Consider the following 57,671-nt stretch of genomic DNA (forward strand, 5'->3'; position numbering starts at 1 on the left):
GCCGCGGATGCGGAAGGCGGTGACGATCTCCATCACGCCGACCACGACCAGCCACCAGCCGCCGAGGAGGGTGAGTACGGCGACCGACGCCAGCGGCGAGTCGATCAGGACGATCCCGGCGATGAAGGTGAGGATGCCGAGGAAGATCTGCCAGCCGCGGGCCGGTGCCGTCCGGTCGTGGAGCGCGGCGAGCGTCTGCGTGATCCCGCGGATCAGCCAGCCGATGCCGATCCAGAGGGCCAGCAGCAGGATCGACTGCATCGCGCCGCGGAAGCAGAACAGGCCCAGCAGGATGGACAGGGCACCGCTGGCGAAGGCCAGCACGCGCAGCGCCGTCGACTTGTGGGTGCCGAAGGCGGAGACCAGTTGGAGCACCCCGCTGACCACGAGGTAGACGCCGAAGAGGATCCCGGCGGCCAGCAGGGAGGCGCTCGGCCACAGCAGGACGAGGATGCCCAGGACGAGGGCGGCCACACCGGTGGCGAGGACCGCCTGCCAGGCGGCACGGGAGAGGTGGTGCAGGGGCCCCTCCAGCGGTGGCTCGTAGCTGGAGCCTTCGGGACCGGCGCCTTCGGAACGGGGGGCTTCGGTTCGGAGGCCTTCGGAACGCGGGCCTCCGGACCGGGGATCGGAGTACGGCGGGGCCGTGGCCCGGCCCGCCTGCCCTCCGGGAGCCCCGGGCCCTCCGGGGACACCGGGACTCCCGGGTCCTCCAGGGACACCGGGCCCGCCGGGGCCTTCCGGGCCGCCGGGGCCTTCCGGTCCTCCAGGACCCGGTGTCCCCGTCCCGTACGGCTGCTGAGGGTCGCGCGGGTCACGTTTCGCGTGGACGTGGCGGTCGTCGTAGCCCGGCCCGCCGGGGCCGCTGCTCGGTGGCTCGGTCATGGTCCATGCTTGGACCGGGCGCGGCCCGGTCGCCACCGCTGTAGGCCGTCCGGCTGACGGGGAGCGGCCCGCCGCCTCACTTCCCGGCGGACTTCGTCGCCTTCGCGGCGGCCTTCGTCTCCTGCTTGTGCGCCCGCACCTTGGCCAGCGACTCGGGGCCGGTGATGTCGGCCACCGACCGGAAGGCCTTCTCCTCGCCGTACGGCCCGGCGGCCTCCCGCCAGCCCCCGGGCCGGACCCCCAGCTGCTTGCCCAGCAGTGCGAGGAAGATCTGCGCCTTCTGCCTGCCGAAGCCGGGCAGCTCCTCCAGCCGGCGCAGCAGTTCCGGACCGCTCTCCACGTCCCGCCACAGGGCCTCGGGGTCGCCGTCGTAGTGCTCGACTAGGTAGTGGCACAACTGCTGGATGCGCTTGGCCATCGAGCCCGGGTAACGGTGCACGGCCGGCTTGTCCGACAGCAGCCGGGCGAAGGTCTCCGGGTCGAACGCCACGATCTCGTGCGCGTCCAGGTCGTCGGTCCCCATGCGGTGGGCGATCGTCGCCGGCCCCTTGAACGCCCACTCCATCGGGATCTGCTGGTCCAGCAGCATCCCGACCAGCGCGGCGAGCGGACTGCGCCCCAGGAGCGCGTCGGCGTCGGGGTCCTGGGCGAGGTGCAGGGTGACGTTCATGCCCCGATGATCGCCTGCCGGAGGACAGGCCGCACGACCTGCGGCCCGGGTGAGTTCCGCGGTGCGGTGAGCGACGCGCCGGGACCGTGGCGGTCAGGAACCGGTCGTATCGCGCGGCCGGGACCGTGCCCGTCGGGTACCAGTCGTATGGGGCCGCGCACGGAGACGAGCTTCATATTGGGCCACCCGAGGACTTCTGTTCCTCTTCCGTAACCTCGCATATTCCAGGGCGTTATTCCGGTGTCGCGCCGCCGCGCCCAGGGAGAAAAAAATAATGTGGAATGCAACCCTTTGGATGCTGGTCGTGTGTGCTTCCGCCTGCACCGCGGGGTCCATTCTCGTACCACCCTATCAATGCCGCATGTGGCGGGTCGACACAGAGGAATTGCGCCGCCGTCGGCACATGGTCGCCGTGCTCAAAAAGAATACGCGTCCGCTCGACGGGGACCCGGCCGCCGAGGAGCCTTCGCGCGACGCCCATCTCGTCGGCTGAACCTATGAAGCATCCGATCGCACAATATAGGCCTCATCGGGTAATTCCTTCACCCGTTTGCCGCGCATCCGGGGAAGTCGGGTGGCGTTAGGTGGGATATGACTAAGGCATCCAGGGAAGGGTACTTGGGTCTGCTCGTGGGCCGCGAGCGCGAGGACACGAGTGCCGGGCACGCGGTGGCGCCGGGTCCCTACACCTACCTACCCGGCCCCGTGCACGCGAAGGCCGCCGCCGACCCCCACCTGACCAGGGGCGACTCGGCCGCGCTGAAGGCGACCGAGTCGCTGCTACAGGATTTCCTGGACGCGATGAGTGCGCTGGAAGCCGACCTGGCCCGCCGGTGGGTCGGCTCGGACGGCCGTCCCGTCTTCGCCCGTCCCGAATAGCCGGGCCGCGGCATGTATGACGAACGTATCGGCCGGCGCCCGGACTATTCCGCTGATTATCCTTATGTGGAACCGGAAGTTTTCGACGAACCCCGCCCCCGGAGGGGAACCGGTCGCCACAGGGCCCCGACGCAGTTCTTCTCGGGCACCCTCGGCCCCCTGGTCCCCCCGGACTCCGCGTGGGACCCTGCCGAGGAACTGGCCTTCATGCTCCGGGACGCCATGGAACGGCAGCCGCCCCGGACTCCCGTGGAGGGGGAATGGACGCAGGCCGGCGGCCGTCCCGCCGAACACCCGACGGGCCACCCGGGCTCCACGGCCCATGCCGGTTCCGCCGGCCATGCGGGGTCCGCGGATCATGCAGGCTTCACGGATCATGAAGGATCCGCGAATTATGCAGGCTTCACGGACCGTGCGGGCCCCGCTGATCATTTCGGTGCGCCGGATTACGCGGACCCAGGAAGAGCCGGTCGAATCGGCAGAACCGATCGAACCGGACCGGGCGAACGCGCCGAACGCACCGAAAGGGATGAAAGGGGCGAAAGAGCCCGGAGAAGCGGAAGCGCCGCCGACCCCGAAAGCGCGGGTGCGGCGGAAAGCGCGAGGAACGCCGCTCCCGGCGCGCCGAACACGCCCCTGGAGAACCTCCAGGAAATCACGGCGGAACTCCCTCCCCTGCGGCGTGGCTCCCGCGGTCACCGCAAGGTCCGTCCGCGCAGGCGCAGGAGCGGCGTGCGCACCGCGAGCCACGTCATCGGCGCACTGGCGGCGGTGACCGCCTCCACGGTGAGCTTCTTCGGCGGCATGGTCGCCTACGACCCCTTGCGCCTCGTGGCCGTCGCCCGGATGCAGGACGGCATCGCCTCCTGGTGGCCGCTGCTGGTGTACGGGCCCTGGCTGGTGGCGTCCCTGTCCGTCCTGCGTGCCGCGCTGCACCGGCGGCGGGCCGTCCACTCGTGGTGCGTGGTGCTGCTCTTCTCGTCGATCGCGATGCTCCTGTGCGTCGTCCAGGCGCCCAAGACGCTCGTCGACATGGCGGCGGCGGCCCTGCCGGGACTGGCGTCCCTGGCCTGCTTCCAGCAGCTCGTGCGCCAGATCACCCTGACCCGTCCGCCCCGCCGCACCGCTCCCCGCCACCGCGTGCACCGCACCTCCCGGCCGGACGCCGTGCAGCAGGAGCCGGCACCGCCGGCCCGCACCACCGCCGCCTCCTCCCGCTGAGCCCGGGGCCTGTGAGCCCGGCTTCCCGAACCTGACCGGGAAGCGCCGGGCTCCGGTCCGTTCCCGGGAGCGGGGCGCGGTGCCCGGTGCGCGGTCGCAAGGAGATCGGGCCGGGCCGCCGGTGCGGATGAACGACGAAGGCCCGGACCGTCTGTACGGTCCGGGCCTTCAGCCTGGCGGAGGATACGAGATTCGAACTCGTGAGGGGTTGCCCCCAACACGCTTTCCAAGCGTGCGCCCTAGGCCTCTAGGCGAATCCTCCGCCGGAAACATTACATGACGCGGAGCCGTGCTCGCGAACTCGTTCCCCGCCCCCTGGATCGGGTACGCTTTCGGCAGCCCCTCACGCGGCGCTATCTGACTGAACTCCCCCAGGGCCGGAAGGCAGCAAGGGTAGGTCGGCTCTGGCGGGTGCGTGGGGGGCGCTCGCGTTGTCGGGGGGCGGTGGCCGCGGGCCGCGCTCGCGGTCCGGGCCGGTTGTCGGTGGGCGCCTATAACCTCGTATGCGTGTCGTCTCTCGCGTTGTACCGCCGCTACCGCCCGGAGTCCTTCGCCGAGGTCATCGGGCAGGAGCATGTCACCGACCCGCTGCAGCAGGCGCTGCGGAACAACCGGGTCAATCACGCGTACCTGTTCAGCGGTCCGCGCGGGTGCGGCAAGACGACCAGCGCCCGGATCCTCGCCCGCTGCCTGAACTGCGAGCAGGGCCCCACGCCCACGCCGTGCGGCACCTGCGACTCGTGCCGCGACCTGGCGCGCAACGGCCCCGGCTCCATCGACGTCATCGAGATCGACGCCGCCTCGCACGGCGGTGTGGACGACGCCCGTGACCTGCGCGAGAAGGCCTTCTTCGGGCCCGCGCGCAGCCGGTACAAGATCTACATCATCGACGAGGCCCACATGGTCACGTCGGCCGGTTTCAACGCGCTGCTCAAGGTGGTGGAGGAGCCGCCGGAGCACCTGAAGTTCATCTTCGCCACGACCGAGCCCGAGAAGGTCATCGGGACGATCCGCTCGCGGACCCACCACTACCCCTTCCGGCTGGTCCCGCCGGGAACCCTGCGGGACTACCTGGGCGAGGTGTGCCGGAAGGAGGACATCCCCGTCGAGGAGGGCGTGCTCCCGCTGGTCGTGCGGGCCGGTGCGGGCTCCGTGCGTGACTCCATGTCCGTCATGGACCAGCTGCTCGCCGGTGCGGGGGATGCCGGTGTGACGTACGCCATGGCCACCTCCCTCCTCGGGTACACCGACGGTTCGCTGCTCGACTCGGTCGTCGAGGCGTTCTCCTCCGGGGACGGCTCCGGTGCCTTCGAGGTCGTCGACCGCGTCATCGAGGGCGGCAACGACCCGCGGCGCTTCGTCGCCGACCTGCTGGAGCGGCTGCGGGACCTGGTGATCCTGGCCGCCGTGCCCGACGCGGCCGAGAAGGGGCTCATCGACGCCCCCGCCGACGTGATCGAGCGCATGCAGGCCCAGGCGCGGTCCTTCGGCGCCGCCGAGCTGAGCCGCGCCGCCGACCTGGTCAACGAGGGCCTGACCGAGATGCGCGGCGCCACCTCGCCCCGTCTCCAGCTCGAGCTGATCTGCGCCCGCGTGCTGCTGCCCGCCGCGTACGGCGACGAGCGGTCCGTGATGGCCCGCCTCGACCGGATCGAGCGGGGGGTGAGCTTCGGCACAGGAGCGGGCGCCCCCGCGATGGGCTACGTGCCCGGACCCGAGGCGCACGGCGGCGGCGCAGCGGCGGTCCGGGCGGCGGTCCGGGCTCCCGGAGGCCAGGGCGCGCCCGGCACACCGGGGGGGCCGGAGGGCGCTGCGGTGACTCCGGGGGGCCCCGCGCCGGTGGGAGCCGGAGCCGCGGAGCCCGGCCCGCGGAGCGCGGCGCCGGTGCCCCAGGGGCCGGCCGCGCCCCCCGCCGGTGACCGGGACCAGGAGGCGCCCGCGCCCGGAGCCGCGCCCGCCGCACCCCCGCCCCCCGCGGCCCCGGCGGCTGCCCCCGCCGCGGCGCCCGGGCAGGGCGCGCCCGGGGCCTGGCCCACGGCCGCCCCGGCCGGTGCCGGTGGCCGACGGCCCGGAGGGTGGCCCACGGCGGCCTCCCCGGGCGGCGGACAGCCCGCGGCCGGGCCCGGCCCGGCGGCGGCTCCGGCGGGCGTCCAGGCGGGCGCGGGCGGTGCGACCGGCGCCCCCGCTGCCCCCGCTGCCCCGGCTGGTCCGGCCGCCCCGGCAGCCGCTCCCGGCCCGGTGGGCGGTGGGCTCGACCCGCGCCAGCTGTGGCCGAACATCCTGGAGGCGGTGAAGAACCGCCGCCGCTTCACCTGGATCCTGCTCAGCCAGAACGCCCAGGTCACGGGCTTCGACGGCACCACCCTCCAAGTCGGCTTCGTCAACGCGGGCGCCCGGGACAACTTCGCGAGCAGCGGCAGCGAGGACGTGCTGCGGCAGGCGCTGGCCGAGCAGTTCAACGTCCAGTGGAAGATCGAGGCGGTCGTCGACCCGACGGGCGGCGGCGCCCCCGCGCCCCAGTCCTCCGGCGCGTTCGGAGGCGGTGGCGGCTACGGCGGCGGATCCACGGGCGGCGGTTACGGCGGTGGCGGTGCCCACCCGGGTGGTGTCGCGGCCCCGCCGCGTGCGGCGGCTCCCCAGGCCGCGCCCCCGGCTCCCGGTCCCGGTGCCCCGGCCACCGACCGGTCTCCGGCGGCACGGGGGGCCTCCGGTCCCGCCGCAGGCCCGGCCGCCACGGCCCGGCCCGGCAGGGCTCCCGCGCCCGAGCCCGCCCCCGTGGCCCCCGAGGACGACATCCCCGAGGACGACGACCCCGACCTCGACGAGACCGCCCTGTCCGGCCACGACCTGATCGTGCGGGAGCTGGGCGCGACCGTGGTGGAGGAATACCCGACGGAGTAGCCGCTCAGCGGCCGCTGACCGGTTGCGGCACGGCGGCGAAGGAGGAGTGGCGGCGGCAGGGCTCCCTCGGAGGCCGACCCCGTAGGAGGTCCCCGGGAAGCCTCGGGAGGTCCCGGGGCAGGCTCCGAGGAGGTCCGCGGAGGCCGTTTCGGATGAACGTACGAGCAGATCCTCCCGGTCCTCTCGGCAACCCGCACAAAGCGGTGCGGTGCTCTGCCGTTAGGCTGACCCCGTGAAGGTCCTCGTCATCGGCAGCGGCGCTCGTGAGCACGCCCTGTGCCGTTCCCTGTCCCTCGACCCCGATGTCACCGCGCTGCACTGCGCGCCCGGCAACGCCGGCATCGCCGAGGTCGCCGAGCTGCACCCGGTCGACGCCCTCGACGGTGCGGCCGTCGCCGCGCTCGCCACCCGGCTCGGTGCCGGCCTCGTGGTCGTCGGGCCCGAGGCGCCGCTGGTCGCCGGGGTCGCCGACGCCGTGCGCGAGGCCGGCATCCCGGTCTTCGGCCCGTCCGGGGAGGCGGCGCGGCTCGAGGGCTCCAAGGCCTTCGCCAAGGACGTGATGGCGGGCGCCGGTGTCCCCACCGCCCGGTCCTACGTCTGCACCACGGCGAAGGAGGTCGACGACGCGCTCGACGCCTTCGGCGCCCCCTACGTCGTCAAGGACGACGGACTCGCCGCAGGGAAGGGCGTCGTCGTCACCGACGACGTGGAGGCCGCCCGCGCGCACGCCGCCGCCTGCGACCGGGTGGTGATCGAGGAGTTCCTCGACGGCCCCGAGGTCTCCCTGTTCGCCGTCACCGACGGCGAGACGGTGCTGCCGCTCCAGCCCGCCCAGGACTTCAAGCGCGCCCTGGACGGCGACGAGGGCCCGAACACCGGCGGCATGGGGGCGTACTCCCCGCTGCCCTGGGCCGACCCCAAGCTGGTGGACGACGTGCTGCAGAGCGTGCTGCAGCCCACCGTCGACGAGATGCGCCGCCGGGGCACCCCGTTCTCCGGGCTGCTCTACGCCGGTCTCGCGCTCACCGGCCGCGGTGTCCGGGTGATCGAGTTCAACGCCCGCTTCGGCGACCCCGAGACCCAGGTGGTGCTGGCCCGCCTGCGGACCCCCCTCGCGGGCGTCCTGCTGGCCGCGGCCACCGGAACCCTCGCCGACCTGCCGCCCCTGCGGTGGAGCGACGACGCGGCCGTCACGGTGGTCGTCGCCTCCCACAACTACCCCGGCACCCCGCGCACCGGTGACCCGATCACCGGCCTCGACGAGGTGGCCGCCCAGGACGCCCCGCACGCGTACGTGCTGCACGCCGGCACCCGGCGCGACGGGGACGCCGTGCTGAGCGCGGGCGGCCGGGTCCTGTCCGTCACGGCCACGGGCAAGGACCTGACCGAGGCCCGCGAGCGGGCGTACGCCGCCGTCGGCCGCGTCCGCCTCGACGGTTCCCAGCACCGTACGGACATCGCCGCGAAGGCGGCGGCCGGCGCGTAAGGCGCGGTGTCTCCCAAGGTCAGGCCCCGGACAGGATCCGGGGCCTGACCTTTGCTGTGTGTCATCCACCTCTGACCAAAGCCATTCCATCGAGTGAGCAATGCCCCATCCGGCTGACGTGGGCCCAGCCCCCAACTAGGGTGCGGCGCAAGCGTTCCGGCACTTGGCCCACCGGCATTGCGATGTCAGTGGCGGGTGCCACAGTGGGGGAGTGGGCAACACAGGGCAGTCCAGGACAGACGGGAGGGGGTGACGTCAGGTCGTGACCGGAACCGGTGTGGAGGTCGGCGCGCTGTCGGCGCGCTCCCGGGCGCTGGCCGTGCTGCGCGTCCGCGGCCGGGCGCTGGCCGTGGCCCTGCTGCCCGCGGCCGCTGCGGTGATCCTGCTCGCGGGCGGTTCCACCGGCCATCTCGTGGGCCGGGGCTGGGACCTCGCGAGGTGGGTGGTGGGCGCCGTCGCCGTCGTCGTCCTGCTCGCCGCCGCGGGCGTCGGGCTGGTCGTCGCCCGCGCACGCCCCGCCATGAGCCCGACGGTCCCGGTCCCGGAGGAGTCGGCCCCGGACCTGTACCGCATGGTGCGCGACCTGGCCGACCGGCTGGATGTGCCCGTCCCGTCCGCCATAGCGCTCACCCCGGACTGCGACAGCTGGCTGGAGGACCGCACCCATCCGGCCCACAGGCCTCCCGCGGGGAGCGACCGGGACGAGCCGGACGCGGTGAGCGGGCCGTCCGCGGGCCGTCCGCGCCGTGCGGCGGCGCCCGTCCTCGTCATCGGCTCCCCGTTCCTGTGGTGGATGCGCGTCGGCGAGCTGCGGGCCGTCCTCGCCCCCGTGGTGGCCGGTACGGGCCCCTCGGCGCATCCGGACATAGCCGCGGCCCGCCGCTTCGTCCGCGGGCTGGACGCGGCGGTGGCCGCCGCCTCGACGGCCGGCCGGTGTCCCCTCTCCCACGTGGTGTGCGCGGGCGTCGGCTGGGTGGCCCGCCTGATGCTGCGCGGCTGCCGGGAGGACGCGGCCCAGATGGAGCGGGGCGTGGCGGCCGCCGCCGCCGAGCGCGCACAGGCTGTGGACTACGGTCTGCGCATCGTCGCCCAGGAGCAGGTGGGCCTGGCGTACGCGGGCTGGGACCGGCTGCTGACCCGGGTCGCGCTGCCCGCCTGGCGCATGGGCCGCTGGCCGTCCCGGCTGGACGCGGGCGTCGTCGCGGCACTCACGGAGCTGTCCCGCCGGGACCGTCTGGCCGAGGGCTTCACCTCCCGGCTCGGCGAGCGGCCCGCCTGCGATCTGCTGGAGGAACCCGGCACGGTCGACGAGGCCGCCTCGCTCCTGGCCGCGCGGCTCTTCCACGGCGGGCCGGCCGAGCGCGGCCCGGACTGGGCGCCGGTGGACTGGCAGGACTACCCGGACGAGGTCGTCGACCGCAAATGGCGCACGGACGCCGCCCGGCTGCACCGCGTCCTGGACATGCTGGGCGTCAGCCGTTCCCCGGACTCCCCGGCCACCGACGCGCACGGCGCGACCCTGGCCCGTGTGCTCGACCACCTGTCCGCCCACCGGCCCCGCACCCTTTCCGCCGCGGGAGACGCGGCGGACGCGCAGGACGAGAGCGGCGCGAGCCGGGCGCACCCCCCGGCCGGGGCCCGGCGGGAACAGGACCCGCACCCGGCATGGGCCGCGGCCCACACCGATACCGAGGCCCGGGAGGCGGACGAGGAGACCGGCCTGGGCACGGAGCGGAGCGCCGCGCTCGCCGCGGGCCTCAGCGCGGAACTGGCCCGCGAGGAGGCCACCGCGCCCGCGGCCCGGCCGGATCCGGCGGAAGCGGCCGGCCAGGCCCCCGGCACGCTCCCCTGGGACGAGGGTGCGCTGCCCCTGTTCCCCCTCCAGCCGCCGCGCACCGGCCGTGAACTCCTCGCCGACCATGTCACCGCGATGGTCTGCTGTGCCGCGATGGACACCGCGGGCGCCACTCCGGGCCTCGACTGGCTCGACGGCCCCACCCTCCTGATCGACGGGGAGAGAGCCGCCGACCTCGGCCCCAAGGTCCTCGCCCTCGTCGAGGACGGTGACCCGCTCCCGCTGCGGACCTGGCTCGTCGATGCGGGCATACGTCCGGAAAAGCCCGTACGGCTGGCCTGAGCCCGGCCGGTGCCGATCCGGAGGAGGAGCTACCGGATCCACTCCTTCCACTTTCGGTCAATTCACAACGAGTAGTGACAACATGCGCGCGTTATGTGATGTGCTGGGACCGACCGCGCACGTGGCAAGCGCGTACGACATACGACAGCCGCGCAGTCACGTCCGGCCGCACCGCCGACCGGCATCCGCCCCGGGGCACACCGCCCCCACCGCACATCCGCACCGCCGTACAGCCGCCCCGGACGAGACATCCGCACCGCCACGCCGAGCACGGGGGCACGAGGGAGGGGGACAGCCATGGGACCGGACCGTGTCCGCCGCTGGGAGTCGGGAGCACTCGCGCACGCCGTCACGGACCCGTTCGGCCAGGGCCCCGTCCCCTGGCTGCGCGGCAGCGAGACGTACTTCGACGACACCGGCCACGTCGTCCCCTGGTACGTGGACCCGGCCCCGCAGTCCGCGCCGGGCGGCGCGCCCCGCATCCCGGCCCCCCGCGCCGGCGGAGGCGGTCTCCGCTCGGCCGACGACGTCCACCGCCAGATCAAGGGCTTCGCCTCCACCGGCGCCGTCACCCCCGGCGAGGCGATCGACTTCCACATCACCGTGGACCCGCCGCAGGAGTTCGGCGTCGACGTCTACCGCATCGGGCACTACGGCGGCGACGGCGCCGCCAAGATCACCACCAGTCCGCGGCTCTCCGGCATCGTCCAGCCCCCGCCGCTCACCGCCGACCGCACCGTGTCCTGCCACCACTGGTGGCTGTCCTGGCGGCTGCAGATCCCGTCGTACTGGAGCATCGGCGCGTACGTCGCCGTGCTGACCACCGCCGACGGCTACCGCTCGCACATCCCCTTCACGGTCCGCGACAGCCATCCGGCGGACCTGCTCCTGCTGCTGCCCGACGTCACCTGGCAGGCCTACAACCTGTACCCGGAGGACGGCCGCACGGGAGCCAGCCTCTACCACGCCTGGGACGAGGAGGGCCGGCTGCTCGGCGAGGCCGACGCGGCGACCACGGTCTCCTTCGACCGGCCCTACGCGGGCGCGGGCCTGCCGCTGCACGTCGGCCACGCCTACGACTTCATCCGCTGGGCCGAGCGCTACGGCTACGACCTCGCCTACGCCGACGCCCGCGACCTGCACGCCGGCCGCGTCGACCCCACCCGATACCGCGGCCTGGTCTTCCCCGGCCACGACGAGTACTGGTCGGTCCCGATGCGCCGTACCGTCGAACTCGCCCGCGAGCACGGCACCTCCCTGGTCTTCCTCTCCGCCAACACCATGTACTGGCAGGTCGAGCTGGGCCCGTCCCCGGCCGGGGTCCCGGACCGCCTGCTGACCTGCCGCAAACGCAAGGGTCCCGGCAGGCCGGTGCTGTGGCGGGAGATCGACCGGCCCGAGCAGCAAGTGGTCGGCATCCAGTACGCGGGCCGGGTCCCCGAGCCGCACCCGCTGATCGTGCGCAACGCCGGGCACTGGCTGTGGGAGGCCACCGGGGCGCGGGAGGGCGACGGGATCGAGGGACTGGTCGCCGGGGAGGCGGACCGCTACTTCCCGCGCACCCCGCTCCCCGACCACCAGGACCGCATCCTGCTCGCGCACTCCCCGTACACCGACAGCGAGGGCGCCCCGCGCCACCAGGAGACGTCCCTGTACCGGGCCCCCTCGGGCGCCCTGGTCTTCGCGTCCGGGACCTTCGCCTGGTCACCGGCGCTGGACCGTCCCGGCCACGTGGACCCCCGGATCCAGCGCGCCACCGCCAACCTCCTGGACCGCATCTGCAAGCGTGACTGACCCGGCTCCGGCCCGCCTCCGGCCCGCCTCCGGCCCGCCTCCGGCCCGCCTCCGGCCCGCCTCCGGCCCCTTGCCGGTCCTCCGCCGGCTCGCTGACGGCCCGCCGACGCGCCGCCCCGGCGCCGCCGTCCACCCGCTGTCCACGGCCCGTGTCCGATACGGGAGAATCGAGCCATTGGACAGAACCACGGGGAGGAACCGTGTCCGGATTCGTCGAAAAGCCCGAGCCGATCCAGGTTCCGGGCCTGGTGCATCTGCACACCGGCAAGGTGCGCGAGCTGTACCAGAACGAGGCGGGCGACCTCGTGATGGTCGCCAGCGACCGCATGTCCGCCTACGACTGGGTACTGCCCACGGAGATCCCCGACAAGGGCCGCATCCTCACGCAGCTCTCCCTGTGGTGGTTCGACCGCCTCGCCGACCTCGTCCCCCACCACGTCATCAGCACCGAGGTCCCCGAGGGCGCCCCCGCCGACTGGGCCGGGCGCACCCTCGTCTGCAAGTCGCTGCGGATGGTCCCGGTGGAGTGCGTGGCCCGCGGCTACCTCACCGGCTCCGGCCTGGCCGAGTACAAGGCCTCCCGCACGGTGTGCGGCCTGGCCCTGCCCGAAGGCCTGGTCGACGGCTCCGAGCTGCCCGCGCCGATCTTCACCCCGGCCACCAAGGCGGAGGTCGGCGAGCACGACGAGAACGTCTCCTACGAGGAGGTGGCCCGGCAGACCGGCGCCGAGACGGCCGCCCAGCTGCGCCAGGCGACCCTCGCCGTCTACGGCCGGGCCCGGGACATCGCCCGGGAACGGGGGATCATCCTCGCCGACACCAAGTTCGAGTTCGGCTACGACGGGGAGACCCTCGTGCTCGCCGACGAGGTGCTCACGCCCGACTCCTCGCGTTTCTGGCCGGCCGACCAGTGGCAGCCGGGGCGCGCGCAGCCGTCGTACGACAAGCAGTTCGTCCGGGACTGGCTGACCTCGGCCGAGTCCGGCTGGGACCGCACGGGCGAGCAGCCCCCGCCGCCGCTGCCCGAGCAGGTGGTGGAGGCGACCCGCGGCAAGTACGTGGAGGCGTACGAGCGGCTGACCGGGACGAGCTGGTCCTCGGTCCTGTCCTAGGTCCTGTCGTCACATTCCCGCCTGCATCGCGACGCCATGCACGCACTCTCGCCGCACCGGGCCCAGACCCGAGTACGTCCAGTACGAGGGTCAGGGCCCGGCACGCCGAGAGCACGCACCTGACGCCGCGAGGCCCGCCCTCCGGGCGGACGACGGGAATGTGACGACAGGACCTAGGCCCCGGGGCCCCGCGCACGAAGAAGCCCCCCGGCGGTGACCGGGGGGCTTCTTCGTGCGGAGCGGACGACGAGGCTCGAACTCGCGACCTCAACCTTGGCAAGGTTGCGCTCTACCAACTGAGCTACGTCCGCGTTGCGCCGTGGCGCGAGAGCAACTATACCCAACCTCGCTCCCGTGCGAGCCGTACTGCCGCGTGCCGGTTCTCCGCGCCCAGTTTCGTCACGGCCGACGACAGGTAGTTCCGGACGGTTCCGGGGGAGAGCGCGGCCCGCTCGGCGATCTCCGTGACCGGTGCGCCGTCGGCGGCCAGCTCCAGCACCTCCGCCTCGCGCGCGGTCAGCGGGGAGTCCCCGGCGGAGATCGCGTCGGCGGCCAACTCCGGGTCGACGTAGCGGTTCCCGGCGTGGACGGTGCGGATGATCTCGGCGAGGCGCTGCGCGCTGACGGTCTTCGGGACGAAGCCGCGCACCCCCGCCGCGAGCGCCCGCTTCAGGTGCCCGGGCCGCCCGTGGCTGGTCACGATCAGCACCCGGCAGCCGGGCAGCTCCGCGCGCAGGGATGTGGCGACCTTCACACCGTCGGCGCCCGGCATCTGCAGGTCCAGGACGGCGACGTCGGGCTCGTGCGCCCGGGCCATCGCCAGGGCCTCGGGCCCGCTCGCCGCCTCCGCGACGACCCGCAGGTCGTCCTCCAGCGAGAGCAGCGCGGCCAGCGCGCCCCGGATGAGGTGCTCGTCGTCGGCCAGCAGCAGCCGGACGGGAACCGGTGGCGTCGTCATGGGGTGACCTCGCTCAGGGGGGTGGTCTCGTGCACCGGGCCGCAGGGCCCCGGCACGGCGGCGGGCGGCAGGGGCACCTCGGCGGTCAGACGGAAGCGGCCGGTGCCCGCCGGGCCCGCCCGCAGCAGGCCGTCGAGGGCCGCGAGGCGTTCGCGCAGTCCGGCGAGTCCGGAGCCCGGCCGGGCGGCCGCCGGGGCATCGGGCACCCCGTCGTTCTCGACCGTCAGTTCGGCCCGGCCGCCCTCCACGCGCAGGGAGATCGCGCACTGCCGGGCGTCACCGTGGCGCAGCACGTTGGTGGCGGCCTCGCGGACCACCCAGCCCAGCGCGGACTGCACCGGGGCGGGGAGGCCGCCGGCCGGGCCGGTGACGGCGCAGTCGATGCCCGCCGCGGTCAGCACGCCCTGGGCACCGGCGAGTTCCGCGCCGAGGTCGGCCTCCCGGTACCCGCGCACCACCGCGCGGACCTCGCGCTGGGACTCCTGAGCCAGTCGCTGCACCTCGGTCATCTGCTCCACCGCCTCGGGCCGCCCGCGCCGGCCCAACTGCACGGCCAGCTCCGCCTTCAGCGCGATCACCGCGAGATTGCGGCCCAGGACGTCGTGCAGGTCCCGCCCGAACCGCAGCCGTTCCTCGGCCACGGCGAGCCGCGCCTCGGTCTCGCGGGACCGCTCGGCCTCCCACAGCACCGACAGGGTCCACGCGCCGCAGCGCGCGGCCAGCAGGGAGAAGCCGGTGGCGAAGACGACCAGCAGACCCACCATCAGGACGTCGGGGACGCTGCGGACGGCGAGCGCGTCCGCCGCCATGAGGACCGGCCCCACCACGGCGGCGCGGCGCAGGAACACCGGGACGGGGACGAGCAGCGCGTACACCAGGCCGAACGACACCAGACCCGCGCCGAGGGCGAGCCGGGCCGTCCACGGTGCGAGTGCCCCGAGGGCGGTCAGCACGAGGGGCAGGGCGAGGGCGGCCGCCAGCAGGCCGAGCGAGGGGGCCAGCGCGCGTCCGGGCAGCCGCTCGCGGCCCAGGTAGTGGCCGAAGGAGGGCCGGGCCAGCCGGTTGGCCGCCACGCACTGGAGCACGCCGGCGAGGAGCGTCAGCCCCGCCAGCACGAGCGGCAGCGGCCGGTGCCGCACTCCCGCGGCGACCGGCAGGACCAGCCAGGTGAGCATGAACACCCACTCCGCCGCGCACAGGGTGATCACACTGTGCAGCTCGACGCGTTCCGCCTTGCTGCGCTCCCGCCACTGCCGCCGCTGCCACCGGCGGATGCCGTCGAACACCGTGCGCCTCCTGTCCGTCCGTTCCTTCACCGCACCCGGAGCCGCGCGCGTCACCGCACCCGGAGCCGCACCCGTCCGCGCACCCCGTGCCGGGCCGTACCCCGTGCCCGGCGCCGGGGGCGGCCCCGGCAGGTCGGCGGTCCCGGTGTCCGGCATGGCGCCCACCCCCGCGCCCGGCGTCCGGCCCGTTCCCCTGCTCAGCGGCGTGGTTCCCAGCGGAACCACCGCCGTACAGCAAACACCGCCAGTGCCAGCCAGACCAGCGCGACGGCCAGGGCCCGCAGGACCTCGTATCCGCTCAGCTCGCCGGTCCAGCCGCCGCGCACCAGTGTGATCGCCGGTGTCAGCGGCAGCAGTTCGCACAGGTGGGCCAGCCGGTCGGGCAGGACCTCCAGCGGGACGGCCGTCCCCGAGCCCACCGCCGACACCATGATCAGCGGGATCGAGGTGACCTGGGCGCTCTCCGCGGTGCGGGTGAGTCCGGCCGTGACCGCCGCCAGGGTCAGGCACAGCGCCAGTCCCAGCAGCAGTCCGAGCACGGCGAGGTGCGGGGCGTGCGGTGCGGGGACGTGCAGCAGGACCGTGCAGGCGGCCGTCAGGATCAGCGACTGCCCCAGGCCCGTGGCGAGGGCGGGCAGCGCCGCCCCGGCGAGGATCTCCGCATCCCGCGGTTCACCGGTGCGCAGCCGCTTGAGGACGAGCTGCTCGCGCCGGGCGACGAACACACCGACGAGCGTGGAGTACACGGCGAACAGCAGCGAGAAGCCGATGGCGGCGGGCAGCATGACGAGCCCCACGGTGAGCCCGGTGTCCTCCAGGTCCATCTGCCCGGCCGCCGAGCGGAGGCTGAACGGCAGTACCAGCGGGACGAAGACGGCGGCGACGAGGGTGCTCCTGCTCCGTACGAACAGGGTCAGTTCGGCGCGGGCGAGTGCGGTCATGCGGCTCAGCGCGGTGCTGGGGCCGCCCCGGGCGCGGGCCGTCCCGGAGGTGAGGGCGCTGGTCATACGACGTACTCCGTTTCCTTCGGCGCGGAGGAACCGCGCGTGGCCGCCTCCCCGGCGGAGGCCTCCCGCGCGATCCCGAGGAACGCCTCCTCCAGGGAGGCCGACCGCGCGTCCAGGCGGCGCAGTCCGAGACCGGCCCGCCGGGCCCAGAGCAGCAGTTCCGTGGCGGTCCGCTGCAACTCCCGCGTACGCAGCCGTACGAGACGGCCGTCCGTCTCGTGGCCGCACACGCCCAGGGAGTCGAGCGGCGGAAGGTCGCCCAGGAAGTAGCCGGGAGGCAGCTCGAAGGAGATCCGGGAGGGCTGAGCGGCCGTCACCTCGGCGGGACTTCCCGCGGCGGCGATGCGTCCCTCGTGCAGGATCGCCAGCCGGTCGGCGAGGCCTTCGGCCTCCTCCAGGTAGTGCGTGGTGAGCAGCACGGTCGTGCCCGCGTCCCGCAGGGTCCGCACCAGGTCCCAGGTGTCCCGGCGGCCCTCGGCGTCCAGCCCGGTGGTCGGCTCGTCCAGGAACAGCACCTCGGGGTCACCGAGCAGCGCCAGGGCCAGGTCGAGCCGGCGCCGCTCCCCGCCGGACAACTGCTTGACCCGTACCGCCGCGCGCCGTTCCAGAGCGACCAGGGCAAGTGCCTCCCGCGGATCGCGGGCGCCGCTCACGCAGCCCGCCCACATCCGCATGGTCTCCGCGACCGTCAGTTCGGAGGGGAAGCCGCCTTCCTGGAGCATCACGCCGGTACGGGGACGTACGGCGGCGCGGTCGGTGAAGGGATCACGGCCCAGCACCCGGACCCGTCCCCCGGCCGGGGCGGCCAGCCCCTCCAGCAGTTCGACCGTCGAGGTCTTTCCGGCGCCGTTGGTGCCGAGCAGCGCGAAGACCTCGCCGCGTTTCACGTGAAACGTGATGCCGTGTACGGCTTCGAACCCGCCCCCGTACACGCGTCGCAGGTCGGTGACCTCTATCACGTGCTCGTGTTCGTCCCTGTCCATGACATCAGCGTCGCGGCAGGCGGGGACTGGGAGCAGTGCGCGGTGTCATCGAGCGGAATGACAAATGTCAGTCGGCGCCCGGAGAGGCAGGAAGGCGGACATGAAAAGACCCCGGTCCGAGGGACCGGGGTCTCATTCCCGAGCGGACGACGAGGCTCGAACTCGCGACCTCAACCTTGGCAAGGTTGCGCTCTACCAACTGAGCTACGTCCGCATTGCCTCCGACCGGCTTTCACCGATCGGTGCGAGCACCAGCCTACCTGATCCACTTGCGTGGTCGGACCGGCGGTGCAGAGCGGGTGACAGGAATTGCACACTGCGCCTTCCCCCTGGAAGGGGGATGTTCTGCTACTGAACTACACCCGCATGTACTCCGTGGGTCTCGGCCTTCCGGCCTCGCCCCTCGGCGTGCTCCAGACATTAGCTGATCAGCAGGGGGGTAGCGCAAGTCGGCTGCTCCCAGGGCCCGCTGACGGACCCTGGGCCGCCTCCGGGGGCGCTCCGGCCCGCCCCGCGCCCCGCCCGCCCCCGGGGCGGACGCGCCCTCCGGCGGACGCGCCGGAGGGCGCCACCGCCGAGGCGAACGCGCCCGGAGCGAACGGGCCCGGGGGCGGGCACCCCTCACTGGGCCGCGCTGAACGCCTCGTAGACCTTCTTGGGGATGCGGCCGCGCGCCGGCACGTCCATCTTGTTGGCCTGGGCCCAGGCCCGGACGGCCGCCGGGTCGGGGGCGACCTCCGTCTGCCGGTACGCCTTGCCCGACCTGGACCGCTTGCGGCCCGCCTCGACGTAGGGCGCGAGCGCCTTACGCAGTTTCTTGGCATTGGTTTGGTTCAGGTCGATCTCGTAGAACCTGCCGTCGAGTCCGAAGGCGATCGTCTCCGCCGCTTCCGAGCCGTCGATGTCGTCAAAGAGAGTGACCACGACACGCTGCGCCACGAATATCGGTCCCTTCGTGCGGCACCTGCGCCCGTGCACTCCGCCATGACGTGGGGAGATGTTCGTCAGGTGCCGACTGTCCGCCGGTTATCGGGAAAAGTATCGGCTGTTGCCAATTCATTTGTACAGTGCCGGGCATTGCGAAGTGAAGCCCCGACTAAATCTCTCTGCGTGTCCCGGCGTGGCACCCCGGCAATACCGGGTGCGAGGCGGAACGCCGAACTTTTCCAGAACTTTTCACGAAGCCCCCCGATCGAGGCGGGATCGTGACGGGCGTCACGTAGATTCCTACCAGTCTACTCGCGTAGAAATTTTGTGCGGGTAGTCTGAAGGAACCTGCTCAGCACCACACACCGGGAGTGCCAGTGGCACGCGTCGTAGTCGACGTCATGCTCAAGCCGGAGATCCTCGACCCCCAGGGCCAGGCGGTGCAGCGCGCACTGCCGCGGCTGGGTTTCGAAGGCATCTCCGACGTCCGTCAGGGAAAGCGATTCGAACTGGAAGTGGACGGGCCCGTCGACGAGGCCGCCCTCGCCCGCATTCACGATCTTGCCGAATCCTTCCTCGCCAACACCGTGATCGAGGACTTCACCGTGAAGGTCGAGTCCGGCGACGTGGTCGCGGAGGCCGCGAAGTGACCGCTCGTATCGGCGTCGTCACTTTCCCGGGCAGCCTCGACGACCGGGACACCCAGCGCGCGATCCGCCTCGCGGGCGCCGAACCCGTCGCCCTGTGGCACAAGGACAAGGACCTCAAGCAGGTCGACGCGGTCGTCCTGCCCGGCGGCTTCTCCTACGGCGACTATCTGCGGGCCGGCGCCATCTCCCGCTTCTCGCCGGTGATGGACACCGTCATCGAGCAGGCGAAGGCCGGCCTGCCGGTCCTCGGCATCTGCAACGGCTTCCAGGTCCTCACCGAGGCCCACCTGCTGCCCGGCGCGATGCTCGGCAACGACCACCTCCACTTCATCTGCCGCGACCAGAAGCTGCGGGTGGAGAACGCGGAGACCGCCTGGACCGCCGACTACACGGCCGGCCAGGAGATCAGCATCCCGCTGAAGAACATGGACGGCCGGTACGTCGCCGACGAGTACACCCTCGACAAGCTGGAGGCGGAGGGCCGCGTCGCCTTCCGCTACCTGGTCGGCGGCGAAGCCGCCGACGGATATGGAAACCCCAACGGCTCGCTGCGCGACATCGCCGGCATCACCAACGAGGCCGGCAACGTGGTGGGCCTCATGCCGCATCCCGAGCACGCCACCGAGCCGCTGACCGGCACCGGCCGCACTGACGGCCTCCCGTTCTTCACCTCGATCCTCAAGAAGCTGGTCACCGCATGAGCAGGACGCCTCTGGACACGGTCGAGCACGCGGCCGCGACCCCCGACGTCGAGCTGCCCTGGGCCGAACTCGGCCTGAAGAAGGACGAGTACGAGCGGGTCGTGGAGATCCTGGGCCGCCGCCCCACCGGGGCCGAGCTGGCCATGTACTCCGTGATGTGGTCCGAGCACTGCTCGTACAAGTCCTCCAAGGTCCACCTCCGCCAGTTCGGCGAGAAGGCCCCCGAGAACGACGCCATGCTCGTCGGCATCGGGGAGAACGCCGGTGTCGTCGACGTCGGCCACGGCTACGCCGTCACCTTCAAGGTGGAGTCGCACAACCACCCGTCCTACGTCGAGCCCTACCAGGGCGCGGCCACGGGCGTGGGCGGCATCGTGCGCGACATCATCGCGATGGGCGCCCGCCCGGTCGCCGTCGTCGACCCGCTGCGCTTCGGCGCGGCCGACCACCCCGACACCAAGCGGGTGCTGCCCGGCGTGGTCGCCGGCATCGGCGGCTACGGCAACTGCCTGGGCCTGCCCAACATCGGCGGCGAGGTCGTCTTCGACGCCTGCTACCAGGGCAACCCGCTGGTCAACGCCGGTGCCATCGGCGTGATGCGGCACGAGGACATCCACCTCGCCAAGGCGTCCGGTGCGGGCAACAAGGTCATCCTGTACGGGGCCCGGACCGGCGGCGACGGCATCGGCGGCGCGTCGATCCTCGCCTCCGAGACCTTCGACGACGCGAAGCCGTCCAAGCGCCCCGCCGTCCAGGTCGGCGACCCCTTCCAGGAGAAGCTGCTCATCGAGTGCACCCTGGAGGCGTTCGCCGAGAAGCTGGTCGTCGGCATCCAGGACCTCGGCGCGGCTGGCCTGTCCTGTGCCACCTCCGAGCTGGCCTCCAACGGCTCCGGCGGCATGCGCGTCACCCTGGACGACGTCCCGCTGCGCGACTCCACGCTCTCGCCCGAGGAGATCCTCATGAGCGAGTCGCAGGAACGCATGTGCGCGGTCGTCGAGCCGGAGAAGGTCGACCGGTTCCTGGAGATCTGCGAGAAGTGGGACGTCATCGCCACCGTCATCGGTGAGGTGACCGACGGCGACCGGCTGGAGATCTACTGGCACGGCGGCAAGATCGTCGACGTCGACCCGCGCACGGTCGCCCACGAGGGCCCTGTCTACGAGCGCCCGTACGCCCGCCCCGAGTGGCAGGACGCGCTCCAGGCCGACGACGCGAACAAGCTGCCCCGGCCGCGGACGGCCGAGGAGCTGAGGGCGCAGGTCCTGAAGCTGGTCGCCTCCCCGAACCAGGCCTCCAAGAAGTGGATCACCCAGCAGTACGACCACTTCGTGCAGGGCAACACCGTCCTGGCCATGCCCGAGGACTCCGGCATGATCCGCATCGACGAGGAGAGCGGCCTCGGCGTCGCCCTCGCCACGGACGGCAACGGCCGCTACGCCAAGCTCGACCCGTACACCGGCGCCCAGCTCGCCCTGGCGGAGGCGTACCGCAACGTCGCCACCACCGGCGCGAAGCCGCTGGCCGTCTCCGACTGCCTGAACTTCGGCTCGCCCGAGGACCCGGCGGTCATGTGGCAGTTCGCGGAGGCCGTGCGCGGTCTGGCGGACGGCTGCCTCCAGCTCGGCACCCCGGTGACCGGCGGCAACGTCTCGCTCTACAACCAGACCGGCGAGGCCGCCATCCACCCGACGCCGGTCGTCGCCGTCCTCGGCGTGATCGACGACGTGGCCCGCCGCACCCCGGTCGCCTTCCAGGAGGAGGGCCAGCTGCTCTACCTCCTCGGCGACACCCGCGAGGAGTTCGGCGGTTCGGCCTGGTCGCAGGTGGTCCACGACCACCTCGGCGGTCTGCCTCCGAAGGTCGACCTGGAGCGTGAGCGGCTGCTGGCCGAGATCCTGATCTCCGCCTCCCGCGACGGCATGATCGACTCCGCGCACGACCTGTCCGACGGCGGCCTGATCCAGGCGGTCGTGGAGTCGGCGCTGCTCGGCGGCAAGGGCGCGCGGCTGGTCGTCCCGGACGGCCTGGACGCGTTCACCTTCCTCCTGTCGGAGTCGGCCGGCCGCGCGCTCGTCGCCGTGCCGCGCTCCGAGGAGGTCCGCTTCAACGACATGTGCGGCGCGCGGGGCCTGCCCGTCACCCGCATCGGTGTCGTCGACGGCGACGCGGTGGAGGTCCAGGGCGAGTTCGCGCTGCCGCTGGCCGAGCTGCGCGAGGCCCACGAGAGCACCATCCCGGCGCTGCTGGCGTAGTTACCGCCGCAGACCGGACGAGCAGCCCGGCCGCTCCGCCCGAGGAGACGGCCGGGCCGCTCGCCTTCCCCTCAAGGTCCCCGGGCCCGGAAAACACCGGCACCCGTCCCGCGCCACGGCATAGGCTCACCCCATGCCCCCGGCCAGGAAACGACCCAGGACCTACGACCCGGCCAGGACCCGCGCGGCGGTCCTCGCCCAGCTCGGCGCCGTACGGGAGGCCGTGCGCACCCTGACGCCCGCCCAACTGGCGCTGCCCACGCGGCTCGGGGACTGGACGGTGCGGGAGCTGGTCGCGCACATCGGCATGGCCGTCACGGCCATCGGCCGCTCCCTCGACCTGCCCGAGCCCGCACGGCAGGACGCCGTCCTGCTCGACTGGCCGCAGGCGGCCGCGCCCTACGCCGCGGCCATCGACGAGTTCACCCGCCGGCTCGCCGCCGGGACCCCGGACCTCGACGCCTACCTCGGGGACATCGGCCGGACCCTGGAGCGGCAGCTCGACGAACACCCCGGCACGCGGCTCCTGGCCACCAACGCGGGCGCGCTGCCGCTCGCCGACTACCTCGTCACCCGGACCGTCGAACTCGTCGTCCACACCGACGACCTGAACGCCGCCGTGCCGGGCCTGGAGGTCCCGCAGGACCGGCAGGCGCTCGCCGCCGCCACCCGCCTGCTCGCCGACGCGCTCGCTGCCAGGGCGCCGGGCGGTTCGACCGAGGTGCGCGTGCCGCCGTACGCCGTCGTCCAGTGTGTCGAGGGCCCCCGCCACACCCGGGGCACGCCGCCCAACGTCGTGGAGACCGACCCGCTGACCTGGGTCCGGCTGGCCACCGGACGCCTCTCCTGGCACGACGCCCTGGAGACCGCCCGGCTCAGCGCGAGCGGGGAACGGGCGGACATCAGCGCCCTGCTGCCCCTGATGTCCTGACCCGCCCACCGGCGTGCCGCCCCGCCCCGGACCGCCTCACGGTGTGCGACAACTCACTCGTCCTTGCGGTGCGCGGGGACCCGGCGCGGGACACGGCGGGCGCCGGGACCGGCCCTGCACCTTGACACCGCCCCTCTGACCTGCGGAAATACGCAGCGTCGGAGGATGGTCGCGCAGGAGTGACACGGCCGCTCGGGATTTTTTTGACATTCCCCAATTCGGACCAGTGGTCGACCTCGCCTACACTCGATTGCGTGCCACGTGGTGACGGTCGACTCAATCACGATCTGCTCCCCGGTGAGAAAGGCCCCCAGGACGCGTGCGGCGTCTTCGGTGTCTGGGCTCCGGGCGAAGAGGTCGCAAAGCTCACGTACTTCGGGCTCTACGCCCTCCAGCATCGGGGCCAGGAATCCGCGGGTATCGCGGTCAGCAACGGCTCCCAGATCCTCGTCTTCAAGGACATGGGCCTCGTGTCCCAGGTCTTCGACGAGACCTCGCTCGGTTCGCTCCAGGGTCACATCGCGGTCGGACACGCCCGCTACTCGACCACCGGCGCCTCCGTGTGGGAGAACGCCCAGCCGACGTTCCGTGCCACCGCGCACGGCTCGATCGCGCTCGGCCACAACGGCAACCTGGTCAACACGGCGCAGCTCGCCGAGATGGTCGCCGAACTGCCCAAGGACACCAACGGCCGCTCGACCCGGGTGGCGGCCACCAACGACACCGACCTGCTGACGGCCCTGCTGGCCGCCCAGGTCGACGCCGACGGCAAGCCGCTGACCATCGAGGAGGGGGCCCACGCCGTCCTCCCGCAGGTCAAGGGCGCCTTCAGCCTCGTCTTCATGGACGAGCACACCCTGTACGCCGCCCGCGACCCGCAGGGCATCCGCCCGCTGGTCCTCGGCCGGCTGGAGCGCGGCTGGGTGGTCGCCTCCGAGTCCGCCGCGCTCGACATCTGCGGTGCCAGCTTCGTGCGCGAGATCGAGCCGGGCGAGTTCGTCGCCATCGACGAGAACGGCCTGCGTACTTCGCGATTCGCACCGGCGAAGCCGAAGGGCTGTGTCTTCGAGTACGTCTACCTGGCCCGCCCCGACACCGACATCGCCGGGCGCAACGTCTACCTCTCCCGCGTCGAGATGGGCCGCAAGCTGGCGAAGGAAGCCCCTGTCGAGGCCGACCTCGTCATAGCGACCCCGGAGTCCGGCACCCCCGCCGCGATCGGGTACGCGGAGGCCTCCGGCATCCCCTTCGGCAGCGGCCTGGTCAAGAACGCGTACGTCGGACGTACGTTCATCCAGCCCTCGCAGACCATCCGGCAGCTCGGGATCAGGCTGAAGCTGAACCCGCTGAAGGAAGTCATCAAGGGCAAGCGCCTGGTCGTCGTCGACGACTCGATCGTCCGCGGCAACACCCAGCGCGCCCTGGTGCGCATGCTCCGCGAGGCCGGGGCCGCCGAGGTCCACATCCGGATCTCCTCGCCGCCCGTGAAGTGGCCGTGCTTCTTCGGCATCGACTTCGCCACCCGCGCCGAGCTGATCGCCAACGGCATGAGCATCGACGAGATCGGCACCTCGCTGGGCGCCGACTCGCTGGCGTACATCTCCATCGACGGCATGATCGAGGCGACCACCATCGCCAAGCCGAACCTGTGCCGTGCGTGCTTCGACGGCGAGTACCCGATGGAACTCCCGGACCCGGAGCTGCTCGGCAAGCAGCTGCTGGAGACCGAGCTGGCCGCAGGGCCCGCCGCCACGGCCGCGGCCGACGCCATCCGTCGCCCGTAGTCAGCCCGCCACACCCGCAGTACGACACGAAAGTTCTCATCGTCATGTCTGAGACAACCGGTGCCAGCTACGCAGCGGCGGGCGTCGACATCGAAGCGGGCGACCGCGCCGTCGAGCTGATGAAGGAGTGGGTGAAGAAGACGCAGCGCCCCGAGGTCCTCGGTGGCCTCGGCGGCTTCGCCGGCCTCTTCGACGCCTCCGCCCTCAAGCGCTACGAGCGCCCCCTGCTCGCCTCCGCCACCGACGGCGTCGGCACCAAGGTCGACCTCGCCCGCCGGCTGGGCGTGTACGACACCATCGGCCACGACCTGGTCGCCATGGTCATGGACGACATCGTGGTCTGCGGCGCCGAACCGCTGTTCATGACCGACTACATCTGCGTCGGCAAGGTGCACCCCGAGCGGGTCGCCGCCATCGTCAAGGGCATCGCGGAGGGCTGTGTCCTGGCCGGCTGCGCCCTGGTGGGCGGTGAGACCGCCGAGCACCCCGGTCTGCTCGGCGAGGACGACTTCGACGTCGCCGGCGCCGGCACGGGCGTGGTGGAGGCCGACCGGCTGCTCGGCCCGGACCGCATCCGCGAGGGTGACGCGGTGATCGCCATGGCGTCCTCCGGTCTTCACTCCAACGGGTACTCGCTGGTGCGGCACGTGCTGCTGGAGAGGGCGGGCCTGTCCCTGGACGCGCACGTCGAGGACTTCGGCCGCACCCTCGGCGAGGAGCTGCTGGAACCGACCAAGATCTACTCGCTGGACTGCCTGGCGCTGACCCGCACCACCGAGGTCCACGCCTTCAGCCACGTCACCGGCGGCGGACTCGCCGCCAACCTGGCCCGTGTGATCCCGGACACGCTGCATGCCGTGGTCGACCGCGCCACCTGGACCCCGGCCCCGGTCTTCGGCCTGGTCGGCCGGACGGGTGACGTGGAGCGGCTGGAGCTGGAGAAGACCCTCAACATGGGCGTCGGCATGATCGCGATCGTGCCGCAGGAGTCGGCGGACGCGGCCCTCACCACCCTGGCCGACCGCGGGGTCGACGCCTGGGTCGCCGGTGAGATCACCGCGCGGGGCGAGCACAGCACGGGAGCGGCCCTGGTGGGCGACCACGCGTGAGCCACGGGTGAGAACAGCACGAAACCCGGTCCGGCGCTGGAAGCACCGGACCGGGTGAAGTGGAGGACCTTGCGACGGACGCGGGACGGCAGAGCCGACCGCTGGTGTCAGGCGCCGCGACGGTGTTGTGAGGAGGAGCCGTCCTGCTCGTCCTCGTCGTCGTCCTCATAGAGGTCGGCGTACCGTGCGTACAGGTCGTCGTCTTGCTCATCGTCCTCGAAACGGTCGCCGTTGGTCGGCGACGGATTCGACGTCGATGCGCCCAGCTCCTCGGCCAGGCGTGAGAGGTCAGTCCCACCGCTGTTGTACTTCAGCTGGCGGGCGACCTTCGTCTGCTTGGCCTTGGCCCGGCCGCGCCCCATGGCTCGACCCCCTCAACGACGGGGCTCAACGGCCCCAGAGTCTGACACGCGTTCATGATCCGGCACGGGCTCTCCGCAGAGAGACCGGTCCGTAGGGCTTCCACGGTACCTGAGCCCGCGGCCATACGGTACGTCGCCCGTAGGACGCGCGTGTGCGCAGTGCCTTCGAGGCGCCCTGTCCTCGCTGGTCAGTGGCGATTTTAACCACTTATCGGCGAGCGACCCGCCGGTGGAAGTGAGAGTTCTCTCCAACTGCCCACCGGCAGGTACCGGTCAAACATCACGCGGAGGGCGCGCCGGCCCCCGCGCGCACGCGGCTCACCGCGCGCTTCACCGCGTGCGCGCGGCGCGCGCCTCCGCCATCCGCTGCTCGGCGATCCGGTCCGCCGCCGCGGCCGGCGGGATCCCGTCCGCCTTCGCACGTGCGAAGATCCCCAGCGTGGTGTCGAAGATCTTCGCGGCCTTCGCCTTGCACCGGTCGAAGTCGAAGCCGTGCAGCTCGTCGGCGACCTGGATGACCCCGCCGGCGTTCACCACGTAGTCCGGCGCGTAGAGGATCCCGCGGTCGGCGAGGTCCTTCTCGACGCCCGGGTGGGCGAGCTGGTTGTTGGCCGCCCCGCACACCACCTCAGCGGTCAGCACCGGCACCGTGTCGTCGTTCAGGGCGCCGCCGAGCGCGCAGGGGGCGTAGATGTCGAGCCCCTCGGTGCGGATCAGGGCGTCGGTGTCGGCGGCCCGGCGCACCGCGGGGTGCGCGGCGACCACGCGGTCCACGGCCTCCTCGCGCACGTCCGTGACCACGACCTCGGCGCCCTCGTCCAGCAGGTGCCCGACGAGGTGGTGCCCGACCTTGCCCACACCCGCGACGCCCACCCTGCGGCCGCGCAGCGTCGGGTCGCCCCACAGGTGCTGGGCCGAGGCCCGCATGCCCTGGTAGACACCGAAGGCCGTCAGCACGGAGGAGTCGCCCGCGCCGCCGTTCTCGGGGGAGCGGCCGGTGGTCCAGCGGCACTCGCGCGCCACGACGTCCATGTCGGCCACGTACGTGCCGACGTCGCACGCGGTGACGTAGCGCCCGCCGAGCGAGGCCACGCACCGCCCGTAGGCGAGCAGCAGCTCCTCGGACTTGACCAGCTCCGGGTCGCCGATGATCACGGCCTTGCCGCCGCCGTGGTCCAGGCCGGCCATGGCGTTCTTGTACGACATCCCGCGGGCGAGGTTCAGCGCGTCGGCGACGGCCTCCTGCTCGCTCGCGTACGGGTAGAAGCGGGTACCGCCGAGGGCGGGCCCCAGGGCGGTGGAGTGGATGGCGATGACGGCCTTGAGGCCGCTGGCGCGGTCCTGACAGAGCACGACCTGTTCATGGCCGCCCTGCTCCGAGCGGAACAGGGTGTGCAGTACGTCAGTGTGCGCGCCGGTTACGTCGGTCACGGTGGTGACTCCCAGGTAAGTAGCGGCGGGTGGTGTGTCGTCCCCGTGCGGGTGGCGGGGCCGTGGCAGGAGACTAGACCCTGACCCCGTCCGCCCGGGGTGCGGTGGTCCGGATCACCCTCCCAAGGAGTACCTTCCTGCCCGCTCATGCGACGATCTGCAGTGGTTTTCCGTCCGTCCGGGCGCGGGCCGGGCGGGTTTCGGGCCCGGTCCGGTGGGGAGGGAGCAGGCGTGCCCAAGGTGTCCTCCGTGGTCGTCCCGTACGCGACCTATCTGCGCGTCTACGAGCCGCTGGCCGCCTTCCCGGAGCCGGAGCGCAGCCACTGGGCGCGTTACGCACGCCGCCCCGGCCGCCCCTCCTACCAGGACGAACTGCGCCGCTCGCTGGCCGACCTGCTGCCCACCCCGCCGGTGGCCGTCCCGGTGCACGAGAGCCGGGACGCGTTCGTGCTCGACGTCGACGGGGTGGTCTGCGTCTGCCCCTGGCGCACCCGGCTGCGCGGCTGGCAGGCGCTGGACGATCTCGCCGAGGAGCTTCCGGCGGTGGTCCTGGACGCGGTGCTGCCCCCGGTCGTACGGCGCCAGGCCGCCCAGGACTACGAGCGCTGGCTGGCCCGCAACCCGGACGCCCGCCCCTGGATCCGCACGGCGACCTGGCAGGTGCCGCTGAACTGGTTCGTGCTCGTCTCCGACGAGGAGCGGGAGTACGTCCGGGGCGTGGGGGCCGCCGCGGCCGGTGCGGCGGGCAAGGGCGGCGGCGACTCGGCCGCCGGGGAGGGGTTCGGCGCCGTCGGCGGCCTCGGGGACGAGCTGCCCTCGCTGCGGTACCGGACGCCGATGGTGCAGGCCCGGCGGCGGGTGGCGCGGGGCCTGCGCGCGCTGCGGGACGCCGTCGACGAGGGCCCGCTGGTCGACGGCCTGGTGGACGTCGGCCGCTGGCTGGAGGAGTTCCACCCGCGCTCCCTGGTGGAACTGGACTACGGCGGACTGGTGCACGTGCTGCCGGCCGGCGAGCTGGAGGGCGACCATTCGGCGGCCGACGTCGCCGAGGGGATCGAGGCGCTGCGCCAGGGCGACGGGACGGCGGCGGCGGAGGCCTACGGGCGGCTCGTGGAGCGCTGGCGCGGGGTGCGGGAGCGACGCTCGGCCAACTGACGATGTGGTGACGATTCGTCAGGGAGTGATCTACGTCACGGCTCGAACGGCATCGAACAGCGTACGGTCAAGCGTCCTTTGCGGAGCTGAGGGGACGTAGGGACCCGATCCGGGCGTTTGTGTCAAGGGTGATGGACTGCACTTACCAGACCCTTGCCTTGCTTGCCCCTCCTCATGCCAAAATAGGACAAGGAGTCCGGGGAGGGCTCCTTCCGCCCGCTTATGCTCCGTGTTGGGCGGAATCTCAGCATTGCACGCTTTGGGGGGTCTGGTGACTTCCTGATCGCCCTGTGACTGATCGTCACAGTGGTGTGACTGTCCGCTATGGCATGGTCCATCGGCTTCCGTCGCTGATGAACACCTGGGAGGGCAATTCCATCGGTTTGGCCGACGCGGCTGGACAGATGGTGTAGTTGTAGTGCCGAGGACAAGCCGTTCGTCCTATAACCGACTCGACTCGCGTCCGCCATTTCGGGCAACGCGGGTCAAGGTGCAGAATTTAGAGGAAAGAACCGAGAAGGTTCGGTTCTCCCGAGGAGGCCGCTCATGACCGCTCGCACCCCTGATGCCGAGCCGCTGCTGACCCCGGCTGAGGTCGCCACCATGTTCCGCGTCGACCCGAAGACGGTCACGCGCTGGGCGAAGGCCGGCAAGCTCACGTCGATCCGCACGCTCGGCGGGCACCGCCGCTACCGCGAGGCCGAGGTCCGCGCTCTGCTCGCGGGCATCCCGCAGCAGCGCAGCGAGGCCTGAACAACTCCATAACCGGGCAAACCGGCTGGTCCCCCAACCGGCCAGGATGCCCGAACCCCTAGCTCCAAGCGACGCGGGTCCTGCCCCAACAGGCCCCACGCCCAAGCCGTCAGAGCTTCGCAGGCAAGTGAACAGGGTGCGTCGTCGATCGCGCTGGACTCCGCCGGGTCCAGCGCGATCTTTTTTGTGCGCTCGGCGGGGGCCGGCGGGTGACTCTGTGAGCGGGCTTGTCCGAGCCTGGGGAGGGGTGTCGGATCCTCTGTGAACAGCCGTGAAGACCAGTGCAATTGCACATATTAAATTGACCGCGTGTAGGAGAGGTGTAAGGAGGGGGCTTTCAAAAACTCGTGCGGTGACACCCGTCACATGGCGCGATGCTTGTTGGCTGCCGTCGGCGTGCGCTAAAGGAGGTTCCGCTTCCATCGGCCCCTGCACACACGGGAGTTCGGGATCCGGGTGGCGCGCTCACGTGGTCGGCGGCTGCTCCCCGTCCACGGTCTCCAGCACGTCCAGGGCCTTGTGCGGCTCCCGGGCCGCCACGGCGCCGCTCAGGGCCTCCTGTCCGGCGCACGGCGCCTGGGGGGCGTCCGCGGCCGGGACGGGCCGGGGAGCGGCCTCCATCGCCAGCCGCAGCAGACGGTGGCAGGCGGGACACCGACTCGTGAGATGGCCGTACGACGAGGCGGCCGCGAGGTGCGCCCGGAGCAGCGCCTGCGTCTCGTGCCTGGCCGATGCCGCCATACGCCACCTCCAGCGGGCCGGGCCCGAACGGACCCTGCTTCTGGGGTACCGAGGGAATGTGACGCCGTCAAGGGACCGGTAACGGGCGGAGGGACGGGCACACGAGAGGCCGCGGGCGCGGCCTGGGTGCGCGTGCTCGGGCGAGGGCCTGGTCCGCCTCGGTGGGTGAGGCCGGGGTGAGGCCCGGGGAGGTGCGGGTTCGTGCGCTCCGGCCGGGGGCGGGGATGGGAAAGGCCCGCTTCCGTTGCCGGATGCGGGCCTTCAGCTGCGGTCCTGACGGGATTTGCTGTGTCCGACGGCGGCTGCCGCCGCGGGCGCGGCCCGTGTGCGGGTGCTCGGGCGGGGGCCTGGCCGGCTTCGGCGGGCGGTCTCGGTGGGCGGGCATGAAGAAGGCCCGCTTCCGTTGCCGGATGCGGGCCTTCGACTGCGGTCCTGACGGGATTTGCTGTGTCCGACGGCGGCTGCCGCCGCGGGCGCGGCCTGTGTGCGGGTGCTCGGGCGGGGGCTTGGCCGGCTTCGGTGGGCGGTTTCGGTGGGTGGGCATGAAGAAGGCCCGCTTCCGTTGCCGGATGCGGGCCTTCGACTGCGGTCCTGACGGGATTTGAACCCGCGGCCTCCACCTTGACAGGGTGGCGAGCACTCCAAACTGCTCCACAGGACCAGGTTTCGCGGCGCTGATCTCGCGTTGCGCTGCGAGAAGAGACTCTACAGGAGGCGGGCCGCCTGGTCGAACTCACTCAGGGTGCCGGTCCCGTCACGCCGGTCACGGGGCCGCCGCGTCGATCGCCTTCACGATCCGCTTGTCCGAGACGGGGTACGCCGTACCCAGCGCGTGGGCGAAGTAGCTGACCCGCAGCTCCTCGAGCATCCAGCGGATGTCCCGCACCTGCTGCGGCACCGGCCGGCCCTGCGGCATCTGCTCCAGCAGCCACGCGTACTCGTCGCGCATCTCCTGGACCTTCTCCATGCGCGTCGTGTCCCGCTGGACGTTGGTCGGCATCTGCTGGAGCCGCCGGTCCGCGGCGACCAGATAGCGCATCAGGTCGGGCAGCCGCCGTATCCCCGCCTCCGTGACGAAGCCCGGCTTCACCAGCGCGTCCAACTGCTGCCGCACGTCCGCCAGGTTCGCCAGCAGCGCGGGGCTCCGCACGGCCTTCAGACGGCGTTCACAGGCCTGCCAGGCGGCCAGCACCTGCTGGACCTGGCCCACGGTCCGCACCGTCAGGTCCACGATCTCCGACCGGACCTTGTCGTAGAGCTTCCGGTACGACTCCTCGTCCCAGACCGGTCCGCCGAAGTCCGCGATCAGCCGGTCCGCCGCCGCCGTCGCGCAGTCCTCGAACAGGGCCTGGACCGACCCGTGCGGGTTGGCCGACAGACCGAGCTTCTGCTGGTTCGTCAGGTGGTCGCTCGCGTATTTCGCCGGGCTCACCGGGATGTTGCGCAGGATCAGCCGGCGCGTGCCCTTCCACATGGCCTCGGCCTGCTCGGCCTCGGTGTCGAAGAGCCGTACCGAGACGGTGTCCGCCGCCGGTCCGTCGTCCACGAGCGCCGGGTACGCCTTCACCGGCTGACCGGCCCTGCGGGTCTCGAAGACCCGGGTGAGCGAGCCGATCGTCCAGTCGGTCAGCCCGCTGCGCTCCAGCGACTCGCCGCCGGCGCGCTCGGCGGTCGCCGCCGCGGCCTGCGAGAGGGCCTTGCGCGCCTTCGGCTTGAGGCTGAGCTTCAGCGCCTCCAGGTCCTTGTCCTCGGCCAGCTTGCGGCGCCGCTCGTCGACGATCCGGAAGGTGATCTTCAGGTGGTCGGGGACCTTGGCCCAGTCGAAGTCCTCGGCCTCGAACGGCACGCCGACCATGCGCCTCAGCTCACGCGCCATCGTGACCGTCAGCGGCTCCTGGAGGGGCACCGCCCGCTCCAGGAACGCCTTCGCGTAGTTCGGCGCGGGCACGTAGTGGCGGCGGACCGGCTTGGGCAGCGAGCGGATCAGCTCGGTCACGACCTCCTCGCGCAGGCCCGGGATCTGCCAGTCGAAGCCCTCGTCGGTGACCTGGTTGAGCACCTGGAGCGGGATGTGGACGGTCACACCGTCCGCGTCCGCGCCCGGCTCGAACTGGTACGTCACCCGGAACTTCAGGTTCCGCTGGCGCCACGAGTCGGGATAGTCGGCCTTGGTGACCGCCTGGGCCGACTCCCGGACGAGCATCTCCCGCTCGAAGTCCAGGAAGTCCGGCTGCTCGTGCCGCTTGTGCTTCCACCAGGAGTCGAAGTGGGCACCGGAGACCACGTGCTCGGGCACCCGCTGGTCGTAGAAGTCGAACAGCGTCTCGTCGTCGACGACGATGTCCCGGCGCCGCGCCCGGTGCTCCAGCTCCTCGACCTCGCTCAGCAGCCTGCGGTTGTCGGCGAAGAACTTGTGGTGCGTGCGCCAGTCGCCCTCGACCAGCGCGTTGCGGATGAACAGCTCCCGGCTGGCCTCGGGGTCGATCCGGCCGTAGTTGACCTTCCGCTGGGCGACGATCGGCACGCCGTACAGCGTCACCTTCTCGTACGCCACCACCGCGGCCTGGTCCTTCTCCCAGTGCGGTTCGCTGTACGTCCGCTTCAGCAGGTGCCCGGCGAGCGGCTCGACCCACTCGGGCTCGATCTTCGCGTTGACCCGCGCCCACAGCCGCGACGTCTCGACGAGTTCGGCGGACATCACGAAACGCGGTGTCTTCTTGAAGAGGGCCGAACCCGGGAAGATCGCGAACTTGGCGCTGCGGGCGCCCAGGTACTCGTTCTTGGCGCCGTCCTTCACGTCCTTCATGCCGATGTGCGAGAGCAGACCCGCCAGCAGGGAGACATGGACGCGGTCGCCCGGAGCGTCCTCCTCGTTGAGGTGGATGCCCATCTGCTTGGCCACCGTGCGCAGCTGGGAGTAGATGTCCTGCCATTCGCGGATGCGCAGGAAGTTCAGGTACTCCTGCTTGCACATGCGCCGGAAGGACGAGGAGCCGCGCTCCTTCTGCTGCTCCCGCAGATAGCGCCAGAGGTTGAGGAAGGCCAGGAAGTCGCTGGTCTCGTCCCGGAAGCGGGCGTGCTGCTGGTCGGCCTGCGCCTGCTTGTCGGCGGGGCGCTCGCGCGGGTCCTGGATGGACAGCGCGGCGGCGATCACCATGACCTCACGCGCACAGCCGTTCTTGTCGGCCTCCAGGACCATGCGGGCCAGCCGGGGGTCGACGGGCAGCTGGGCCAGCTTGCGGCCGGTCTGCGTGAGCCGCTTGCGCGGATCCTTCTGCGCCGGGTCGAGCGCCCCCAGCTCCTGGAGCAGCTGCACGCCGTCGCGGATGTTGCGGTGGTCCGGCGGGTCGATGAACGGGAACTTCTCGATGTCCCCGAGGCCGGCCGCGGTCATCTGCAGGATCACCGAGGCGAGGTTGGTGCGCAGGATCTCCGCGTCGGTGAACTCCGGCCGCGCCAGGAAGTCGTCCTCGCTGTAGAGCCGGATGCACACACCGTCCGACGTACGGCCGCAGCGGCCCTTGCGCTGGTTGGCACTGGCCTGCGAGACCGGCTCGATGGGCAGCCGCTGCACCTTGGTGCGGTGGCTGTAGCGGGAGATCCGGGCGAAGCCGGGGTCGATGACGTACTTGATGCCGGGGACCGTCAGCGACGTCTCCGCGACGTTGGTGGCCAGCACGATCCGGCGGCCGGTGTGCGGCTGGAAGACGCGGTGCTGCTCGGCGTGCGAGAGCCGCGCGTACAGCGGCAGCACCTCCGTGGACCTGTACTGCTTCTTGGTGAGGGCGTCGGCGGTGTCCCGGATCTCCCGCTCACCCGAGAGGAACACGAGGATGTCCCCCGGCCCCTCGGCCATCAGCTCCTCGACGGCGTCGGTGATCGCGGTGATCTGGTCCCGGTCGGCGTCCTCGGAGTCCTCTTCGAGGAGCGGCCGGTACCGCACCTCCACGGGGTACGTCCGGCCGCTGACCTCGACGATCGGCGCGTCACCGAAGTGGCGCGAGAAACGCTCGGGGTCGATGGTCGCCGAGGTGATGACGACCTTCAGGTCGGGGCGCTTCGGCAGCAGCTGGGCCAGGTAGCCGAGCAGGAAGTCGATGTTCAGGGACCGCTCGTGCGCTTCGTCGATGATGATCGTGTCGTAGGCGCGCAGCTCGCGGTCGGTCTGGATCTCGGCGAGCAGGATGCCGTCCGTCATCAGCTTCACGAAGGTCGCGTCCGGGTCCACCTGGTCGGTGAAGCGGACCTTCCAGCCGACGGCCTCACCGAGCGGAGTGCGCAGCTCGTCGGCGACGCGCTCGGCCACGGTGCGGGCCGCGATCCGGCGCGGCTGGGTGTGCCCGATCATGCCGCGCACGCCCCGGCCCAGCTCCATGCAGATCTTCGGGATCTGCGTGGTCTTACCGGACCCGGTCTCACCGGCGACGATGACGACCTGGTGGTCGCGGATCGCCGCCGCGATCTCGTCCTTCTTCTGGCTGACCGGCAGTTGCTCGGGGTAGGTGACCGCGGGCACACGGGCGCGCCGGTCGGCCATGCGGTGCGCGGCCTTGTCGGCCTCGGCCTCGATCTCGGAGAGGACGGCGGCGCGCGCCTCGGGCTTGCGGATCTTGCGCGCGCCTTCGAGCCTGCGCCCGAGCCGGTGCGCGTCACGCAGCGACAGCTCGGTCAGACGGGCGGCGAGAGAGCCCAGGGCGGGGGCGGGATGCGTAGACATACGCGTCCCAGGATCTCACCTCGGGGAAATCTGTGGCGAATGCTTTTGGAGCAGACGGGATCGGCTCCACAGCCCCCCCGACCTCATCTGCCCCAGCGGTCACTCGTTCAGGTGATCAGGCATCGATCGCCTGAACTGCACCTTCGCCAGCCCCTAGATTTGCTGATCGTGAAGCTCGTGATCCGTGTGAAGCTCCAGCCGACCGCCGAACAGGCGTCGGCTCTTCAGGCGACCCTCCGCGCCTGCAACGCGGCAGCCACTCATGTTTCGCGCATCGCTTTCGCCACTGGCGTCAAGGACACACGGACACTACGAGCCCTGGTCTACACCACTGTCAAGGCCCGGTGGGCCCTCGGCGCACAGGCCGCCCAGCATGCGATCAAGAAGGCCAGTGACGCATATGCCTCACTCGTCGGCAACATCAGAGCCGGAAATCTCGGCAGGCCCGGTTCAGTGCGTCATCGCCGTGCGACCGAGAAACCCATCGCCTTCCGCGCCGACGCCGCCCAGCCGTACGACGACCGCATGTTGTCGTGGCAGATGGAACGGCGCACCGTTTCCATCTGGACGGTAGCCGGCCGGATGAAGCACCTGTCCTTCACCGGTGAAGCGCAACAACTCCTGCTGCTCGCACGACACAGGCAAGGGGAATCCGACCTCCTGTGCCAGAACGGACAGTGGTACCTGCTCGCCACGGTGGATGTCCCGGAAAGCCCCTGCAACGCTGCCCCACGCGGATTCATCGGTGTGGACCTCGGCATCGTGAACATCGCCACCACCTCGACCGGCCATCGTCACAGTGGCCGACGCCTCAACCGCAGCAGGCAGAACGACCGACGTAATCGTGCTCGGCTTGCCAGAAGGCAGACCCGCTCTGCGAAGCGACGGGCCAAGCGCCGTGCCGGCAAAGAAGCTCGGCGGGCTCGTGACGTCAACCACAAGATCAGCAAGCACATCGTGGCGGAGGCTCAACGCACCGGCTGCGGAATTGCCCTCGAAGATCTGGGTGGCATCCGCGAACGGGCACGGCTGAGAAAGCCCCAACGCGTCACGATCAACTCCTGGGCTTTCGCCCAGCTCGGCGCCTACGTCGGATACAAAGCGCGCAGAGCCGGAGTGCCGGTGGTCCACGTCGACCCCGCGTACACCAGCCAGGAGTGCTCTCAGTGCCACCACACCGACCAGCGCAACCGGCCGAACCAGGCCGAGTTCGTCTGCAGGAACTGCGGTTTCGTTGAACACGCAGACCTGAATGCGTCCCACGTCGTCGCCGATCGCGGCTGGCAGAAGTGGGTCTGCGGGGCCGAGTCACAGGTCCCTGCCCTCACGCTGCTCGCGTAGGGCTGGATGCGCCGCCACTGCCGAAGCCATCGGTGGGGGTGAGCTGCGAGCTCGGGAGACCCTCCTGGGTAGCGGACGCGATCGCTCGTACCAACCCACGACGTACACACAAGAAGGCCCCGATCCGAAGATCGGGGCCTTGGCTGTGGCTGGGGCCGGGGTCGAACCGGCGACCTTCCGCTTTTCAGGCGGACGCTCGTACCAACTGAGCTACCCAGCCACGAGGTTTCACGTGAAACCTCAGCGGTCCTGACGGGATTTGAACCCGCGGCCTCCACCTTGACAGGGTGGCGAGCACTCCAAACTGCTCCACAGGACCATGTGGCAGTGTGTGTACCGACGAGAGTCAGTCTTACACACCGTACTGCGTGCCCCCAACGGGATTCGAACCCGTGCTACCGCCTTGAAAGGGCGGCGTCCTAGGCCGCTAGACGATGAGGGCTATCGGCCCGCCTGGGCGCTTCTCAGCGCGTCGGGGACGTGAGAAGCATATGGGATGGCGGGGGGTATCGCCAAAACCGTTTACGAGCCCGAGGGGGAGGGGGCCGGGTGCGGCGCCGACGAGGCGGGGGAAGGCGGTGCCGACGGGGTGGGAGAGGCGCCCGGGCGGTTGTCCTCGGCCAGGTGGCGGCTGACCTCCGCCGTCGTCTGGCCCAGGCCGCCCAGCTTGATCGCGTCCCAGGCCTGCAGGCGGCGGCTGTCCCGGTCGAAGTAGAGGACCGACGCCTCGACCGGGGCGGGGTGCTCGTGCTCGACCGCGCGCAGCCCGCTGCCGCCGGTCGAGCCCTCCATGTGCAGCCGGGTGCCGTACTTGAGGATCTCCGTGCCCTCGTGGTGCAGGTGGCCGCACAGGACCAGCGGCACCGCGCCGTCGGTCTCGCGGGCCGCCACCGGTTCGTGGGCGACGGCGATGTCGACGGGTGTGCCCCTGGACTGCTGGTCGCGCAGGGAGGAGGCGAGGCGGGCGCCCGCCAGCCGTTCGGCCGCGTCGCCGCCGGGCGCGGCGGAGCGGTCGGGCGTGAACTGCGGGTCGCCGATGCCCGCGAAGCGCAGGCCCGCCACCGTCTCGGCCCGGCCGTCGTCCAGCACGTGCACGTTCTTCATGTGCTCCAGGTGGTGCTGGGTGGCCGGCGAGTCGTGGTTGCCGCGCACCCAGACGTAGGGCACGCCCAGATCGCCCACCGGGTCCAGGAAGCCGTTCTCCGCCGCCGTGCCGTGGTCCATCGTGTCGCCGGAGTCGACGATCACGTCCACCTTGTACTCCCGCACGAGCGAGGCGATGATCTTCCAGCTCGCCGGGTTGAGGTGGATGTCGGAGACGTGCAGGACGCGCAGGGTCGTCGGGTCCGGCTGGTAGGCGGGGAGCGTGGAGGTGACGTCGTAGAGCTTGGTCACGTTCGTCACCAGGCGGGCCAGTTCCTTCTGGTAGACGTCGAACTCGGTGACGATGCTGCGCGCGTTGCCCACCAGTGAGGGCGCCGAGGCGAGCAGTCCGGAGAACCGGGGTTCCAGCACCGACTTCGGGTTCCAGGTGGCGTAGGCGGTGGCCCCGGAGGCGGCGAGCAGGGTCAGGGCCAGCCCGCCGGCCGCCAGGGCGCGGCGCGGGCGGCGGTAGACGGCCAGGCCGAGGGCGGTGGCGCCGAAGACCACCGCGATGCAGGACCGTGCGGCCAGGTCGAGGGTGCCGTGTTCGACGTCGTGCACCACCTCGTCCTGGAGGCCGGAGAGCCGTTCGGGGTGGTCGACGAGGGCCTGGGCGCGTTCCGGGTCGAGCCGGTCGACGTTCACGTCGAGGCGTACGGGGGCGGTGTGGCTGTCGAGGCCGAGGGCGCCCAGCGGCGCGATGTCGATCTTGGTGCCGCCGCTCAGGGAGGGGCGCAGGGCCATCGTCGTGTTCACGGGGCCGACGGGGGCCCGTACGTTGCCGACGATCAGCAGGCCGAGCCAGGCGCCGGCGATCACGACGGCCACCAGGCCCAGGGCGCGGACCCAGGGGTGCGGTTCGGGGGTGAGGGCGAGGGGGCGCGGGTTCTCGCGGGAGGGCGCCGTCCGGCGGGTGCGCAGGGTCCCGCGCAAGGACAGCGCGCTGCGGGAGCGCACGGGCCTGCGGCCGGTGTCCCGGGCGCGGGTGGTGCCGCGCGGGGTGTCGCCGGGGCGGGGCCGGTCCCGGCGCGGGCGTTTCAGGAGGTTCAGGTCGGCGAGGCGGACGCGAGCCATTGGGCGCGTATGCCCGCCCGGGCCGCCGGACATGCGTGTTCCGCCGGGGGACCGGGCGGTCTCCCGGGGGTGGGGCCGGGGTGCGGGACAGCCGGGCGGACGGGGTGCCGGGCGGCCCGGGTGCCGGACAATGGGGCTGTGCTGGAGATGACGCGCGAGGAGTTCGAGGAACTGGTCGCCGAGGCCCTCGACCGGATCCCGCCGGAGCTGACGCGGCTGATGGACAACGTGGCGGTGTTCGTCGAGGACGAACCGCCCGCCGACGATCCTGAGCTGCTCGGGCTGTACGAGGGCACGCCGCTGACCGAGCGCGGGGAGTGGTACGCGGGTGTGCTGCCCGACCGGATCACGGTCTACCGGGGGCCGACGCTGCGGATGTGCGAGAGCCGGGAGGACGTGGTCGCGGAGACCGAGGTGACGGTGGTGCACGAGATCGCCCACCACTTCGGGATCGGCGACGCCCGGCTGCACGCCCTGGGCTACGGCTGAGGGACGGACGGGAGACCGGCGTGTCCTCTTGCGGGCGCGAGGAGTTGGGCACGGCGACTTCTCCCTCCCGGAGGTGGCTCCCGTGCGCCCCTTGTACGTATCCGTCCGTCTCGCCGCCGCGGTCGCCGCACTGGCCGCCACCGCCGGGTGCGTGAGCGTGGGGGAGGACTCCGGCGGCGGGGCCCGGCCGTCGCACTCCGCGCAGCGGGGCGGCGGTGAGGTGGCGGACGGCGGCGCGGTGGTGTCCGGCGGTGTGGCGGACCGGGCCGGCGGTGCCGGTGACGGCAGGCACGGGGGGCGCGGGAGGAAGGACGAGGGCGCGCGGAGCGGGTCGCCGTCGGGCTCGGCCTCGCCCTCGGCCGCCCCGAGCGCGTCGGCCGTGGCGCCGGCCGGGCCGGGCAAGCCGCCCGAGGCGGGTGACCCGACGCCGACGGAGGTGGTGCCCGTGCCGCCGCAGACGTCCGCCCCGCCGCAGGAGCCGCCGCCCTCGACGCCCACGGTGCCGGCCTCGCCCGACCCGACGCCGGCGGAGCCGTCGTCCTCGGCGCACGAGGGTCCGGGGCCGCAGCTGGAGCAGTGGGAACCGGCGCCCGAGCCGGGCAGGCTGCGTCGGCCTGCCGGTGCACGGTCCTGACCTGCGCTTTCGGCGTCGGTTTGCCTTGAGGGGTGGGAGGTGCGTATGGTGGTAGATCGTTTGATCCCATTTGCCCGGCGCCCACGCAGAGCGCGCCGTGTGGCGCGTACTCTCCCTTGCCGTGGCGGACCGCATCGAGGCGGTCGTGGTGCGAAACACGGAGTTGACGGGCGCGTGCCGACGAGACTCCGGAAGGTTTCGCATTCGCATGTCCATTGCCAGTACTGATCACGTCGTCGTGCCCGAGAGCACCGAGGACGCCCCCGAGAACCTGACCGGCCAGGAGACCCCGGCCGTCCAGGAGGTCACCGGGGCGGCCGAGGACCGCGCCGAGCAGGCCCCCGAGATCACCTTCGCCGACCTCGGTCTGCCCGAGGGCGTCGTGCGCAAGCTCGCGCAGAACGGCGTGACCACCCCCTTCCCGATCCAGGCCGCGACCATCCCGGACGCCCTGGCCGGCAAGGACATCCTGGGCCGGGGCCGCACCGGTTCCGGCAAGACCCTCTCCTTCGGTCTGCCGACCCTGGCCACCCTGGCCGGCGGCCGCACCCAGAAGCACAGGCCGCGCGCCGTCATCCTCACCCCGACCCGTGAGCTGGCGATGCAGGTCGCCGACGCGCTCCAGCCCTACGGCGACGTCCTCGGCCTGAAGATGAAGGTCGTCTGCGGCGGTACGTCCATGGGCAACCAGATCTACGCCCTGGAGAAGGGCGTCGACGTCCTCGTCGCCACCCCGGGCCGGCTGCGCGACATCATCAACCGCGGCGCCTGCTCCCTGGAGGACGTGCGGATCGCCGTCCTCGACGAGGCCGACCAGATGTCCGACCTGGGCTTCCTGCCCGAGGTCACCGAGCTGCTGGACCAGGTCCCGGCGGGCGGTCAGCGGATGCTCTTCTCCGCCACCATGGAGAACGAGATCAAGACCCTGGTCGACCGCTACCTGACCGACCCGGTCCACCACGAGGTGGATGCGGCGCAGGGCGCGGTGACGACCATGTCGCACCACATCCTGGTCGTGAAGCCCAAGGACAAGGCGCCGGTCACCGCCGCGATCGCCTCCCGCAAGGGCCGCACCATCATCTTCGTGCGCACGCAGCTCGGCGCGGACCGCGTGGCCGAGCAGCTGCGCGACGCCGGTGTGAAGGCCGACGCGCTGCACGGCGGCATGACCCAGGGTGCCCGCACCCGCACCCTGGCCGACTTCAAGGACGGGTACGTCAACGTCCTGGTCGCCACGGACGTCGCCGCGCGCGGCATCCACGTCGACGGCATCGACCTGGTGCTGAACGTGGACCCGGCCGGTGACCACAAGGACTACCTGCACCGCGCGGGCCGCACGGCCCGAGCCGGCCGCACCGGCACGGTCGTCTCCCTGTCCCTGCCGCACCAGCGCCGCCAGATCTTCCGGCTGATGGAGGACGCGGGCGTCGACGCCACGCGCCACATCATCCAGGGCGGCGCGGCCTTCGAGCCGGAGGTCGCCGAGATCACCGGTGCCCGGTCGATGACCGAGGTCCAGGCCGAGTCCGCGGGCAACGCCGCGCAGCAGGCCGAGCGGGAGGTCGCCCAGCTCACCAAGGAGCTGGAGCGCGCCCAGCGGCGTGCCACGGAGCTGCGCGAGGAGGCCGACCGGCTGGTCGCCCGGGTCGCCCGCGAGCGCGGCGAGGACCCGGAGGCGGCGGTGGCCGAGGCGCAGGCCGCGGCCGAGCGGACCGCCGAGGTGTCGCTGCCGGAGCAGCCCGCGGCGCAGGACGTCGACCGGGCGGAGCACGCCGGGCGGGGCGAGCGCGAGGAGCGTGCGGCGGGTTCGTCGTCGTACGACCGCCGCGAGCGCCGCGACGACCGGGGTGACCGGGGCGGTTTCCGCCGTGACGACCGTGAGCGTTCCTTCGGCGGCGACCGTGACCGGGACCGTGGTGGCCGTTCGTTCGAGCGGCGTGAGGACCGGGGCGGTTTCCGCCGCGACGACCGGGACCGTTCCTTCGGCGGCGACCGTGACCGTGGTGACCGCGGTGGTTTCCGCCGTGACGACCGCGGCGGCCGTTCCTTCGACCGTGACCGGGGCGAGCGCGGTGGTTTCCGCCGTGACGACCGTGAGCGTTCCTTCGGCGGCGACCGTGACCGGGACCGTGGCGGCCGTTCGTTCGAGCGCCGCGACGACCGGGGTGACCGGGGCGGTTTCCGCCGCGACGACCGGGACCGTTCCTTCGGCGGCGACCGTGACCGTGGTGACCGCGCTCCCCGCTCCTTCGAGCGGCGTGAGGACCGGGGCGGTTTCCGCCGCGACGACCGTCCGGCGCGGCGCGACGAGCGGGGCGGGCACCGCGGCAGCGACCGTCCGTTCAACCGTGACCGCCAGGGCGAGCGCCCCGGCTTCCGGTCCGGTGGCCACGAGCGTCCCTACGGCCGCCGTGACGACCACCGCGGCGGTGGCTCCTTCGGCCGCCGTGAGGACAAGCCGCGCTGGAAGCGCAACGGCTGACAGTCCGTGAGCCGGAGCGCAACGGCGGACAGTCCGTTGTGAGCTGATCCGAGAGGGCCCGTACGACACCCGTCGTACGGGCCCTTTCCGGTTGCTGCGTGATGCATGTCACACCCCCGCGAGGGGAATTGCTGGGGGCATGACAGATGACGAGGGCGCCGTTGCGCCGGCGCCGATGCCAGGGAACGCCGGGCCGTCGGACGAGGAACGGCTGGCCCAGCTCGGCTACACGCAGGTCCTCGCCCGCCGCATGTCGGCCTTCGCCAACTACGCGGTCTCCTTCACGATCATCTCCGTCCTGTCCGGCTGCCTGACGCTGTACCTCTTCGGGATGAACACCGGCGGCCCGGCCGTGATCACCTGGGGCTGGGTGGGCGTGGGCCTGATGACGCTGTTCGTCGGCCTGTCGATGGCCGAGATCTGCTCGGCGTACCCGACCTCGGCGGGTCTGTACTTCTGGGCGCACAGGCTGGCGCCACCGCGCTCGGCGGCCGCCTGGGCCTGGTTCACGGGCTGGTTCAACGTCCTGGGACAGGTGGCGGTGACCGCCGGGATCGACTTCGGCGCGGCGTCCTTCCTCGGGGCCTACCTCAACCTCCAGTTCGGTTTCCGGGTCACCCCGGGCCGCACGGTCCTGCTCTTCGCGGCGATCCTGCTCCTGCACGGCCTGCTGAACACCTTCGGCGTGCGCATCGTCGCCTTCCTCAACAGCGTCAGCGTGTGGTGGCACGTGCTGGGCGTGGCGCTGATCGCCGCCGCGCTGGCCTTCGTGCCCGACCGCCACCGCTCGACGTCCTTCGTCCTCACCCACTACGTGAACAACACCGGCTGGGGCAGCGGGGTGTACGTCGTGCTGCTCGGCCTGCTGATGGCGCAGTACACCTTCACCGGCTACGACGCCTCGGCCCACATGACGGAGGAGACCCGGGACGCCTCCACGGCCGGCCCGAAGGGCATCGTCCGTTCCATCTGGACCTCCTGGATCGCCGGCTTCGTCCTGCTGCTCGGCTTCACCTACGCCATCCAGGACTACGGCCGCGAGCTGCACTCCCCGACCGGCGCGCCGCCCGCGCAGATCCTCCTGGACGCCCTCGGCGCGAGCGCGGGCAAGCTGCTGCTGCTCGTGGTGATCGGCGCGCAGTTGTTCTGCGGGATGGCGTCCGTGACGGCCAACAGCCGCATGATCTACGCGTTCTCGCGCGACGGCGCGCTGCCCTTCTCCCGCCTGTGGCACACGGTCGGCCCGCGCACCCGCACCCCCGTGGCCGCGGTGTGGCTGGCCGTGCTCGGCGCGCTGGTCCTCGGCCTGCCCTACCTGATCAACGAGACCGCGTACGCCGCCGTGACCTCGATCGCGGTGATCGGCCTCTACATCGCCTACGTCGTCCCCACCCTGCTGCGGGTGCGCAAGGGCGATGCCTTCGAGCGGGGCCCCTGGCACCTGGGCCGCTGGTCGCGGCCGATCGGGATCGTGGCGGTGGTCTGGGTGGGCGTCATCACCGTCCTCTTCATGCTGCCCCAGGTCTCCCCGGTCACCTGGCAGACCTTCAACTACGCCCCGGTCGCCGTCCTGGTCGTCCTCGGCTTCGCCGCGCTGTGGTGGTTCGCCTCGGCCCGCCGCTGGTTCCTCGACCCGGCCCACGCGGACCGCCGCCCCCACCACGGCACCGCCACCCCGCCACCGCCCGTCCGGCAGAGCTGAACGCCCTCCGGCCCCGATCGCCCCACGAGCCCGCCCGCGTGCCGCCCGTACGCCACACTTCCGGCCGCGCCGCCCGATACCCGATCGGAGACGCGGCCTCCTACGGCTATGCTCGGGGATGCAACATCGCCCGGGCCCTTAGCTCAATTGGCAGAGCAGTGGACTTTTAATCCATTGGTTGTGGGTTCGAGTCCCACAGGGCCTACCGGCCGGACCCCAGCTCAGAGCACCGATGAGCTGGGGTCGCGTCCGTTCTGACGGGGTGTCGGGACGGCTTGCCGGCCCGTGGCCGGACCGAGGTGCGGGCAGGCGGACGGGACCGGGGCCGTTCCCCGCCGCTGAACGGCGGCCGCTCCTGCGCCCGGCCGTGATCGATGGCCATGGGGGCACGGTCCGGCCTCGCCGCGGTCACCCTTCCCACGGCCGTTCCCGCCTGAAGAGCCACCCGAGCCGCAGTCACAGTGATCCGGATCACAGCGGATGGGTGCATAGAACGGCGCCTGCCACAGTCTTTCCCCGGGTGTAGGCGACCGGTGGGAACGGGGACGGTGTGGATGCGGCAGGCTCAGGGCGGTGAGTTCGACGAGTTCGTGGCGGCCCGCTGGTCGGTCCTGCTCCATCTCGCCCGGCTGCTCACCGGCGGTGACCGGCACCGGGCCGAGGACCTCGTGCAGGAGTCGCTCGTCAAACTCTGGTTCGTGTGGCCGAAAGTGGCCCATGAGGCGCCCGAGGCGTACGTGCGCACGGTGATGGCGCGCGCGGCGGCCCGCTCGGCGCGACGGCGCTGGTGGGGGGAGCGCCCCGTCGACCAGGTGCCCGAGCTGCCGGAGGCGGGGGACGTGTCCGCGACCGTCGCGGAGCGCTCGCGCCTGGAAGCGGCGCTGGCCCGGCTGCCGGCGCGGCAGCGGGCGGTGGTGGTGCTGCGCTACTACCAGGACCTCTCCGAGAGCCAGGTGGCGGACGCGCTGGGCTGCCCGGTGGGCACCGCCAGGTCGCACGCCGCGCGCGGAGTGGCCCGTCTGCGGCAGCTCCTGGACGACGTCAGCGAGCCGGTGGGCTGAAGGAGAGACATGGACCACTTCGAACGGCAGTTGACGCGGATGATGTGCGCCGCCGAGGAGCACACTCCCTTCGAGGCCCGGCACCGCGAGCGCCTGTGGGCGGGGGTGCGGGCCCGCCGCCGGGCCCGGACGGCGCAACGGGCCGTCGGGTCGCTGCTCGCGGTCGCCGGTGTCGGCGTCGGGGTGTTCCTGCTGCCCGGCACCCGGGCCGGCGTCGAGCCCGCCGCGCCCGTGCCGCGCCCGGCGTCCAGCCCGCTGCCCTCGCCCTCCTTCCCGGGGACGTCACCGGCACCGGGCTTCACCCCGGGCGGCCCGTCCTCGCCGCCGCCGACGGGCCGGACCTCCTCGATGTACCCCGCCGGGCCGCCGGGCGCGGAGACGACCGACGCGACGGGCGGGACGCGGACGGGAGGGACGGGCCGCGTGCGGGGCACGGCCGGGAGTTCCCCGCCGGCCACGTACGCCCCGCCCTCGTGGACCACGCCCCCGCCCAGCAGTTCGTCCCTCACCGGCCCGCCCGGCTAGGCCGGCCCGCACCGGCCCCCACCTGCGCGACCGCCACGCCTCACCCGTCCCGCGCGACCCCGTTCCTGTCCGCTCCCAGCCCCCCCCGCCCCGACCCGCCTGCCCGCCCGGTACCCCCAGGAACGGACGCCCGATGACCACGACCCTGCCCACCACCGAGACACCGGGCACGCCTCGGGCGGACGGCACCCGCGCACCGCGCCCCGCCCCCGCCGAAGGGTCGGGACCGCCCGGCGGACGCCGGCTGCGGCGCCTGGCCGGCCGGCTCACCCCGACCGACCTGCGGGTGCTGCGCCTGTACCTCTTCACCCGCCTCGGACTGTGGCTCGTCGCCTACGCCAGCGCCTGGCTGGCCCCCGCCGGGGCCCCGGACAGGACACCCGCCACCTGGCTGTCCCGCTGGGAGCAGTGGGACTGGGTCCACTACCAGCACATAGCCCAGTACGGCTACTTCGCCCCGTTCCCCGGCGTCGATCCCCTGCAGGACAACCGGGTGGCCTTCTTCCCCGGGTTCCCCCTCGTACTGCGCGCCGTCCACGTCCTCGTCCCGCACTGGACCGTGGCCGGGCTGCTGGTCTCCCTGGTGAGCGGCGCGGTGGCCGTCGTGGCCCTGGCCCGGATCGCCGGAACCGGCCGGACGGACGGCGACCGGTCCGGCCCGCGGGCCGCCGCCTTCCTGCTCTTCTCGCCCGCCGCGGTGTTCCTCGCCGCCGGCTACACCGAGTCGCTCTTCCTCGCCCTGGCCCTCCCGGCCTGGCTCGCGGCCAGGCACCGCAACTGGCCGCTCGCCGCCCTCCTGTGCGCCGCCGCCACCACCGTGCGCATCAGCGGCCTGTTCCTGGCCGCCGCCCTCACGGCCGAACTCCTGATCGCCATCCGCTCACAGGGGCGGGCGGGAGACTCCTCCCGCCGCTCGCTGCCCCGCCGGCTGCGCCCGCTCGGCTGGTGCCTGCTGCCGGCGGTGCCCGCCGCCGCGTACACCGTCTACCTGCGGGTACGGACCGGCGACTGGATGGCCTGGAAACACGCCGAGGAACGCGGCTGGTACCGCGACTTCCACAGCCCCGCCGAAGCGTTCCGCCACACCTGGCGGAACGCCTTCGGTCACCTCCAGAGCACCGGGTACGCCGTCGAGTTCCAGCTGGAACTGGCCGCCATGGCGGCCGGGGTGCTGCTGCTGGGCGTCCTGCTGGTCCGCCGCCGCTGGCCGGAGGCCGTGTTCATCGCGCTCAACCTGTGGGCGCTGGGCACCTCCTACTGGTACCTCTCCGTGCCGCGGGCCACCCTGATCTGGTGGCCGCTGTGGACGGGCCTGGCGCACTGGAGCCTGCGCCGCCGCTGGGTGAAGGAGGCCTACGTCGGTGTGGTGGCGCCGCTGACGGCCGTCCTCGCGGTGACGTTCACCTCGGGACACTGGACGGGGTGACCCCCGGCCCGACGCGCTCCCTCCCGTGCCGACACGCGCCGGTGCACGGCCCGCACGGCCCAGCCGGACGGCCGTTCGACCGGGCCCGCCCGGACGGACCGCCGACCGGGCCGCCCGGACGGACTGGTAGAAAACCCGAGGCGCCCCCACGCCTGCGAGCAGCCCGCCCATCGCCGAGAGAGAGTGCGCCGATGCCCCTCCCCCACGTCCTGCTGTCCGCCGCCGTCTCCCTGGACGGCTGCCTGGACGACACCGGTCCCAGCCGTCTCCTGCTGTCCGGCCCCGCCGACTTCGACCGGGTCGACGGCGTACGGGCGAGCGTGGACGCGATCCTCGTCGGGGCCGGGACGGTGCGCGCCGACAACCCCCGCCTGCTGGTCAACTCGCCCGAGCGGCGCGCCGCCCGGGTCGCGGCGGGCCGGCCCGAGCATCCGCTGAAGGTCACGGTCACCGCCTCCGGGGAGCTGGATCCGCGGGCCCGCTTCTGGCACACGGGCGGGGAGAAGGCCGTCTACACGACGGACGAGGGCGCCGAACGCCTGCGCCGCGCGGGCATCGGCACCGGAGCGGGACCGGGAGCCGGCGGCAGGACCGACGACGCCGGTGCGGATGCCGGTGCCGGTGCCGGTGCCGGTGCCGCGGCCGTCTCCGTCGTGGCGCTCGGTGCCGGACTCGACTGGCACGCGGTGCTGGAGCACCTGCACGACGTGCACGGTGTGCGCCGGCTCATGGTCGAGGGCGGCGGCACCGTGCACACCCAGCTGCTCCAGCGGCAGCTCGCCGACGAACTGCACCTCGTGCTCGCACCGCTGCTCGTCGGGGACCCCGGCGCGCCGCGGCTGTTCGGCCCCGGCGGGTACCAGAGGGGACGGCTGCGGCTGGTGGAGACACGGGCCCTCGGTGACGTCGTCCTCATGCGCTACGAGCCCACGGCCCCCGGCACGGGAGCCGCCCCCGTTCCCGCCGACCGGCACTGGCTGCGGATCGCGTGCGAGCTGGCCGGCCAGTGCCCGCCGTCGCGGACGGCGTTCAGCGTGGGCGCGGTGGTGGTCGCCGCCGACGGCACCGAGCTGGCCCGCGGCCACTCGCGGGAGGCCGGCGATCCGGTGGTGCACGCGGAGGAGGCCGCGCTCGCGAAGACCGATCCGGCGGATCCGCGGCTGCCGGGGGCCACGGTGTACAGCAGCCTGGAACCGTGCGCCCGACGCGCCTCCCGGCCGCGTCCGTGCGCCCGGCTGATTCTGGACGCGGGGGTGCGGCGAGTGGTCACGGCCTGGCGGGAGCCGGACACGTTCGTCGAGGCCGCCGACGGGTCCGGGGTGCTGGCGGCCGCGGGCGCGGACGTCGTCGTCCTGCCGGAGTTCGAGGGTCAGGCCAAGGAGCCCAATCGCCACCTGCTGTGACGCGTGTGCATTCCACCCCGGGGATGACGTACACTGGTTTCAACGACGCGGGGTGGAGCAGCTCGGTAGCTCGCTGGGCTCATAACCCAGAGGTCGCAGGTTCAAATCCTGTCCCCGCTACTGAAGGCTCAGGGCCGGAATCCGATCAAGGATTCCGGCCCTGAGCCGTTTCCGTTCGTTCCGGCGCTCCGGCCGCTCCTTGATCGTTGTGACCTGACGTGAGCGGGCCGTCCCCGTCCGCATAACAACTGACACACCATCACCGGACGGTCCGGGCCGGACGCGGCTCGATGACGTCGTGATGTGGCCTGAAGTCCAGTCAACTCACCCCGTTTCCATCCCTCGTGAGGCTTATGTTCTGGCCAAAAAGGTTTAAGGATCAAGACGATCGGCTTGGAATCGGAGCCCCGGGTCTATTAACGTTCGATAACGCAGCGCGGTCGTCCCAGCCGTCACCGAAGGCGGCTCCGTGCGCGCGCGCCGAATCCCGCGAGGGAACCGGGGAACCACCAACTTGGGGTGAATCGGGCGTCATCCGCCGTGTGTACGCGGCTGGTTGACGCGCGTAGGAGACCTTCCCGCTCCGAACCCGTCAGCTAACCCGGTAGGCGAGACGGAAGGAAAGGAGCACGCCCGCGTGGCGTCCAACCCGCCTGCCCCTGAAGCCCCGACGGTGCCGAGCCGGCGCACCGAGTCCTTCGCCTACGGTGACCGGCACCCCGACCAGGGCCCCTGGGAGGAGTGGAACCCCACCGAGGACTCCCTCCGTCCCGTCCGCGGCCGGCACCGCGTGGCCAAGCAGCGCGGCGGCGGGCTCGCCCGCAGTTCCACCGTGCTCGGCGTGGGCGTCATGGCGGCCGTCGGGGCGGGCGGCATGGCCAGCGCCAACACCGGCAAGCCGCCGGTCTCGATCTCCCTGCCCGACGTTCCCGCCCTGCAGGGCCTGCCCGCCGTGGGCGGTCTCTTCGAGGGATCCGGCCACGACGGTCACGAGGGTTCCGCGACCGCCCTCAGCGACGTCACCGAGACCCCGGCCGTGACCGCCGGGACGACCGCGCACACCGCCACGGACGCGGGCGAGGCGCTGCGCAGCCGGATCATGGCCCAGGCCGAGCAGCAGCAGGCCCAGGCCGAGGCCGGAGCCAGGGCGGCCACGGAGGCGGCCGCGGCCCGCAAGGCCGTCCGGCAGGCCGAGGAGGCCGCCGCCCAGGCGAAGAAGGAGGCCGAGGCCAAGGCCGCCGCCGCGAAGAAGAAGGCGGAGGAGGAGGCCCGCAAGGAGGCCGAGGCGGCCCGGCTGGCCGCGCTGGCCAAGCAGTACACGCTGCCGACCTCCTCGTACACCCTCACCTCCACCTTCGGGCAGGCCGGCTCCATGTGGTCCTCCGGCCACCACACCGGCCTCGACTTCGCCGCGCCCACCGGCACCCTGATCAAGGCCGTCCACAGCGGCACCGTCACCGAGGCGGGCTGGGCCGGCGCCTACGGCTACCGCACGGTCCTCACCCTGGACGACGGCACCGAACTGTGGTTCTGCCACCAGTCGTCGATCAGCGTCGCGGCCGGCCAGAAGGTGAGCACGGGCGAGGTCATCGGCCGGGTCGGCGCCACCGGCAACGTCACGGGGCCGCACCTGCACCTGGAGGTCCACCCGGACGGCCAGGCCGCCGGCATCGACCCGATGGCGTGGCTCCAGTCCAAGGGCCTCACCCCCTGACGGACCGCCGCCGGCCGGCACGCCGCCGCCCGCGACGGCCCGGGTCCCACCGACGGCCCGGGTTCCGCCGAAGGTCGCTGCCCGCCGGCAGTCCGGCTCCCGGCCACGGTCCGGACCCCGCCGACGGCAGGGCTCCCCCCGGCAGTCCGGGCCGCGCCCTTTCAGGTTCTTTCCGGTCCGCCTGCCGACCGGGTGGTTTGCGCAACCTTTGCGCCGGTCACCGGCGCGGTGCGGAATGGGGTACTCCGCACTGGTCGTTGATGAGGAGCATGACTTCTCTACGCAAGCTGGGCCCGTCCGGCCTCGAGGTCTTCCCGCTCGCCCTCGGCGGCAACGTCTTCGGCTGGACCGCCGACCAGGCGCAGTCCTTCGCCGTCCTGGACGCCTACACGGCGGCCGGCGGCAACTTCATCGACACCGCCGACTCCTACTCGGCGTGGGTGGAGGGCAACCACGGCGGCGAGTCCGAGACGATCATCGGCAAGTGGATCAAGGAGCGCGGCAACCGCTCCGACGTGGTCATCGCCACCAAGGTCAGCCAGCACCCGGACTTCCGGGGCCTGTCCGCCGCCACCATCAGGGCCGCGGCCGACGCCTCCCTCAAGCGTCTGGGCACCGACCACATCGACCTCTACTACACCCACTTCGACCAGCCCGACGTGCCGGTGGAGGAGATCATCGGCGCCCTCGACGAACTGGTGAAGGCGGGCAAGGTGCGGTACATCGCCGCCTCCAACATCTCCGCCGAGCGCCTGGCCGCCTCCCTGGAGTTCTCCGAGCGCGAGGGACTCGCCCGGTACGTGGCGCTCCAGCCGCACTACAACCTCGTCTCCCGGGACACCTACGAGGGCGGCCTGCGGGACCTCGCCGAGCGGGCCGGTCTGTCCGCCGTCCCGTACTACGCGCTTGCCTCCGGGTTCCTGACCGGGAAGTACCGGCCCGGCGCCACGGTCGACAGCCCGCGCGCGGAGGGCGCCGCCAAGCACCTGGCGAGCGAGCGCGGCCAGAAGGTCCTGGCCGCGCTCGACGAGATCGCCCGCGCCCGCGGTGCCGAGCCGGCCACGGTGGCCCTGGCCTGGCTGGCGGCCCAGCCTACGGTGGCCGCCCCGATCGCCTCGGCCCGGACGGTGGAACAGCTCCCGGCGCTGCTGGCGGTGGCCGGGCTGGAACTGACGGACGAAGAGGTCACGCGGCTCACGCAGGCCTCCGCCTGAGCCTCACGGCGTCACGGCCTCACGGCTGTGTCCGGTAGGGCTGGTGCGGGCCGTACCCCGCAGAGCCCGCCGAGCCCGCGGGGTACGGCGCGACCGGCCCCGCGGGTCCCGCCGGCCCGTACGGAGGCTGCCCGTGCGAGGGCTGCCCGTACGGAGACTGCCCGTACGGAGGCTGTCCCTGCGGGGCCTGCCCGTATCCGTACCCGTACGTCCCGTACCCGTACAGGCCGTACGTCGGCCAGGGCGGCGGGACGACCCGTACGGGCGGCGCGGTCATCCGTGCCGCGTGGTCCAGGGCGGGCTGGGCCACCTCCCGCCTGCGCCACATCTCGTGCAGCAGCTCCCGCTCCCGTGCGCCGAAGCCGGCGCCGACCCGCCCCAGGCGCCCCCGGCGGCGCAGGAAGGCCAGCGAGGTCGCGTAGGCCTCGTACTGCGCCACCGTCCGCGCCGCGGCCTTGCCCAGGTGCCGGCCGGCGTACTCGCGGGCCAGCCGGCGCGCCCGCATGGACCCGAGGGCGAACGGCTCGGCGGGCGTCAGCCAGCCGGCGGCGGCGTACGCGGGCAGTTCCTCGCGGATGGCGCGCAGCTCGCGCTGCCGGGTCCAGACGACCAGCCAGGTGAGCAGTCCGAAGGCGGGCACCATGAAACCGCCGTAGACCGCGAAGAACCCGTACCGGCCGAAGGTCGACGAGCCGTTCCAGAACGCGTGCATGCCCATCGCGAGCAGCAGGCCGGCCGGTGGCAGCAGCAGCCGGCCACGGCGCAGGCGCTCCCCGGCCAGGGCGGCGATGCCGAAACCGAGGCCGGTGCAGACCGTGAACAGCGGGTGCGCGAACGGGGACATGATCACGCGCACGAAGAAGGTCGCCGCGGTGACGGAGGCGATGCCCTGGCCGCCGGTCATCTGGTCGGTGCCGAAGGCGGTGCCGAGGTAGAGGATGTTCTCGGTGAAGGCGAAGCCGGTGGCCGTGGTCCCGGCGATGACCACGCCGTCGACGATGCCGGTGAAGTCGCGTCTGCGGAAGAGGAAGATCAGCAGGACGGCGGCGGCCTTCGCGGACTCCTCCACGACCGGCGCTATCACCGTCGCGCCCAGCGTGTCCGCGCCGGCCGGGTCGGCGGTCGCGGTCGCGATCCACTTGGTCGCGAAGCTGTTGGCGACGATCGCGATCAGCGCCGCCGCGCAGGCGCCCCAGGCGAAGGCGAAGATCATGTTCCGCCAGGGGCCGGGATCGACCCGGTCCAGCCAGCGGAAGGCGGCCGTCAGCAGCGGGACCGGCAGCACGGCCAGGCCGAGGCCGACCAGGAACCCTTCGGTGCCGGTCTGCCGGCGGACCAGGGCGAGGATGACGAGCCCGGACAGCGCGAGCAGCGCGGCGAGAGCGCCGTAGCGCACCCATCGCCTGTGCCACCAGTGCGCGTGCCGCGGCCGGCCGTCGGCTATGGGCGGCGGACCGCTCGGATACGTCGGGTACGGGGGACAGGTGGCCACGTCATTGACCCTAACGAGGGGAGGTGACGGTCGCGACGGTGCCTCGTCCGCCGGGACCGGGGGGCGTGGTGGTGCGTCCGCCGGGACAGGGTGTGTGGTCGTGCGCCGGTCCGGGCGAGGGTGTGTGGCGGTGCGTCAGTCCAGGCCGGGGTTCCGGTCGGGGTGTCCGGCGCGGGGGCCGGTGCCGTGGGCCTCCCCGTGCGGTACGCGCCGGAAGAGCAGATCGTTCACGACGTGGCCCTTGTCCAGGCCCTGGCCCTCGAAGCGGGTCAGCGGGCGGAAGGCCGGGCGGGGCGCGTAACCGCCGTCGGGCCGGGTGTTCGCGAAGGCGGGGTGCGCGCTCAGCACCTGAAGCATCTGTTCGGCGTACGGCTCCCAGTCGGTCGCGCAGTGCACGGTCGCGCCGGGCCTGAGCCGGGCGGCGGCCAGGGTCAGGAACTCCGGCTGGATCAGCCGCCGCTTGTGGTGCCGCTTCTTGGGCCACGGGTCGGGGAAGTAGACGCGCAGCCCGTCCAGGGAGTCGGGGGTGAGCATCTCGCGCAGCAGGATGATCGCGTCGCCGTTGGCGACCCGGACGTTGGTGAGCCCGCTCCGGTCGGCGAGGCTCAGCAGATTGCCCTGGCCGGGCGTGTGCACGTCGACGGCGAGGATGTTGGTGTCCGGGTCGGCGGCGGCCATCTGCGCGGTGGCCTCGCCCATGCCGAACCCGATCTCCAGGACGACGGGGCGGGCGTTGCCGAACAGCTCGGCCAGGTCGAGCACCCGCTGTCCGTCGATGTCCAGTCCCCACTGGGGCCACAGCCGCTGCAGCGCGTCCGCCTGCCCGGCGGTCACCCGGCTGCGGCGCGGCTGGAAGCTGCGGATCCGCCGCTCGAAGTGCGACCCGGCCGGGTCCGCCTGCGGCCCGTCGGGAAACCGCGGCTCTCCCTTGGCCCGGGTGTGCCGGACGGACACACCGGGGGCGTGCGGGGCAGTGGGGGTGTTCAAGGAGTCAGACACAGTGCGGTCCATTTTACGGGCCGGACGGCACGAGACGATGCCGAGCGACGCACCCGGTCTCACCGCCCGGCCCCCCGCCCCTCTCACGGCGGTGCCCCCCCGGACGCTCTCCTGGCCCGTCGGGCGGCCCGGCCCTCCGGCTCGGGCCGCCCCCGCTGTTCCGTCCGGCGCCCGCCCCGGACGCTCCCGGGGTCCCCGGCGGCCCCGGCCCTCCCGCTCGGGCCGCCCGCCCCCCACCGTCCCCCCGGGGGCGCCGCTCAGGGCCGCGTCCGGGCTCACCCCGTCGCCAGTGCGCGCAGCGCTCTGCGGGCCACCTCCCGCCCGATCGGCAGGGAGGCCGTCGCCGCCGGGGACGGCGCGTTGAGCACGTGCACGGCCCGCGCCCCCTCCCGGATGAGGAAGTCGTCCACCAGCGTCCCGTCCCGCAGGACGGCCTGCGCCCGTACGCCCGCGGGCGCGGGCACGAGGTCGCTCTCCTCGACGCAGGGCAGCAGCCTGCGCACCGCCTCGGTGAACGCCGCCCTGGACACCGACCGCCGCAGTTCCCCCGCTCCGTAGCGCCAGTGCCGGCGGGCGATCCGCCACGAGCCTGGCCAGGTCAGCGTTCCCGCCAGCTCGCGGGGGCGTACGACGCCCCACCCGTACCCCTCACGGGCCAGTGCCGGCACCGCGTTCGGACCGATGTGGACACCGCCGTCGATCCCGCGCGTGAGGTGCACGCCGAGGAACGGGAAGGCCGGATCGGGCACCGGATACACCAGCCCCCGTACCAGCTCCGGCCGCGCCAGCTCGTAGTACTCCCCGCGGAAGGGGACGATCCGCGCCTCCGGCTCGTCCCCGGTCAGCCGCGCCACCTCGTCGCAGTGCAGCCCCGCGCAGTTGACCAGCACGCGCGCGCGGACGACGTCGCCGCGGGCCGTCCGGACGGCCACGCCCCGGTCGGGCCGCCGGTCCACGCGCACGACCCGGGCGCCGTAACGGATCTCCGCGCCCGAGGCGGCCGCGAGCTGCCGGGCCACGCCCGTGTAGTCGCAGACGCCGGTCGTGCCCACGTGGATCGCGGCCAGGCCGCGCACCTCCGGCTCGTACTCCGCGATCTGGGCGGCGCCCAGCTCACGCACCGGTATGCCGTTCTCCCGGCCGCGCTGCACCAGGGCGTGCAGCCGGGGCAGCTCCTCGCGCCGGGTGGCGACGATCAGCTTGCCGGTGACGGCGTGCGCGATGCCGTACTCCGCGCAGAACTTGACCATCTCCGCGGCACCGCGCACCGCGTACCGCGCCTTGAGCGAGCCCGGCCGGTAGTAGATCCCGCTGTGGATCACCCCGCTGTTGCGTCCGGTCTGGTGGCGGGCCGGGCCCGGTTCCTTCTCCAGCACCGTCACCCGGGTGCCCGGCGCGGCGCGCGTGATCGCGTACGCCGTCGACAGGCCGACGATGCCGCCGCCGATCACCAGCGCATCGCAGTCGTGAGCGATCTCCCGCACCTGCTCCACCTCCCGGTTCCGATAGTGCACTGCGCCACTGACAATGCCTTCAAACCGGGAGCGGCCCGCCCGTGCGCCCCTTGTGTCCTCCCTGTGCCCGGCCGGCCCCGTCCCGCTCGGGCCGTGGTCCTCCGGTGGCCCGCTCGAACCGGCGGCCTCGGTGTCCCGCTCAGGCCGTGGTCATCAGGAGCGGTCTGGCCCGCTCGCGCAGCTCGACCACCCGCGGTTCGTCGCTGTAGGGCTCCAGCCGGTGCAGGAGGTCCCTGACGTACTCGGTGGTCCGGGCGGAGGAGATGCGCCCGGCGACCTCCACCGCCCGCACCCCCTGTTCGCAGGCCGCGTCGAGATTGCCCGACTCCAGTTCGGCGACCGCGGAGACCACCAGTCTCAGGCCGTGCGAGCGCACGAACTCCTCCGTCGGTTTCGACAGCGCCTGTTCGGTGAAGCGCCGGACCTGGCGGGGCGCCTTCAGATCGCGATAGCACTCGGCGGCGTCGGCGGCGAACCGGTCATAGCCGTAGAAACCGAGCCAGGTCGGGTCGTTGTCGCCCTCCCGGGACCGCTCCAGCCAGCCCTCGGCGGCCTTCAGGGCGGCGCCCGCCGCCTGGGCGTCGCCCGCGCGCGCGTGGGCACGTGCCTCGACCAGGTGGAAGAAGCTCATGGTGCGGGCCGTGGCCAGGCCGCGGTTGCGTTCCAGGGCGGCCTGCGCGAGATCGACGCCCTCGTCGCCGAAGCCCCGGTAGGTGGCCTGCAGGGACATCGACGCCAGGACGTATCCCCCCAGGGGCACGTCGGCCGCCGCGCGCGCGAGGCGCAGCGCCTGGATGTAGTACCGCTGGGCGGCCTCCTGCTGACCGGTGTCGAACGCCATCCAGCCGGCCAGCCGGGTCAGTTCGGCCGACGCGCCGAACAGCGCACGGCCGACCTCGTCGGAGTACGACCCGAGCAGGAGCGGCGCGGCCTCCACGCGTAAGCACTCGGGCACCATGGACGAACGCCAGTCGCCGCCTCCGTACTTGGAGTCCCAGCGCCTGGCGTCCTCGGCGGCCTCCCGCAGCTTCCGCACGTCACTGTGGCCGACTTTGACCGGTGCGCCCGAGCCCTCCGCCCCGCCCGCCTCGCGCGCCACCGAGCTGTCGGCCGGGGTTATCAGCCACCGGGAGGCCGGCGTCGCGTACGCGGTCACGGCGAACGATCCGGCCAGCGACTGCCAGATGCCGCCGGAGCCGGCCCGGCGGCCGGCGAGGTCGAGGCGGTACAGCTCCGTGGCCGCGCGCACGGCCTGGTCGACGTCCCTGGGGAAGGCGAGGCCCACCTCGGGTGCGGGATCCGCGTCCGCCAGGCCGATCTCGTGCAGCGGCACCGGGCGGCCGAGCTTCTGGCCGATGGCGGCCGCGATGAGATGCGGCGCCGCGCCCTGCGGCACCATCCCCTTGGAGACCCAGCGCGCCACGGAGGTCTTGTCGTAGCGGAGGGTCAACCCGCGTTGGGCGCCGAGGTCGTTGACGCGCCGCGCGAGTCCTGCGTTGCTGATTCCCGCGAGGGCGAGAACGGCGCCGAGTTTCTCGTTCGGCCCGCGTTGCTCCCTGGACATGCGCCACCCCTCGACACAGACGGCTGCCGCGCTGGCATAACCACGCGGCATTCGTAAACCCAGCGTAGTTCGCCGCATCCCAAGCGTTAAGGGGCATTCTTCCGGTTGGCGGGATTGTGGCCCGCACGGCCGTACGGGCCCTGCACGCACGGTGGCGACGTGCCCCCTGTGTGTGGTCGTGCGCCCGCCCGTGCGCTCTTCTCCGGCCATCCCGGGAGCGGTTCCATGGTCGGTGCGTGGGTCGGCCCGCTGTACTGGATCCAGTGGGCTGGGGGACACCGCCGCCTTCATCCCCGCGGGCGGCGGAAGGGTCCGGGAGGCCAACCGCGCCTCCCGGACCGCGCGTTGTCCGCGCCCTGCGCAGAGCGTGTACGGAGCGTGCACACGTCCGTCTCCGGCGCGCCGATTTGGCCGAAAGGCGCCCCTGCCTCCTGCTGCGAATTTCCGTCCCTACCACGGCAGTTGAGGGCGCGCGGGGTATCGCGGGGAGCGCATCAGGGGGCGCATTCAGGTCGCAGTCTCCCTGCCCCGTACGGGCGTTGGCCATCGGGCGGGCAGGCGCGCGAGGGCGCGCACGGTGCACCGAAGGCGGCTCCGCCTCCCCTCCGGTGCGCCGCCTTCGTGGCAGCATGGGACCCGGTTCGTGCGGTCCCGGGTCCGTGGAGGCGTCGATGCGGTGGTTGGTGGGATGGAGCAGCGCCGCCGCGGGCACCGCAGGGATCGGTGCGGCGGGCGCCACCGGGTACGACGGCGAGACCGTGCAGCCGGTGGGTTCCCAGCTCCTGTGGGGCGACCCGGACCCGCTGTGGGCGGTCGGTGACTGGCGCCCCGACGAGGTCCGGCTGGTACGGGCCGACGCCCAGACGCGGATCGCGGTGCTCGGCACCTGCGGAGCCTCCGACGAACAGCTGCGGGTCGGCCTGCTGGCCGCGCGCGGGGGCGCGCTGCGGCACCTGACCGCCTGGCCCGGCAGCTACACCGCCGTCGTCCAGGTGGGCCGCCGCCTGACCGTCTGCGGCGACCTCGCGGGCGCCCGCCCGGTGTTCCACACCCCCTGGG

41 protein-coding genes, 10 tRNA genes, 1 other RNA gene, 2 pseudogenes and 1 riboswitch (2 of these 55 only partly in view) are annotated in these 57,671 nt (G+C 72.7%); of the genes and pseudogenes, 30 read left to right on the forward strand and 24 right to left on the reverse strand.

Translation table 11 applies throughout. The annotated features are described in order from the left end of the window. Both AC6I72_RS16515 and AC6I72_RS16520 read right to left on the reverse strand, forming a co-directional pair. Positions 1-543 (reverse strand): annotated as a pseudogene (locus AC6I72_RS16515) (HdeD family acid-resistance protein) (its annotated part extends 30 nt beyond the left edge of the window); the annotation flags it as partial. 418 nt (positions 544-961) lie between these two features. Beyond that, on the reverse strand, positions 962-1,555 hold the full coding sequence (locus tag AC6I72_RS16520) for an HhH-GPD-type base excision DNA repair protein (protein ID WP_498001606.1): 594 nt from the start codon (positions 1,553-1,555) through the stop codon (positions 962-964). Between the two features lie 618 nt (positions 1,556-2,173). Between AC6I72_RS16520 and AC6I72_RS16525 the strand changes: the two genes are divergently transcribed. Then, positions 2,174-2,434, forward strand: coding sequence for a hypothetical protein (locus AC6I72_RS16525; RefSeq protein WP_498001607.1), 261 nt, complete (start codon positions 2,174-2,176; stop codon positions 2,432-2,434). Positions 2,435-3,064: 630 nt separating this feature from the next. Next, positions 3,065-3,595, forward strand: a pseudogene (locus tag AC6I72_RS16530) (DUF2637 domain-containing protein); the annotation flags it as partial. Between the two features lie 234 nt (positions 3,596-3,829). On the opposite strand, the gene AC6I72_RS16535 reads toward AC6I72_RS16530, so the two are convergent. Beyond that, a tRNA-Ser gene (locus tag AC6I72_RS16535) sits at positions 3,830-3,917 on the reverse strand. A gap of 72 nt (positions 3,918-3,989) precedes the next feature. On the opposite strand from AC6I72_RS16535, the gene ffs reads away from it, so the two are divergent. The 6 genes from ffs (at position 3,990) to AC6I72_RS16565 (ending at position 13,085) form a co-directional block, all read left to right on the forward strand. Then, positions 3,990-4,088, forward strand: an RNA gene (gene ffs, locus AC6I72_RS16540) — signal recognition particle sRNA small type. A 74-nt stretch (positions 4,089-4,162) separates the two neighbouring features. After that, positions 4,163-6,556 carry a DNA polymerase III subunit gamma and tau gene (locus AC6I72_RS16545; protein WP_498001608.1) on the forward strand — a complete coding sequence of 798 codons (2,394 nt, stop codon included), beginning with the start codon at positions 4,163-4,165 and terminating at the stop codon, positions 6,554-6,556. Between the two features lie 232 nt (positions 6,557-6,788). Further along, positions 6,789-8,042 (forward strand): phosphoribosylamine--glycine ligase, encoded by a 1,254-nt coding sequence (purD, locus tag AC6I72_RS16550; protein ID WP_498001609.1) that lies wholly within the window; start codon positions 6,789-6,791, stop codon positions 8,040-8,042. 262 nt (positions 8,043-8,304) lie between these two features. Beyond that, entirely contained in the window at positions 8,305-10,179 is a 1,875-nt protein-coding gene (locus tag AC6I72_RS16555) for a M48 family metalloprotease (protein ID WP_498001610.1), read from the forward strand. A 297-nt stretch (positions 10,180-10,476) separates the two neighbouring features. Next, complete coding sequence (locus tag AC6I72_RS16560; RefSeq protein WP_498001611.1) at positions 10,477-11,973, forward strand: N,N-dimethylformamidase beta subunit family domain-containing protein; 1,497 nt, start codon at positions 10,477-10,479, stop codon at positions 11,971-11,973. A gap of 200 nt (positions 11,974-12,173) precedes the next feature. Then, entirely contained in the window at positions 12,174-13,085 is a 912-nt protein-coding gene (locus AC6I72_RS16565) for a phosphoribosylaminoimidazolesuccinocarboxamide synthase (protein WP_498001612.1), read from the forward strand. A 238-nt stretch (positions 13,086-13,323) separates the two neighbouring features. Here the strand turns inward: AC6I72_RS16565 and AC6I72_RS16570 are convergent. The 8 genes from AC6I72_RS16570 to AC6I72_RS16605 form a co-directional block, all read right to left on the reverse strand. Further along, positions 13,324-13,396 (reverse strand) — tRNA-Gly (locus tag AC6I72_RS16570). A gap of 23 nt (positions 13,397-13,419) precedes the next feature. Continuing rightward, on the reverse strand, positions 13,420-14,043 hold the full coding sequence (locus AC6I72_RS16575; RefSeq protein ID WP_498001613.1) for a response regulator: 624 nt from the start codon (positions 14,041-14,043) through the stop codon (positions 13,420-13,422). Next, positions 14,040-15,329 (reverse strand): sensor histidine kinase, encoded by a 1,290-nt coding sequence (locus AC6I72_RS16580; RefSeq protein ID WP_498001614.1) that lies wholly within the window; start codon positions 15,327-15,329, stop codon positions 14,040-14,042. Before AC6I72_RS16580 ends, AC6I72_RS16575 begins: the two co-directional genes overlap by 4 nt. A gap of 197 nt (positions 15,330-15,526) precedes the next feature. Next, positions 15,527-16,336, reverse strand: a complete 810-nt coding sequence (locus AC6I72_RS16585) for an ABC transporter permease (RefSeq protein ID WP_498001615.1) — start codon at positions 16,334-16,336, stop codon at positions 15,527-15,529. After that, complete coding sequence (locus AC6I72_RS16590) at positions 16,333-17,319, reverse strand: ABC transporter ATP-binding protein (protein ID WP_498001616.1); 987 nt, start codon at positions 17,317-17,319, stop codon at positions 16,333-16,335. Before AC6I72_RS16590 ends, AC6I72_RS16585 begins: the two co-directional genes overlap by 4 nt. 141 nt (positions 17,320-17,460) lie before the next feature. Continuing rightward, positions 17,461-17,533 (reverse strand) — tRNA-Gly (locus AC6I72_RS16595). Between the two features lie 80 nt (positions 17,534-17,613). Continuing rightward, positions 17,614-17,685, reverse strand: a tRNA-Gly gene (locus AC6I72_RS16600). A 255-nt stretch (positions 17,686-17,940) separates the two neighbouring features. Next, a complete protein-coding gene (locus tag AC6I72_RS16605) occupies positions 17,941-18,258 on the reverse strand; it encodes a histone-like nucleoid-structuring protein Lsr2 (protein ID WP_037862750.1) in 318 nt (105 codons plus the stop codon). Positions 18,259-18,623: 365 nt separating this feature from the next. On the opposite strand from AC6I72_RS16605, the gene purS reads away from it, so the two are divergent. The 6 genes from purS (at position 18,624) to purM (ending at position 25,676) form a co-directional block, all read left to right on the forward strand. After that, a complete protein-coding gene (gene purS / locus AC6I72_RS16610) occupies positions 18,624-18,896 on the forward strand; it encodes a phosphoribosylformylglycinamidine synthase subunit PurS (protein ID WP_498001618.1) in 273 nt (90 codons plus the stop codon). Beyond that, positions 18,893-19,597, forward strand: coding sequence for a phosphoribosylformylglycinamidine synthase subunit PurQ (gene purQ / locus AC6I72_RS16615; protein WP_498001619.1), 705 nt, complete (start codon positions 18,893-18,895; stop codon positions 19,595-19,597). The genes purS and purQ overlap by 4 nt, the downstream gene beginning before the upstream one ends. Next, a complete protein-coding gene (gene purL / locus AC6I72_RS16620; RefSeq protein ID WP_498001621.1) occupies positions 19,594-21,852 on the forward strand; it encodes a phosphoribosylformylglycinamidine synthase subunit PurL in 2,259 nt (752 codons plus the stop codon). Before purQ ends, purL begins: the two co-directional genes overlap by 4 nt. 133 nt (positions 21,853-21,985) lie before the next feature. Next, a complete protein-coding gene (locus AC6I72_RS16625; protein WP_498001623.1) occupies positions 21,986-22,783 on the forward strand; it encodes a maleylpyruvate isomerase family mycothiol-dependent enzyme in 798 nt (265 codons plus the stop codon). 254 nt (positions 22,784-23,037) lie between these two features. Next, positions 23,038-24,567 carry an amidophosphoribosyltransferase gene (purF, locus tag AC6I72_RS16630; protein WP_037862764.1) on the forward strand — a complete coding sequence of 510 codons (1,530 nt, stop codon included), beginning with the start codon at positions 23,038-23,040 and terminating at the stop codon, positions 24,565-24,567. 44 nt (positions 24,568-24,611) lie between these two features. Continuing rightward, positions 24,612-25,676, forward strand: a complete 1,065-nt coding sequence (purM, locus tag AC6I72_RS16635; protein WP_498001624.1) for a phosphoribosylformylglycinamidine cyclo-ligase — start codon at positions 24,612-24,614, stop codon at positions 25,674-25,676. Positions 25,677-25,783: 107 nt separating this feature from the next. Here purM and AC6I72_RS16640 read toward each other — a convergent pair whose 3' ends face one another. Both AC6I72_RS16640 and AC6I72_RS16645 read right to left on the reverse strand, forming a co-directional pair. Further along, on the reverse strand, positions 25,784-26,038 hold the full coding sequence (locus AC6I72_RS16640; RefSeq protein WP_498001625.1) for a DUF3073 domain-containing protein: 255 nt from the start codon (positions 26,036-26,038) through the stop codon (positions 25,784-25,786). A 330-nt stretch (positions 26,039-26,368) separates the two neighbouring features. After that, positions 26,369-27,469: a Leu/Phe/Val dehydrogenase gene (locus tag AC6I72_RS16645; RefSeq protein WP_498001626.1), complete on the reverse strand. Its 1,101-nt coding sequence runs from the start codon at positions 27,467-27,469 to the stop codon at positions 26,369-26,371. A 231-nt stretch (positions 27,470-27,700) separates the two neighbouring features. Between AC6I72_RS16645 and AC6I72_RS16650 the strand changes: the two genes are divergently transcribed. After that, complete coding sequence (locus AC6I72_RS16650) at positions 27,701-28,624, forward strand: DUF8083 family protein (protein ID WP_498001628.1); 924 nt, start codon at positions 27,701-27,703, stop codon at positions 28,622-28,624. Between the two features lie 546 nt (positions 28,625-29,170). After that, positions 29,171-29,377, forward strand: coding sequence for a developmental transcriptional regulator BldC (gene bldC / locus AC6I72_RS16655; protein WP_003949541.1), 207 nt, complete (start codon positions 29,171-29,173; stop codon positions 29,375-29,377). Between the two features lie 465 nt (positions 29,378-29,842). On the opposite strand, the gene AC6I72_RS16660 is transcribed toward bldC, so the two are convergent. The 3 genes from AC6I72_RS16660 to hrpA all read right to left on the reverse strand — a co-directional run bounded on the left by AC6I72_RS16660 (position 29,843) and on the right by hrpA (position 34,835). Next, complete coding sequence (locus tag AC6I72_RS16660; protein ID WP_498001630.1) at positions 29,843-30,118, reverse strand: DUF6274 family protein; 276 nt, start codon at positions 30,116-30,118, stop codon at positions 29,843-29,845. A gap of 586 nt (positions 30,119-30,704) precedes the next feature. Beyond that, positions 30,705-30,779: transfer RNA gene (locus tag AC6I72_RS16665), tRNA-Asp, on the reverse strand. A 102-nt stretch (positions 30,780-30,881) separates the two neighbouring features. Further along, positions 30,882-34,835: an ATP-dependent RNA helicase HrpA gene (hrpA, locus tag AC6I72_RS16670; protein WP_498001631.1), complete on the reverse strand. Its 3,954-nt coding sequence runs from the start codon at positions 34,833-34,835 to the stop codon at positions 30,882-30,884. Between the two features lie 168 nt (positions 34,836-35,003). Between hrpA and AC6I72_RS16675 the strand changes: the two genes are divergently transcribed. Continuing rightward, the gene (locus tag AC6I72_RS16675) at positions 35,004-36,176 is read left to right on the forward strand and encodes an RNA-guided endonuclease InsQ/TnpB family protein (RefSeq protein WP_498001632.1); all 1,173 of its coding nucleotides are present in this window, start codon (positions 35,004-35,006) and stop codon (positions 36,174-36,176) included. 146 nt (positions 36,177-36,322) lie between these two features. On the opposite strand, the gene AC6I72_RS16680 is transcribed toward AC6I72_RS16675, so the two are convergent. The 4 genes from AC6I72_RS16680 to AC6I72_RS16695 form a co-directional block, all read right to left on the reverse strand. After that, positions 36,323-36,396 (reverse strand) — tRNA-Phe (locus AC6I72_RS16680). A 24-nt stretch (positions 36,397-36,420) separates the two neighbouring features. Further along, positions 36,421-36,495: transfer RNA gene (locus tag AC6I72_RS16685), tRNA-Asp, on the reverse strand. 50 nt (positions 36,496-36,545) lie between these two features. Then, positions 36,546-36,618: transfer RNA gene (locus AC6I72_RS16690), tRNA-Glu, on the reverse strand. A gap of 80 nt (positions 36,619-36,698) precedes the next feature. Further along, the gene (locus AC6I72_RS16695) at positions 36,699-38,393 is read right to left on the reverse strand and encodes a metallophosphoesterase family protein (RefSeq protein WP_498001633.1); all 1,695 of its coding nucleotides are present in this window, start codon (positions 38,391-38,393) and stop codon (positions 36,699-36,701) included. Positions 38,394-38,531: 138 nt separating this feature from the next. Between AC6I72_RS16695 and AC6I72_RS16700 the strand changes: the two genes are divergently transcribed. From AC6I72_RS16700 to AC6I72_RS16755, 12 genes are all read left to right on the forward strand, one after another. Then, entirely contained in the window at positions 38,532-38,882 is a 351-nt protein-coding gene (locus AC6I72_RS16700; RefSeq protein ID WP_037862781.1) for a metallopeptidase family protein, read from the forward strand. An 82-nt stretch (positions 38,883-38,964) separates the two neighbouring features. Further along, positions 38,965-39,516 (forward strand): hypothetical protein, encoded by a 552-nt coding sequence (locus tag AC6I72_RS16705; RefSeq protein ID WP_498001634.1) that lies wholly within the window; start codon positions 38,965-38,967, stop codon positions 39,514-39,516. A 208-nt stretch (positions 39,517-39,724) separates the two neighbouring features. Further along, complete coding sequence (locus tag AC6I72_RS16710; protein WP_498001635.1) at positions 39,725-41,998, forward strand: DEAD/DEAH box helicase; 2,274 nt, start codon at positions 39,725-39,727, stop codon at positions 41,996-41,998. A gap of 139 nt (positions 41,999-42,137) precedes the next feature. Next, complete coding sequence (locus AC6I72_RS16715) at positions 42,138-43,700, forward strand: amino acid permease (RefSeq protein WP_498001636.1); 1,563 nt, start codon at positions 42,138-42,140, stop codon at positions 43,698-43,700. Positions 43,701-43,832: 132 nt separating this feature from the next. Beyond that, positions 43,833-43,905, forward strand: a tRNA-Lys gene (locus AC6I72_RS16720). Between the two features lie 349 nt (positions 43,906-44,254). Then, entirely contained in the window at positions 44,255-44,761 is a 507-nt protein-coding gene (locus AC6I72_RS16725; RefSeq protein ID WP_037862811.1) for a SigE family RNA polymerase sigma factor, read from the forward strand. A gap of 9 nt (positions 44,762-44,770) precedes the next feature. Further along, positions 44,771-45,286: a hypothetical protein gene (locus AC6I72_RS16730; RefSeq protein WP_498001638.1), complete on the forward strand. Its 516-nt coding sequence runs from the start codon at positions 44,771-44,773 to the stop codon at positions 45,284-45,286. 133 nt (positions 45,287-45,419) lie between these two features. Beyond that, a complete protein-coding gene (locus AC6I72_RS16735; RefSeq protein ID WP_498001639.1) occupies positions 45,420-46,712 on the forward strand; it encodes a mannosyltransferase family protein in 1,293 nt (430 codons plus the stop codon). Positions 46,713-46,903: 191 nt separating this feature from the next. Continuing rightward, the gene (locus tag AC6I72_RS16740) at positions 46,904-48,115 is read left to right on the forward strand and encodes a dihydrofolate reductase family protein (protein WP_498001640.1); all 1,212 of its coding nucleotides are present in this window, start codon (positions 46,904-46,906) and stop codon (positions 48,113-48,115) included. A gap of 46 nt (positions 48,116-48,161) precedes the next feature. Beyond that, positions 48,162-48,235: transfer RNA gene (locus AC6I72_RS16745), tRNA-Met, on the forward strand. 348 nt (positions 48,236-48,583) lie between these two features. Beyond that, positions 48,584-48,741, forward strand: a riboswitch (cyclic di-AMP (ydaO/yuaA leader). Positions 48,742-48,752: 11 nt separating this feature from the next. Further along, the gene (locus AC6I72_RS16750; RefSeq protein WP_498001641.1) at positions 48,753-49,829 is read left to right on the forward strand and encodes a M23 family metallopeptidase; all 1,077 of its coding nucleotides are present in this window, start codon (positions 48,753-48,755) and stop codon (positions 49,827-49,829) included. 269 nt (positions 49,830-50,098) lie between these two features. Further along, complete coding sequence (locus tag AC6I72_RS16755; RefSeq protein WP_498001643.1) at positions 50,099-51,043, forward strand: aldo/keto reductase; 945 nt, start codon at positions 50,099-50,101, stop codon at positions 51,041-51,043. Positions 51,044-51,062: 19 nt separating this feature from the next. Here the strand turns inward: AC6I72_RS16755 and AC6I72_RS16760 are convergent, their stop codons facing one another. From AC6I72_RS16760 to AC6I72_RS16775, 4 genes are all read right to left on the reverse strand, one after another. Then, positions 51,063-52,535, reverse strand: a complete 1,473-nt coding sequence (locus AC6I72_RS16760; RefSeq protein ID WP_498001644.1) for a PrsW family intramembrane metalloprotease — start codon at positions 52,533-52,535, stop codon at positions 51,063-51,065. A gap of 135 nt (positions 52,536-52,670) precedes the next feature. After that, positions 52,671-53,534: a tRNA (guanosine(46)-N7)-methyltransferase TrmB gene (gene trmB, locus AC6I72_RS16765; RefSeq protein ID WP_498001645.1), complete on the reverse strand. Its 864-nt coding sequence runs from the start codon at positions 53,532-53,534 to the stop codon at positions 52,671-52,673. A gap of 275 nt (positions 53,535-53,809) precedes the next feature. Further along, a complete protein-coding gene (lhgD, locus tag AC6I72_RS16770; protein WP_498004714.1) occupies positions 53,810-55,027 on the reverse strand; it encodes an L-2-hydroxyglutarate dehydrogenase in 1,218 nt (405 codons plus the stop codon). A 160-nt stretch (positions 55,028-55,187) separates the two neighbouring features. After that, a complete protein-coding gene (locus AC6I72_RS16775; RefSeq protein WP_366727506.1) occupies positions 55,188-56,612 on the reverse strand; it encodes an NsdA family TPR-like regulatory protein in 1,425 nt (474 codons plus the stop codon). Between the two features lie 671 nt (positions 56,613-57,283). Between AC6I72_RS16775 and AC6I72_RS16780 the strand changes: the two genes are divergently transcribed. Then, on the forward strand, positions 57,284-57,671 hold the beginning of the coding sequence (locus AC6I72_RS16780) for an asparagine synthase-related protein (RefSeq protein WP_498001646.1). 1,691 nt of this gene lie beyond the right edge of the window; only the first 388 of its 2,079 coding nucleotides appear in the window; its start codon is at positions 57,284-57,286; its stop codon lies off the right edge, out of view.

The sequence above is a fragment of the Streptomyces sp. Xyl84 genome, assembly GCF_059731885.1.

Coding starts and splice junctions, on each gene's coding strand:
- AC6I72_RS16660 (WP_498001630.1), bottom strand. CDS start 30,118: ATGGCGGCATCGGCCAGGCACGAGACGCAGGCGCTGCTCCGGGCGCAC.
- AC6I72_RS16560 (WP_498001611.1), top strand. CDS start 10,477: ATGGGACCGGACCGTGTCCGCCGCTGGGAGTCGGGAGCACTCGCGCAC.
- AC6I72_RS16585 (WP_498001615.1), bottom strand. CDS start 16,336: ATGACCAGCGCCCTCACCTCCGGGACGGCCCGCGCCCGGGGCGGCCCC.
- AC6I72_RS16730 (WP_498001638.1), top strand. CDS start 44,771: ATGGACCACTTCGAACGGCAGTTGACGCGGATGATGTGCGCCGCCGAG.
- AC6I72_RS16755 (WP_498001643.1), top strand. CDS start 50,099: ATGACTTCTCTACGCAAGCTGGGCCCGTCCGGCCTCGAGGTCTTCCCG.
- AC6I72_RS16710 (WP_498001635.1), top strand. CDS start 39,725: ATGTCCATTGCCAGTACTGATCACGTCGTCGTGCCCGAGAGCACCGAG.
- AC6I72_RS16590 (WP_498001616.1), bottom strand. CDS start 17,319: ATGGACAGGGACGAACACGAGCACGTGATAGAGGTCACCGACCTGCGA.
- AC6I72_RS16625 (WP_498001623.1), top strand. CDS start 21,986: ATGCCCCCGGCCAGGAAACGACCCAGGACCTACGACCCGGCCAGGACC.
- bldC (WP_003949541.1), top strand. CDS start 29,171: ATGACCGCTCGCACCCCTGATGCCGAGCCGCTGCTGACCCCGGCTGAG.
- AC6I72_RS16735 (WP_498001639.1), top strand. CDS start 45,420: ATGACCACGACCCTGCCCACCACCGAGACACCGGGCACGCCTCGGGCG.
- AC6I72_RS16640 (WP_498001625.1), bottom strand. CDS start 26,038: ATGGGGCGCGGCCGGGCCAAGGCCAAGCAGACGAAGGTCGCCCGCCAG.
- AC6I72_RS16740 (WP_498001640.1), top strand. CDS start 46,904: ATGCCCCTCCCCCACGTCCTGCTGTCCGCCGCCGTCTCCCTGGACGGC.
- AC6I72_RS16695 (WP_498001633.1), bottom strand. CDS start 38,393: ATGGCTCGCGTCCGCCTCGCCGACCTGAACCTCCTGAAACGCCCGCGC.
- purM (WP_498001624.1), top strand. CDS start 24,612: ATGTCTGAGACAACCGGTGCCAGCTACGCAGCGGCGGGCGTCGACATC.
- AC6I72_RS16775 (WP_366727506.1), bottom strand. CDS start 56,612: ATGTCCAGGGAGCAACGCGGGCCGAACGAGAAACTCGGCGCCGTTCTC.
- AC6I72_RS16520 (WP_498001606.1), bottom strand. CDS start 1,555: ATGAACGTCACCCTGCACCTCGCCCAGGACCCCGACGCCGACGCGCTC.
- AC6I72_RS16575 (WP_498001613.1), bottom strand. CDS start 14,043: ATGACGACGCCACCGGTTCCCGTCCGGCTGCTGCTGGCCGACGACGAG.
- hrpA (WP_498001631.1), bottom strand. CDS start 34,835: ATGTCTACGCATCCCGCCCCCGCCCTGGGCTCTCTCGCCGCCCGTCTG.
- purL (WP_498001621.1), top strand. CDS start 19,594: ATGAGCAGGACGCCTCTGGACACGGTCGAGCACGCGGCCGCGACCCCC.
- AC6I72_RS16715 (WP_498001636.1), top strand. CDS start 42,138: ATGACAGATGACGAGGGCGCCGTTGCGCCGGCGCCGATGCCAGGGAAC.
- AC6I72_RS16725 (WP_037862811.1), top strand. CDS start 44,255: ATGCGGCAGGCTCAGGGCGGTGAGTTCGACGAGTTCGTGGCGGCCCGC.